51 protein-coding genes and 8 tRNA genes are annotated in these 52,620 nt (G+C 37.1%); 11 read left to right on the forward strand and 48 right to left on the reverse strand.

All coding sequences use genetic code 11. The features are described 5' to 3' along the window. Positions 1 to 136: 136 nt before the first annotated feature. The 20 genes from ACEVFT_RS23390 to acpS form a co-directional block, all read right to left on the reverse strand. Positions 137 to 210, reverse strand: a tRNA-Gly gene (locus tag ACEVFT_RS23390). A gap of 17 nt (positions 211 to 227) precedes the next feature. Beyond that, a tRNA-Arg gene (locus tag ACEVFT_RS23395) sits at positions 228 to 304 on the reverse strand. An 18-nt stretch (positions 305 to 322) separates the two neighbouring features. Next, positions 323 to 408, reverse strand: a tRNA-Leu gene (locus tag ACEVFT_RS23400). A 66-nt stretch (positions 409 to 474) separates the two neighbouring features. After that, positions 475 to 547: transfer RNA gene (locus ACEVFT_RS23405), tRNA-Lys, on the reverse strand. A 15-nt stretch (positions 548 to 562) separates the two neighbouring features. Continuing rightward, positions 563 to 637: transfer RNA gene (locus ACEVFT_RS23410), tRNA-Gln, on the reverse strand. Positions 638 to 642: 5 nt separating this feature from the next. Next, positions 643 to 718 (reverse strand) — tRNA-Asp (locus tag ACEVFT_RS23415). Between the two features lie 31 nt (positions 719 to 749). After that, a tRNA-Glu gene (locus ACEVFT_RS23420) sits at positions 750 to 821 on the reverse strand. 1 nt (position 822) lies between these two features. Beyond that, positions 823 to 899, reverse strand: a tRNA-Asn gene (locus ACEVFT_RS23425). A gap of 91 nt (positions 900 to 990) precedes the next feature. Then, entirely contained in the window at positions 991 to 1,452 is a 462-nt protein-coding gene (locus ACEVFT_RS23430; RefSeq protein WP_205445887.1) for a SprT family protein, read from the reverse strand. Positions 1,453 to 1,519: 67 nt separating this feature from the next. Next, positions 1,520 to 3,691 carry a Tex family protein gene (locus ACEVFT_RS23435; RefSeq protein ID WP_393951488.1) on the reverse strand — a complete coding sequence of 724 codons (2,172 nt, stop codon included), beginning with the start codon at positions 3,689 to 3,691 and terminating at the stop codon, positions 1,520 to 1,522. A 125-nt stretch (positions 3,692 to 3,816) separates the two neighbouring features. Further along, positions 3,817 to 4,602, reverse strand: coding sequence for an RNA polymerase sigma factor SigB (gene sigB / locus ACEVFT_RS23440; protein WP_205445888.1), 786 nt, complete (start codon positions 4,600 to 4,602; stop codon positions 3,817 to 3,819). Next, positions 4,580 to 5,050 carry an anti-sigma B factor RsbW gene (rsbW, locus tag ACEVFT_RS23445; RefSeq protein ID WP_016993413.1) on the reverse strand — a complete coding sequence of 157 codons (471 nt, stop codon included), beginning with the start codon at positions 5,048 to 5,050 and terminating at the stop codon, positions 4,580 to 4,582. The genes sigB and rsbW overlap by 23 nt, the downstream gene beginning before the upstream one ends. Then, positions 5,050 to 5,382 (reverse strand): STAS domain-containing protein, encoded by a 333-nt coding sequence (locus tag ACEVFT_RS23450; RefSeq protein WP_004232057.1) that lies wholly within the window; start codon positions 5,380 to 5,382, stop codon positions 5,050 to 5,052. Before ACEVFT_RS23450 ends, rsbW begins: the two co-directional genes overlap by 1 nt. A gap of 63 nt (positions 5,383 to 5,445) precedes the next feature. Then, entirely contained in the window at positions 5,446 to 6,396 is a 951-nt protein-coding gene (locus ACEVFT_RS23455; protein WP_243456405.1) for a PP2C family protein-serine/threonine phosphatase, read from the reverse strand. A 57-nt stretch (positions 6,397 to 6,453) separates the two neighbouring features. After that, positions 6,454 to 6,855, reverse strand: coding sequence for an anti-sigma regulatory factor (locus ACEVFT_RS23460; protein WP_205445890.1), 402 nt, complete (start codon positions 6,853 to 6,855; stop codon positions 6,454 to 6,456). Between the two features lie 363 nt (positions 6,856 to 7,218). Continuing rightward, positions 7,219 to 7,569 carry a type II toxin-antitoxin system PemK/MazF family toxin gene (locus ACEVFT_RS23465; RefSeq protein WP_004232054.1) on the reverse strand — a complete coding sequence of 117 codons (351 nt, stop codon included), beginning with the start codon at positions 7,567 to 7,569 and terminating at the stop codon, positions 7,219 to 7,221. Between the two features lie 4 nt (positions 7,570 to 7,573). Then, entirely contained in the window at positions 7,574 to 7,861 is a 288-nt protein-coding gene (locus ACEVFT_RS23470) for a hypothetical protein (RefSeq protein WP_175400769.1), read from the reverse strand. Positions 7,862 to 8,138: 277 nt separating this feature from the next. Next, a complete protein-coding gene (gene alr / locus ACEVFT_RS23475) occupies positions 8,139 to 9,260 on the reverse strand; it encodes an alanine racemase (RefSeq protein WP_393951489.1) in 1,122 nt (373 codons plus the stop codon). Between the two features lie 180 nt (positions 9,261 to 9,440). Continuing rightward, positions 9,441 to 10,499 carry a LolA family protein gene (locus ACEVFT_RS23480; RefSeq protein ID WP_205445892.1) on the reverse strand — a complete coding sequence of 353 codons (1,059 nt, stop codon included), beginning with the start codon at positions 10,497 to 10,499 and terminating at the stop codon, positions 9,441 to 9,443. A gap of 124 nt (positions 10,500 to 10,623) precedes the next feature. Continuing rightward, entirely contained in the window at positions 10,624 to 10,977 is a 354-nt protein-coding gene (acpS, locus tag ACEVFT_RS23485; protein WP_205445893.1) for a holo-ACP synthase, read from the reverse strand. Between the two features lie 64 nt (positions 10,978 to 11,041). Between acpS and ACEVFT_RS23490 the strand changes: the two genes are divergently transcribed. Next, a complete protein-coding gene (locus ACEVFT_RS23490; RefSeq protein WP_393951490.1) occupies positions 11,042 to 11,665 on the forward strand; it encodes a rhomboid family intramembrane serine protease in 624 nt (207 codons plus the stop codon). A gap of 60 nt (positions 11,666 to 11,725) precedes the next feature. Here ACEVFT_RS23490 and ACEVFT_RS23495 read toward each other — a convergent pair whose 3' ends face one another. The 8 genes from ACEVFT_RS23495 to ACEVFT_RS23530 all read right to left on the reverse strand — a co-directional run bounded on the left by ACEVFT_RS23495 (position 11,726) and on the right by ACEVFT_RS23530 (position 20,589). Further along, positions 11,726 to 12,301, reverse strand: a complete 576-nt coding sequence (locus ACEVFT_RS23495) for a GNAT family N-acetyltransferase (protein WP_393951491.1) — start codon at positions 12,299 to 12,301, stop codon at positions 11,726 to 11,728. Between the two features lie 108 nt (positions 12,302 to 12,409). After that, positions 12,410 to 13,879, reverse strand: coding sequence for a PH domain-containing protein (locus ACEVFT_RS23500; RefSeq protein WP_393951492.1), 1,470 nt, complete (start codon positions 13,877 to 13,879; stop codon positions 12,410 to 12,412). Then, positions 13,872 to 14,351 carry a PH domain-containing protein gene (locus ACEVFT_RS23505; RefSeq protein WP_342441802.1) on the reverse strand — a complete coding sequence of 160 codons (480 nt, stop codon included), beginning with the start codon at positions 14,349 to 14,351 and terminating at the stop codon, positions 13,872 to 13,874. The genes ACEVFT_RS23500 and ACEVFT_RS23505 overlap by 8 nt, the downstream gene beginning before the upstream one ends. 137 nt (positions 14,352 to 14,488) lie before the next feature. Next, a complete protein-coding gene (gene cshA, locus ACEVFT_RS23510; protein WP_205445897.1) occupies positions 14,489 to 16,012 on the reverse strand; it encodes a degradosome RNA helicase CshA in 1,524 nt (507 codons plus the stop codon). A gap of 351 nt (positions 16,013 to 16,363) precedes the next feature. Further along, the gene (locus tag ACEVFT_RS23515; RefSeq protein WP_342441803.1) at positions 16,364 to 17,056 is read right to left on the reverse strand and encodes an alpha/beta hydrolase; all 693 of its coding nucleotides are present in this window, start codon (positions 17,054 to 17,056) and stop codon (positions 16,364 to 16,366) included. Positions 17,057 to 17,132: 76 nt separating this feature from the next. Then, positions 17,133 to 18,500 carry a UDP-N-acetylmuramoyl-tripeptide--D-alanyl-D-alanine ligase gene (locus ACEVFT_RS23520; protein ID WP_393951493.1) on the reverse strand — a complete coding sequence of 456 codons (1,368 nt, stop codon included), beginning with the start codon at positions 18,498 to 18,500 and terminating at the stop codon, positions 17,133 to 17,135. A gap of 11 nt (positions 18,501 to 18,511) precedes the next feature. Further along, positions 18,512 to 19,591: a D-alanine--D-alanine ligase gene (locus ACEVFT_RS23525; protein ID WP_393951494.1), complete on the reverse strand. Its 1,080-nt coding sequence runs from the start codon at positions 19,589 to 19,591 to the stop codon at positions 18,512 to 18,514. Positions 19,592 to 19,836: 245 nt separating this feature from the next. Next, positions 19,837 to 20,589 (reverse strand): hypothetical protein, encoded by a 753-nt coding sequence (locus tag ACEVFT_RS23530; protein WP_205445901.1) that lies wholly within the window; start codon positions 20,587 to 20,589, stop codon positions 19,837 to 19,839. Between the two features lie 352 nt (positions 20,590 to 20,941). Between ACEVFT_RS23530 and ACEVFT_RS23535 the strand changes: the two genes are divergently transcribed. Further along, positions 20,942 to 22,129, forward strand: a complete 1,188-nt coding sequence (locus tag ACEVFT_RS23535; protein WP_205445902.1) for an FtsW/RodA/SpoVE family cell cycle protein — start codon at positions 20,942 to 20,944, stop codon at positions 22,127 to 22,129. A gap of 57 nt (positions 22,130 to 22,186) precedes the next feature. On the opposite strand, the gene ACEVFT_RS23540 is transcribed toward ACEVFT_RS23535, so the two are convergent. Beyond that, a complete protein-coding gene (locus tag ACEVFT_RS23540; RefSeq protein WP_004232019.1) occupies positions 22,187 to 22,324 on the reverse strand; it encodes an Lmo0850 family protein in 138 nt (45 codons plus the stop codon). A gap of 365 nt (positions 22,325 to 22,689) precedes the next feature. Here ACEVFT_RS23540 and ACEVFT_RS23545 point away from each other — a divergent pair, with 365 nt between their 5' ends. Both ACEVFT_RS23545 and cls read left to right on the forward strand, forming a co-directional pair. Then, positions 22,690 to 23,856, forward strand: a complete 1,167-nt coding sequence (locus ACEVFT_RS23545; protein ID WP_393951495.1) for an MFS transporter — start codon at positions 22,690 to 22,692, stop codon at positions 23,854 to 23,856. A 342-nt stretch (positions 23,857 to 24,198) separates the two neighbouring features. Continuing rightward, positions 24,199 to 25,656: a cardiolipin synthase gene (gene cls, locus ACEVFT_RS23550; protein WP_342534811.1), complete on the forward strand. Its 1,458-nt coding sequence runs from the start codon at positions 24,199 to 24,201 to the stop codon at positions 25,654 to 25,656. A 52-nt stretch (positions 25,657 to 25,708) separates the two neighbouring features. Here the strand turns inward: cls and ACEVFT_RS23555 are convergent, their stop codons facing one another. The 4 genes from ACEVFT_RS23555 to ACEVFT_RS23570 form a co-directional block, all read right to left on the reverse strand. Then, positions 25,709 to 26,488, reverse strand: a complete 780-nt coding sequence (locus ACEVFT_RS23555; protein WP_342441807.1) for a M15 family metallopeptidase — start codon at positions 26,486 to 26,488, stop codon at positions 25,709 to 25,711. A gap of 154 nt (positions 26,489 to 26,642) precedes the next feature. Then, a complete protein-coding gene (locus tag ACEVFT_RS23560) occupies positions 26,643 to 26,891 on the reverse strand; it encodes a hypothetical protein (RefSeq protein ID WP_393951496.1) in 249 nt (82 codons plus the stop codon). A gap of 55 nt (positions 26,892 to 26,946) precedes the next feature. Next, entirely contained in the window at positions 26,947 to 27,708 is a 762-nt protein-coding gene (gene yidC / locus ACEVFT_RS23565; RefSeq protein WP_205445906.1) for a membrane protein insertase YidC, read from the reverse strand. A 177-nt stretch (positions 27,709 to 27,885) separates the two neighbouring features. Next, positions 27,886 to 28,680 (reverse strand): helix-turn-helix transcriptional regulator, encoded by a 795-nt coding sequence (locus ACEVFT_RS23570; RefSeq protein WP_004232009.1) that lies wholly within the window; start codon positions 28,678 to 28,680, stop codon positions 27,886 to 27,888. 505 nt (positions 28,681 to 29,185) lie between these two features. Here ACEVFT_RS23570 and ACEVFT_RS23575 point away from each other — a divergent pair. The 3 genes from ACEVFT_RS23575 to ACEVFT_RS23585 all read left to right on the forward strand — a co-directional run bounded on the left by ACEVFT_RS23575 (position 29,186) and on the right by ACEVFT_RS23585 (position 33,010). After that, positions 29,186 to 29,836, forward strand: coding sequence for a LytTR family DNA-binding domain-containing protein (locus ACEVFT_RS23575; protein ID WP_004232004.1), 651 nt, complete (start codon positions 29,186 to 29,188; stop codon positions 29,834 to 29,836). 353 nt (positions 29,837 to 30,189) lie between these two features. Further along, a complete protein-coding gene (gene scpC / locus ACEVFT_RS23580; protein WP_205445907.1) occupies positions 30,190 to 31,710 on the forward strand; it encodes a succinyl-CoA:acetate CoA-transferase ScpC in 1,521 nt (506 codons plus the stop codon). Between the two features lie 133 nt (positions 31,711 to 31,843). Further along, positions 31,844 to 33,010 (forward strand): MFS transporter, encoded by a 1,167-nt coding sequence (locus tag ACEVFT_RS23585; RefSeq protein ID WP_393951505.1) that lies wholly within the window; start codon positions 31,844 to 31,846, stop codon positions 33,008 to 33,010. 17 nt (positions 33,011 to 33,027) lie between these two features. On the opposite strand, the gene ACEVFT_RS23590 is transcribed toward ACEVFT_RS23585, so the two are convergent. The 9 genes from ACEVFT_RS23590 to ACEVFT_RS23630 all read right to left on the reverse strand — a co-directional run bounded on the left by ACEVFT_RS23590 (position 33,028) and on the right by ACEVFT_RS23630 (position 42,307). Further along, positions 33,028 to 33,336 (reverse strand): hypothetical protein, encoded by a 309-nt coding sequence (locus ACEVFT_RS23590; RefSeq protein WP_205445908.1) that lies wholly within the window; start codon positions 33,334 to 33,336, stop codon positions 33,028 to 33,030. A gap of 498 nt (positions 33,337 to 33,834) precedes the next feature. Then, positions 33,835 to 34,116, reverse strand: coding sequence for a GNAT family N-acetyltransferase (locus ACEVFT_RS23595; protein ID WP_205445909.1), 282 nt, complete (start codon positions 34,114 to 34,116; stop codon positions 33,835 to 33,837). 235 nt (positions 34,117 to 34,351) lie between these two features. After that, positions 34,352 to 35,266: a DUF1002 domain-containing protein gene (locus ACEVFT_RS23600; protein ID WP_393951497.1), complete on the reverse strand. Its 915-nt coding sequence runs from the start codon at positions 35,264 to 35,266 to the stop codon at positions 34,352 to 34,354. Positions 35,267 to 35,422: 156 nt separating this feature from the next. Further along, on the reverse strand, positions 35,423 to 36,280 hold the full coding sequence (locus ACEVFT_RS23605; protein ID WP_205445911.1) for a CvfB family protein: 858 nt from the start codon (positions 36,278 to 36,280) through the stop codon (positions 35,423 to 35,425). A gap of 29 nt (positions 36,281 to 36,309) precedes the next feature. After that, positions 36,310 to 36,729: a transcriptional regulator MntR gene (mntR, locus tag ACEVFT_RS23610; RefSeq protein WP_036119205.1), complete on the reverse strand. Its 420-nt coding sequence runs from the start codon at positions 36,727 to 36,729 to the stop codon at positions 36,310 to 36,312. A 122-nt stretch (positions 36,730 to 36,851) separates the two neighbouring features. Continuing rightward, positions 36,852 to 37,148: a late competence development ComFB family protein gene (locus ACEVFT_RS23615; protein WP_374116337.1), complete on the reverse strand. Its 297-nt coding sequence runs from the start codon at positions 37,146 to 37,148 to the stop codon at positions 36,852 to 36,854. Positions 37,149 to 37,318: 170 nt separating this feature from the next. Next, positions 37,319 to 39,442 carry a heavy metal translocating P-type ATPase gene (locus ACEVFT_RS23620; protein ID WP_205445912.1) on the reverse strand — a complete coding sequence of 708 codons (2,124 nt, stop codon included), beginning with the start codon at positions 39,440 to 39,442 and terminating at the stop codon, positions 37,319 to 37,321. Then, positions 39,423 to 39,794 carry an ArsR/SmtB family transcription factor gene (locus tag ACEVFT_RS23625; protein ID WP_205445913.1) on the reverse strand — a complete coding sequence of 124 codons (372 nt, stop codon included), beginning with the start codon at positions 39,792 to 39,794 and terminating at the stop codon, positions 39,423 to 39,425. The genes ACEVFT_RS23620 and ACEVFT_RS23625 overlap by 20 nt, the downstream gene beginning before the upstream one ends. Before the next feature lie 143 nt (positions 39,795 to 39,937). Next, positions 39,938 to 42,307: a penicillin acylase family protein gene (locus tag ACEVFT_RS23630; protein WP_205445914.1), complete on the reverse strand. Its 2,370-nt coding sequence runs from the start codon at positions 42,305 to 42,307 to the stop codon at positions 39,938 to 39,940. Between the two features lie 274 nt (positions 42,308 to 42,581). Here ACEVFT_RS23630 and ACEVFT_RS23635 point away from each other — a divergent pair, with 274 nt between their 5' ends. Then, positions 42,582 to 43,145 carry a hypothetical protein gene (locus ACEVFT_RS23635; protein WP_393951498.1) on the forward strand — a complete coding sequence of 188 codons (564 nt, stop codon included), beginning with the start codon at positions 42,582 to 42,584 and terminating at the stop codon, positions 43,143 to 43,145. Here the strand turns inward: ACEVFT_RS23635 and ACEVFT_RS23640 are convergent. The 3 genes from ACEVFT_RS23640 to ACEVFT_RS23650 all read right to left on the reverse strand — a co-directional run bounded on the left by ACEVFT_RS23640 (position 43,134) and on the right by ACEVFT_RS23650 (position 45,381). Continuing rightward, positions 43,134 to 43,889 carry an exodeoxyribonuclease III gene (locus ACEVFT_RS23640; protein WP_393951499.1) on the reverse strand — a complete coding sequence of 252 codons (756 nt, stop codon included), beginning with the start codon at positions 43,887 to 43,889 and terminating at the stop codon, positions 43,134 to 43,136. The two genes, ACEVFT_RS23635 and ACEVFT_RS23640, sit on opposite strands and share 12 nt — an antisense overlap. A 52-nt stretch (positions 43,890 to 43,941) precedes the next feature. Next, positions 43,942 to 44,856, reverse strand: coding sequence for a UDP-N-acetylmuramate dehydrogenase (gene murB / locus ACEVFT_RS23645; protein WP_393951500.1), 915 nt, complete (start codon positions 44,854 to 44,856; stop codon positions 43,942 to 43,944). A 219-nt stretch (positions 44,857 to 45,075) separates the two neighbouring features. After that, positions 45,076 to 45,381: a winged helix-turn-helix transcriptional regulator gene (locus ACEVFT_RS23650; protein ID WP_036119224.1), complete on the reverse strand. Its 306-nt coding sequence runs from the start codon at positions 45,379 to 45,381 to the stop codon at positions 45,076 to 45,078. Positions 45,382 to 45,740: 359 nt separating this feature from the next. Here ACEVFT_RS23650 and ACEVFT_RS23655 point away from each other — a divergent pair, with 359 nt between their 5' ends. Then, positions 45,741 to 46,268 carry a YceI family protein gene (locus ACEVFT_RS23655; protein WP_205445918.1) on the forward strand — a complete coding sequence of 176 codons (528 nt, stop codon included), beginning with the start codon at positions 45,741 to 45,743 and terminating at the stop codon, positions 46,266 to 46,268. A gap of 36 nt (positions 46,269 to 46,304) precedes the next feature. Then, a complete protein-coding gene (locus ACEVFT_RS23660; RefSeq protein WP_393951501.1) occupies positions 46,305 to 46,676 on the forward strand; it encodes a DUF2500 domain-containing protein in 372 nt (123 codons plus the stop codon). A 24-nt stretch (positions 46,677 to 46,700) separates the two neighbouring features. On the opposite strand, the gene ACEVFT_RS23665 is transcribed toward ACEVFT_RS23660, so the two are convergent. The 3 genes from ACEVFT_RS23665 to ACEVFT_RS23675 form a co-directional block, all read right to left on the reverse strand. After that, entirely contained in the window at positions 46,701 to 49,061 is a 2,361-nt protein-coding gene (locus ACEVFT_RS23665) for a bifunctional 2',3'-cyclic-nucleotide 2'-phosphodiesterase/3'-nucleotidase (protein WP_393951502.1), read from the reverse strand. Between the two features lie 303 nt (positions 49,062 to 49,364). Then, complete coding sequence (locus tag ACEVFT_RS23670; RefSeq protein WP_393951503.1) at positions 49,365 to 49,991, reverse strand: FMN-dependent NADH-azoreductase; 627 nt, start codon at positions 49,989 to 49,991, stop codon at positions 49,365 to 49,367. Positions 49,992 to 50,173: 182 nt separating this feature from the next. Further along, on the reverse strand, positions 50,174 to 50,881 hold the full coding sequence (locus ACEVFT_RS23675; protein ID WP_342533503.1) for a DsbA family oxidoreductase: 708 nt from the start codon (positions 50,879 to 50,881) through the stop codon (positions 50,174 to 50,176). Positions 50,882 to 51,006: 125 nt separating this feature from the next. Here ACEVFT_RS23675 and ACEVFT_RS23680 point away from each other — a divergent pair, with 125 nt between their 5' ends. Continuing rightward, entirely contained in the window at positions 51,007 to 52,386 is a 1,380-nt protein-coding gene (locus tag ACEVFT_RS23680) for an FAD-dependent oxidoreductase (RefSeq protein WP_393951504.1), read from the forward strand. The last annotated feature ends 234 nt before the right edge of the window (positions 52,387 to 52,620 follow it).

Here is a 52,620-nt window from a genome sequence, read left to right on the forward strand (position 1 = left end):
TTCACTCGCCGAAGCTAGTTACTTAAAACTTTATTGATTACGTTTTGCTTGTTCAGTTTTCAAGGTTCATGCCGTTGTCCGTTCAGACAACTACTTTAGTCTATCATACCAACCAATCGGTTGTCAACACTTTTTTTGGAGCGGGTGATGAGAATCGAACTCACGACATCAGCTTGGAAGGCTGAGGTTTTACCATTAAACTACACCCGCATATATTTTTTTAAAAATGGCGCGCCCGGCAGGAGTCGAACCCACAACCTTCTGATCCGTAGTCAGACGCTCTATCCAATTGAGCTACGGGCGCTTATGAAATTAATTGACTTGGTGCGGCCGAGAGGACTTGAACCTCCACGGGGTTGCCCCCACTAGGCCCTCAACCTAGCGCGTCTGCCGTTCCGCCACGACCGCATTCGATTAGTAACTTTCTCATTATACTATGATAATTCGAAAAGTCAACTCTTTTTCTTAAAGAGATGAGCCATGAAGGACTCGAACCTTCGACCCTCTGATTAAAAGTCAGATGCTCTACCAACTGAGCTAATGGCTCGGATTAAGAAATGAATGGCTGGGGTACTAGGATTCGAACCTAGGCATGACGGAATCAAAATCCGTTGCCTTACCGCTTGGCTATACCCCAATAAGTGGCGGTCCCGACCGGGATCGAACCGGCGATCTCCTGCGTGACAGGCAGGCATGTTAACCGCTACACCACGGGACCAAAATGTTATTTACATTAAATTATGAAAAAATGACCCCTACGGGATTCGAACCCGTGTTACCGCCGTGAAAGGGCGGTGTCTTAACCACTTGACCAAGGGGCCATGGCTCCGAAGGCAGGACTCGAACCTGCGACAACCTGATTAACAGTCAGGTGCTACTACCAACTGAGCTACTTCGGAATAATTTATGTTATGTTGTCGCCGTTATCTTGTCGACTTTTACTATTATAGGGACAACTCAATAAAACGTCAACTATTTTTTAAAGTTTTTTTATTCCACTAATTTTAATTTCCCCAAACACTTACTACAGCAATACTTTTCAACATTCATTTTAATTTTCCGTACATATAATTGGTGGCAATTGACACACGTATATGTATAGCGTCGTCGGTGTTTTTCAACTGTAGTTTTAGGGGATTGTAAAACTGAGCAAAATCGGGGGGCATCTACTTTCCTTAACAATTCTCGAAAATCTTTATCTCGATGCTGATACCCTTTACCTTCAATATGTAGATGATAATGGCATAATTCGTGGAGAACAATACCATGAATCTCTTCCAAACCGTATAATTCATAGGCTTTAGGATTAACCTCAATATTATGAGATTGTAAAAGATATCGTCCTCCTGTTGAGCGTAATCTTGCATTAAAGTAGGCTTGATGCAGAAAAGGTTTCTGAAAGCTTTCCAAAGATAAGCGACGAACAAGCTCTTGTAATTCTAGATTGTCCAAAGTAATCACCTCTAACAACAAGAATACCACACTGCGTAGTATAGACAGTGTGGTAAAAATTTATTACTCAATCTAATGTTTGATTTTTAGGTGGAAGCATCGTTAAAGAGATACGTCCTTTCGTTACATCTATTTGCTCTACCCAGACGGTTACAATATCCCCAAGCGCCACAACTTCTAATGGATGTTTAATACGTTTATTTTGTAGTTTAGAAATATGCACAAGTCCATCTTGCTTCACGCCAATATCAACAAATGCACCGAAATCGACTACATTTCTTACTGTGCCCTGCAATTCCATACCTACTTTTAAATCTTCCATTTTTAATACATCCGTTTTAAGCAATGGTTGTGGGAAAGCATCACGTGGGTCACGACTTGGTTTCATTAAAGTATCCACGATATCTTGAATTGTCACAACTCCTACCCCAAGCACATCACTTAACTTTTGGATATTTAGGGCTGCAATAGCTTCCTCTGCATTCTGAGTCCCTAACTCTTTCTTATCTATCTGTGCCTCTGCTAATATTTGCTCAGCAAGGTTATAGCTCTCAGGATGAATACCTGTAGCATCAAACGAATTTTTTGCTTCAGGGACACGCAAGAAACCAATAGCTTGTTCATACGTTTTAGCACCTAACCTTGGAATCTTCTTTAATTGCACACGCGTAGTAAATTGACCATTTTCCTCTCGCATCTTCACGATATTCTCTGCAACAGTTTTTGATAGACCAGAAACGTATTGTAAGAGTGATGAAGAAGCAGTGTTTACATCAACACCAACTTGGTTAACAGCCGTTTCTACTATAAAAGTTAGCGATTCATTTAACTTTTTTTGAGAAACATCATGCTGATATTGACCTACTCCCACCGCTTTTGGTTCAATTTTCACTAACTCTGATAAAGGATCCTGTAAGCGACGTGCAATGGAGATAGCACTACGTTGCTCAACCTGTAAATCAGGAAATTCTGCACGTGCAATATCAGACGCTGAATAAACAGACGCCCCCGCTTCGTTGACAATCACGTAAGCTGTGTCAGTAGTAAGCTCGTTTAATACATCCGCGATAAATTGTTCTGTTTCACGGGATGCTGTACCATTCCCAATAGCAATTATACTTATTGGATACTTTGCCAAAATTCCTTTCACAGTAGCTTTCGATTTTGCCACATCTGGTTTAGGTGGATGTGGGTAAATAGCTGTAACCTCAAGCATTTTTCCCGTTTCATCTACAACCGCTAGCTTACAACCTGTACGGTAAGCTGGGTCAACCCCCAATACATATTTACCTTTCATAGGTGGCTGTAGTAATAGGTTACGTAAATTTTCAGAGAAAATATGAATAGCCTGTGTCTCCGCTTTTTCTGTAAGCTCGTTTCGTAATTCCCTTTCAATTGAAGGCTGAATCAAACGCTTGTATGAATCCTCGATTGCTAGTTTAACTTCTGCAATAGCAGGGGATGAACCAGTTGCAGGTATCCATTCTTTCCACATAATCATTAATACTCGGTCCACTGGAACATGAATCGACACCTTTAAAATTTCTTCTTTTTCCCCTCGATTTATCGCTAAAATACGATGCGGCACAATGCGACTAACAGGCTCTTCATATTCGTAATACATTTCAAAAACATTTTTTTCATCGATTTCTGTATTTTTCACAGACGTTACAAGGATGCCATCCTTCCATGAATAAGCACGAATTTTTTCACGGATAGAGGCATCGTCAGCAAAACGTTCTGCTAAAATATCTCGAGCTCCCATTAGCGCTTCTTCCGTATTAGCAACCTGTTCATTGTCCACAAAACCAATTGCTAATTGCTCTAATGAATCTTTACTAAATGCTAATAGAAGATCTGCAAGAGGTTCTAATCCTTTCTCTTTTGCAATCGTCGCCTTTGTACGTCGTTTTTGCTTATAAGGTCTATATAAATCCTCAACACGTTGCAAGATTGTTGCAGAAAGAATAGCCTGCTCTAATTCTGGTGTAAGCTTTTCTTGCTCTTGGATTAACCGTATAACTTCTTCTTTTCGTTGTTCAAGTTGCTGTATGTAGTGATAACGATCTTCTACAGCTTTAATTTGTACCTCATCGAGTGATCCTGTAACCTCTTTTCGATAGCGCGCAATAAATGGTACCGTATTTCCCTCTTCTAATAATTTGATAACAGCATCTACTTGCCCTGGTTTGACTGCTACGTCTTTTGCAATGAGCTGTAACATTTGCTTTTGCTCCACATCATCACTACCTTTTTCTTTTCATTTTACCATTACACTTTACTAAAAATGCAAAAAAATAGTCTACTCAGACGAATATGAGTAGACTATGTTCATTCATTTTAAAGGTAAACACCCACGAAAGTTTAGAGCGAAACACTGCCACTTGCTAGAATAGCCTCTTGTAATTTCTTTATTGCTTTCCTTTGTATCCTAGATACATGCATTTGAGAAATCCCTAATCGTTCTCCAGCTTCTTTTTGACTAAGTTGCTCTAGATATGTAAGCTGAATAATTTGTTTTTCCCTCTCATTCAACACGACCAATGCATCTGAAACAATCATTCGTTTATTGGTTATTTCATAGCCATCGTCTTCTCTGCCCAAAATATCGAATAACGTGACTGTACTACCATCTGAGTCTGACTCTATCGAATGGTCCATAGAAAGCGCTTGATAACTACGGCTCATTTCCATAGCTTCTAGTACCTCTTCCTCTGCTACTTCTAATCGTTCAGCAATATCTTTAATGGATGGAGAACGCTGCAATTCAATTGTCAGCGCCTCCACCGTTGATTTAATTCTCGGCCCAAGTTCCTTTATTCGTCTAGGCACATGAACATCCCATGTTTTATCACGTAAAAAACGTTTGATTTCCCCAACAATTGTTGGCACGGCAAATGCTTCAAAACTACGACCAACATTCGGATCAAAACGTCTTATTGCACCTAACAATCCCAGCATCCCTACTTGAACAATATCATCATAATAAGATTTACCATTCGAATATTTACGAGCTATAGATTCAACTAGATATCGATAATGAATCACTAAATTGGTTTGTGCTTCATCATCCTCCGTTGACTGGTACAATTCAATCCACTTTAGTACATCTTCTTTGGATGAAGATTTATGTAGTGATTCTTTCGACATTTTTCTCCACCTGCTCCCTAGTGACATACTTTGTCATGAAGACAGTTACGCCACCATCGTTATTAATCATCACCTCATCCATCAAAGTTTCCATTAAATAAAGTCCCAAACCACCTTCTCTTAGCCCTGCAATACTTTCTTCAGGATGATACGGCCCAATCTTAGACTTAATCTCTTCAAAATTAAAACTATTGCCGTAATCTGCAATCATCATTTCCATTTTATTGTCATACAGCGCACACCCGATGACAATTTCACCTTCTTCTTCGTCTTTATAAGCATGGTGAACAACATTTGTTACAGCCTCACTTGCTGCAATTTTTAAATCTTCAATATCATCATAATTAAAGCCAATCCTACTCGCTAAGCCCGAGACAGTTAATCGAATGACACTGACAAATTGCGGTTTAGCAGGAACTCTAATTTCAATATAGTCAAATTCCTTCATTATCTTAATTCCACCTTTTTATCAGTTTCGATATCCATCAAATCACTAAGACCAGTAATTTCAAATAATCTTTGTAACCTATTCGACAAACCAACAAGCTTTACTTTACCATTTTCACGTAATGCTCTTTTATAGAAGGCGACAAAAATCCCAAGACCTGTACTATCCATGTAATTTACCTTTGATAAATCCAGTTCAATTTCTAATCCTTCTGTAATCTTTACCGCTTCTAATTCCTCTCGTAATCCTGAAGCAGTGAAAGTATCGATTTCACCCTCAACAAAGCCAAATAATTTATGATCAATTTCTTTAAAATGTATCGTTACGTCCATATAGCACACCTCCACCATATTTGTTAGACTATTTTCTCTACCCTGTTCAATTAAAAGTTAAACCTATTTTTTTAAAATAACTACAGTAAAATCATCAGATAGTTTAAAATTTTGCACTCTCTCTATTTCCTTATAAAGAAGCTGGCACAATTGTTGGGCGGTTAAATGTCTATTTTCTTTTATTAAAGTTGTGATTACCTCTCGCGAATTTAAGTCATCCTGCACTCTAAATTCTGTCACACCATCGGTCATCATAATAATTAAATCATTTTCTTCTAAAACAATTTCATGAAAGGTATATTTTGTTTCAGGCAATACACCCAGTAGTAAACCTTTAGCCTCTAAGGTAAAGAATTGATCAGCCTTTGCACTATAATGTAAAGCTGGTTCATGGCCAGCCGAGGCATATGAAAAGATGTTTTGCTCTACATCTAAGCATCCATAAAACATCGAAACAAACATACTGTCATCTACACCTTTTTCTATTACCCTATTGATGACTTCTAAAACATATGAAGGATCTTTATATGCATATACCAATGTTTCCAGTCCATATTTCACCATCGACATACATAGAGCAGCAGGAACTCCTTTTCCGACAACATCAGTCACAGCCACACTTAAATATTCTTCTCCATCATGAAAAAAATGTACATAATCGCCGTTCATTTTTCGAATAGGAACTGAAATCATACCTATATCAATATGTTGCATATCCGGCACATAAGTTTTCAACAAAGTTTTTTGAATGTTTGTCGCTATTTTCATTTCCATCTCATATTCAGCTTGCTTTTGAAGTAAACTTTGATGCTCTCTATGTGCCATCCCATAATGCACCATTACTTCAATCAGAAAATCATAGGCAGGCTGTGATTCATTCATTTGATGAGGGAATATTTGTTCAACAGCATTTTTATGAATGCTAACAACATCCTCAGGAGAGATATTTTTTTGAATTAACTGACGTGTGAAATTTTGAGCGATATATAAATTTCTTTCAGTTTGGTTGACCATGTAATCGGCTAATATTTTTTTATACTGAGCTTCTAATTGTTTCAGTTTCTTCACGTCCTAACGCAACCATTTTTCCGCTCTTATTGTTGTACCCACTCCACTTACAGATTGAATATCTAAACTGTCCATCAATCGTTTAACACCTGGCAAACCAGCCCCTAGCCCCCCAGAGGTGGAATAACCATCCTCCATTACTTTACGAACATCTTTAATACCAGGCCCTTGATCTGTTGCAACAACAACTATTTTCTTTTCGGAATCTGTCTCAATCCTTTCAATTTCAATGACTCCTATACTTGCATATAAATATATATTTCGTGCTAATTCACTAATTGCCGTGGTGATGCGGGCTTGATCAACAGTGCCAAATCCAAGTGCTTTTGCTTCATTGCGCCCCAGTTGTCTAGCTGCAACAATATCCCATTCTGTAATAATTTCAACCGAAGACTTATGTGTCACTGCTGTCCCTCCATTTCCTTTGGAGTTATACTCTTACACTTTTGTTCGACCTGCTTGTCATAATTAAAAATAAATTATTCGCCTCTATTAATGGAATATTCTATGTAAATATTCATATACCTTTTAAGAATTTTTTCAAAAATCTATTTTTAATAAAAATCTTGAGTATATCTTAAAGCTTTTTGTAACTTTTATCAATTAGCCTTGGCATAATTACCTCTGACAGTTCAGCCTTCATTGCGAAAATAATTTATTGCACAAGATATATAGTAAATTCAAATTATGGTAAAGACGTTTCAAGGACATAAGACAAAAAAAGCATCGAGATTATAATATCTCGATGCTTCTATACATATATGTATATCAAAATTTTACCAGACCTAAACTAATCATCAGCGCACCATCAACTTTTTCCATCACAGCATGATCAAGTTGCGTAATACGATCTGTCAATCTTGACTTATCTATTGTCCGCACTTGTTCTAGCAAAATAACCGAATCACGTTCAAAACCATACTTTTCAGCATTGATTTCAACGTGTGTCGGTAGCTTTGCCTTTTGAATCTGTGCAGTGATAGCTGCGATGATGACAGTCGGACTAAATCGATTGCCAATATCATTTTGAATAATCAGCACCGGCCTAGTGCCTCCTTGTTCAGAACCTATTACCGGTGATAAGTCTGCAAAAAAAACGTCACCACGTTTTACATTCAAAGTGTCATCCCCCGCTAACGAGACGCTCCACCATATGTTGTGCTTCATACTCTGCATGCAAGCATTCGCTCGCAATCATTAAATTAATATGAGACATTTCAACATATCCTTTAATCATAGCTTCCCGTATTTGATTTGGTTGCTCCTGCATTAAATTTTTGCGCGCCAAAATACGCACAAAAGATTCACCTTCAATTACTTCCTTTGTTTGTAGAAATAGTCTGTCTTGAACAGCAATTGTAGCTTCTCTTAACTTTTTCTCGTACACAGCAAGCACCTCCAACGGAACCATACACTTTTCATTACTTCCCATTCTATCATTGAAAGATATTGTTGAAAAGACATGAAATGACAATATATCTGACAATTTGAAGTACAAATTGTAAAAATATGTTGGTTGTCGAAGGTATATGCTGAATATTTATTATTGCAATGCGTTTCTAAATATGAGCCTTTACAACGTTTTGGAAAAGAAATAAGTTCTCCAGTGCTAATTTATTTACCAAATTTAACTTGGAACATTGCTCATGACATTACATTGAAATTTGACTAATTCTAATGAAAGACAACTAAAGATATATTCTAGGAACTCTTGTTGTGATAATGCATGGTATTTCATAATTAATTGTTTCGAGCTTTGTTGCCCACTCATTGATGGGAATCCTATTCTTTTCTTGTTGACCAATGAGTGTTACCTTCACACCTATATCATATGCTTTTGGTAGGGCAACCATACATTGGTCCATACAAATTCGTCCAACAATCGGCATTCTTTGTCCATCAATTAAAACCTCTTGTCCACCTAATTTGCGAATTACACCATCCGCATAGCCAATCGGAATCGTTCCTATCCACATATCTGTGGGAGCAACATACGTAGCTCCATAGCCAACTGAATCACCTGATTTTATTTGCTTCACATGAACAAGTTCACTTTCTAGCGAGAACGCTGGTAATAATGGAAAAGGTAAGATGCTTTCCACATATGGAGAAGGTGCTAATCCATACATAGAAATCCCAAATCTAACAGCATCATATTGTAAATGTGGATCTTTTACTAATGAGGCTGCTGTATTGGATGCATGAACAAGTCTCGGCTTATTAGGTATTACGGATAAACATTTCTCAAAAAATTGAACTTGTTGATCAAAATGCATCGTATCCTCTTCATCAGCTGTAGCAAAGTGTGTAAATATTCCATCCAACTCAACATTTTTTGCAGACTGTATTGTTTGGTACAGTTCTAATAATTCTTGCTCTGAGCGAATACCTATTCTACCCATTCCGCTATCTATTTTTATATGAAGTCGTAATGGAAGTACTTCATCCACTAAAAGAGAAGCAGCTTGCTGAATCCAATCACCGGCAAACGCCGTAAGTATAATACGTTGCTGCGCTGCATAAGGAGCAAACGAAACTGGAGATGCACCTAATATTAATATGTCTGGTTCTTCAAAATGTGCTCGAATATGTAATGCTTCATCGGGCGTTGCCACTGCAAGTACTGTGGCACCAGCTTCAAGAGCTGCCCGTGCAACGGCTACATCTCCATGACCATATGCATTTGCTTTTACTACAGCGATAATTTGAACATGAGGTCGTAAAAATTCTTTTAAATTTTTAACATTTTGTTGGATTGCTTGTAAGTCTATTATTGCTTTGGTTGGTCGAAAATACTGCTGTGTCTCCATAAGAATACCCTCTTTATTTTTAATTAAAACATTATGTAGGACATACATGTATGTTTTAGTATGTCGATTTAGCTTGTACACACAAAGTTTTAGCCTTTGCCTGAGCCTATACTTTATAGGTTCATTTATATTATCAATAAGCTACAGCCTCCGTATTCCAGAAAGCTGTAGCCAGAAAAGTTACTTCATACTACTTATCGTCATAGATGTAGCAACTTCAATCATTTCTTCACGCGTTAATTTACTTGAAGCTACAAAGAATTCAACACCATCTTTTTCCCAACTAATTGATGTATCTGTAATAGCACCAATCGTAAAGCCTAAATCAACTGGATCTCCAGGTGACGATACAGGTAACATTGAGTTTTCCTTCATTACTGGTTGCTGCATAACGGTAAATGCCTTTTCACCATCGAATGTTAAGATAACACGTTCCATTCCACTTTCCTGCACAACTTTTTCATTAGCTAATTGTGCCCAATTTACGACAGGATAATGTGTTTGGAATTCTTGATATTCAACTTCTGCACCAACTGCTTCCTTGTCCTCATTTTCTTCTTGCCCCTCTTTGTCAGAAGGTGTAGCTTGTTCACCTTTCGTGTTATCTTTATCAGTGAATTGCTCAACTGCATACTCTTTTGCAGCATGTTGCACACCTAGTTTAATTTTCTTAAATGTGATTTTAATTTGCTCTTCTTTCACATCATTCATAATAACTACTGAGGTTGGCAATAAAGTTTTCTTATCTACTGTTATAACTTGATGTGGCATACTGTTCTTATAGCTATTTCTAGTAGCCGCTTCAAATATATATGCTTTTTCTTCTTCTTTCATGACAAGATTTTTATCTTCTGCTAAATCTTCTGCTAGTGCTCCAATTAAGTAGGCTTGGCTATTTTTCTTTGGCCAATCACTTTGGAATTTATACATTTTGTTTAATGTCGGAGTTACGACAAAAACGCCATCAGCATTACGTACAATCATTTGAGAAACATCTTTCCCACTTTCGACTACTTCTACTCGATAGAAATCAGGTTTTGTGTGCCATACTGTTACATCATAATTTCTTGGTTCCCCACCAGATTTAATTTCCATTGTTGCATTTAATTCATAACCATTCGTCTCTGCCCATTTACCATTCACTTTCTTCAACACTTTTTCCTGTGAGGCTGCACCACATGCCGACAGAAGTAATATCGTACAAAGTAAGACGAGCCATTTAACTATACGGTTGCCCACGCTTTCACCCTTTCTTCTTTCAAATCCACTACGACAATATATGAACCGTATTTGTCAGTTATGTCATTTGAAGAAAGAGCAATATATTTAAATTTACATGCAACCCTTTTAGACAAGTTAAGTATTATTCTAATAAGATTACTTGAGCAGCTGCATAGTGCTTAGAGTGCGTAATACTAACAAATCCATTGACAAGTTCATCCTTAAAATATAAAACAGGATTTCCAGCCTCTCCTCTTAATACTTCCATATCATGCAGCTTACATTGTTCCCCAAGCCCAGTTCCCAGAGCTTTTGAAAATGCTTCTTTAGCAGCAAATCGCCCAGCTAAAAATTCTATTTTACGAGTTTCTGAATAACCGTCAAATATTTTTCTTTCTCTTGCCGTTAAAATGCGGTCTTTAAATTTATCTGTTCGTTTCATAGCCTTTTCAATACGATCCATTTCTACAATATCGAGACCAATTCCCTTAATCATGTGACCTTCTCCTTTACCTATTTCCAACAAGGCATGTATAATAATTGTAAATTGAGGTGGAGCCATGTTTAGTAGAACGGAAAATTTTAACCAATATACAAAGTATTACCCTATTGTTTCAACGTTAATAGCCATAAATCTAATTCTTTATGTATTGTCTCTCATACCCGGCATAGGAACACTCTTGTGGAATTACGGAATTCAAGCAAATTTCCTTGTTCAAAGTGGTGAATGGTGGCGTGTATTTTCTGCCATGTTTTTACATGCAGGTTTTTTGCATATGTTTTTTAATATGTTTTCCTTATATCTCTTTGGACCAGAGTTAGAAAAAATCGCAGGTAAAGCACGCTTTATTACAATTTATTTAGTATCAGGTATTGTAGGCAACATGGCAACCTATATATTCTATGATAGTAGTTATGCGAGTCTTGGTGCAAGTGGGGCTATTTTTGGCATTTTTGGTGCATTTGGGGCATTAGTTTACTATACGCGACGTACAATGCCCATGCTTCGTAAGCTCATTTTACCAATCATCGTCATCAGTGTCATTATGACCTTTCTCCAACCAAATGTGAATGTCTTTGCTCATTTAGGCGGTTTAGTAACCGGATTTATCCTTGGACTTGTCTATTTACATCCAAAAAGAATTTTAAGTTGGCGCAAACAAAAGATGGCTGGTAGACCATAACATTAAAAAGAGGAGCTGCTCACCTATAGAGCAGCTCCTCTTTCCTTACAAGGACCTCCATTATAAAACCACTGTAGCTTCATTTGACATCTTTATTTTTTTCCATTCAGTTGCTGTTAAACCATAAACAACCTGATCTACGTAGTGATCATATAGCCACTCAGCATCCCTTAAACGCCCTTCTTCATGAAAGCCCAATACCTTTGGGATTGTACGACTACGAATATTTCCAACTGCAACACGCACTTCTATACGATTTAACTTTAAATAATGAAAGGCAAAATCAATCAATGCTTTCATGGAATTCGTAACGAGCCCCTTTCCTACAAATTCATTCCCTAGCCAGTAGCCAATACTTGTCCATTTATGTTGCCAGTTGATTTGGTGATAACCAATAACACCCGCAAGCTTTCCATCATAGTAAATCCCTACTTGTATGCCATTGTGATCAGCATATTGTTGCATAGCATTTTTTACGAATTGCTCAGTATCCTTTACTGTTTTGACATCATCTACAAAGGGCAACCATTCACGTAATGTATCCCTCGAACGGTCGGTTAAAGCAAACAACTCATCTACATCACTTAAATCCAGAAGCTTTAAATAAGCGCTTTCATTAATGTCATATTTAAACAATGTCTCCACCCCTTCTGTTCTATTTACTATATTATAAACAGCATTCCTATTTTTTTATAGTTAAAAAAGCTAATCCTTCCATAAAATTGAAAGGATTAGCTTTTTAGTTCATGAATGTTCATACCACGTTAAGATTGTTTCTGCATCTCGTTGCTCTAAACTAGATACACTTCCCGTAGTGCCAGTTGCTCCTGACATGACGGTTGCTTTTATAGACATAACATTCTTTCTTTTTTGAAAGTACGATTGTGTACTTTCAATAGATTGAATGCGTTTTTTCTCCATGATTAATGTAATTCGACTAAAAACTCGATACTGCATGGCTAGTTGCTTCCCATCAATTTGATAGCCTGCAGTTTTATGCTGCCAAATACCAAGCAAAATCGTTAATGGAATTAACAGCAATGACAATAGCCCGTATGGGTAAAAGAAATAACTACATGCACCAATAATCGGAACTAGCCAGATAAAATCAATTCGATAGAAAAATGGTCTTGCCCTTTTTGGTGAGCGAATAAATGTAGGATGCCAATTCATATCTGGGAAAAGCTGTTCTAATGTTTGCATACAATCTGGCTTCTTAATGAGTGGAAATAGCGTAATTTTTTTATCATTTCCATCTTCACCGTTGCCTCCAGCACTTTCCACGACCACTGTAGCAAAGCCTGTTAACTGACGCAATGGATTTTCCACAATACGAATTGCCTGAATTCGATTCAACGGCAAAGTAATACGCTTTTTCTCTAATAGACCCTTTGTGATAATCAGTTTGTCTTCTTCAATGCGGACTGTATAGTCATAATAATTAATGAGTGTGATGATCACCGATACAATCCAAGCCACAATTAAAACCACCATCACCGTTAACGCCACTAAAAATGCTCCGATTTTCACAAAATCAGCTAACTCATGAAATACCGTTTCATAAGGAATAATATCGGAAAATTGTGAAGCAACAGCTACAAGACCTGATAGCACGACACCAATTCCCCCGGATGTTGTTGCCAATACCAGCAAATCACGCATAGACATATGGTAAATCATTGGGGTTGATACGGCTTCCTCTATTACTTGTGCTTGATCTTGTTGTTGAACCGCTTCACTTTTAGCATGACGCATTTCTAATTCAATAACATCTGCCGCTGCTTTGCGAATGGCTGTCAGCTCAACCTCAGGTTTTCCGCCCTTACTACCAGCCGTCTCCACCTGAACTTTCACTAAACCAAAAATACGATGAAAAACACCTTCATTGTAATTTAAACTTTGAATACGTTCAAAAGGGATATAACGTTTCTTTTTAACAAATAATCCATATGTTACACGCAACTCCCCATCTTCAAACCAGTATACAAATGTCCGCCATTTTATGATTCCCCCAATGAGTGCAAGAAGTGCTGCAACTCCCCATACACCGAAAAGTAAAATAGTCTCAAAAAAATGCTCACTACGAAAATTTAAAGAAAAATTAAAGCCGTTACTTATGATAATAATGGCAATTGGTAATATCATACTTTTCAATGCTTTTACACTCGTTATAATTGCAGACACTGGGTGTAAACGATTAATTTCCTTAGACATCATCTTCCGCCACCCTTGCTAAATCAGAGATACGAGCACGCAGTACGTCTGCTTCGTCCATAACAAGTGCAGGAATGGTATGTACAGTTGCTGCTGTTGAAATAGAAATATTACCTAAATCGTATTTTTTTAATATCGGCCCTTGTGTCGTATCAACATGCTGAACACGCACCATTGGTATTAATGTGCGTTTCACTACAAATAGACCATGTTGTACTTCAATTTCATGCTCACGTACCTCATAACGCCATCTTTCCCATCTTATTTTCGGGAATATAAAAATAGACAGTATCGCACTTAGTACTACAACTGCACCAGCTATGAAGTAAATAAATGACGGCCATTCAAAATAATAAGTACCATAGCTTACCAGCCCCGCTACAATTAATAGCACCAAAGTTTGTATAACACCATATAAACGCCACACAGTTAGCCCTTTACGAGAAATTTGATGAATCGGTTGTGCTCTCATTGTCGTTCCCCCTCTTTCTTCATTAGGTGTATACGGATTCATTCACCTTTTTGTTTCAACTATAGCCGAAAAAAAACCTTACAGCCACCATGACTGTAAGGTTTACTATAAAGATTAAGTGTATTTCGGTTGAAAAATTATCCCTCGTTACGTCTTGGAGAGCGAGTACGACCTTGTCCGCCTTCACGACGTCCGCCTTCACGGCGTCCACCTTCGCGACGGCTACTGCTACTGCGACGTTCTCCACTGCGAGCATTGTCACGACGTCCGCCGCCAAAGCTACGGTTACCACGGCCACGATCACCGCCACCACGGTTATTACTAGAACGTTCACGACGCATTGGTAATGGACGTTCTTCTGTGATTGTTACTGGTGTATCGTCTGGCTCTCTCGTTAATGAACGTAGAGCAGCTGCAACAACATCCACTGCATCATGATTCTCTAGTAATTCTGCTGCAAATGTGCGGTAATCACCTAAATTGTTATTAGCAATAAGACCTTCCAGTGTTTCCACAGCTAAACGTTGTTGACCTTCTAATGCTTCATCAGTTGTTGGTGGGCGAAGAGGTGTCATACGTTTTTTCGTAGTTTCTTCTACAATACGTAAGTAACCCATTTCACGTGGTGTTACAAATGTTACGGCAAGACCTGATTTACCTGCACGACCTGTACGTCCAATACGGTGAACATAAGATTCAGGATCTTGAGGAATATCAAAGTTATAAACGTGTGTCACACCAGAAATATCAAGTCCACGAGCGGCTACATCTGTCGCAACAAGGATATCGATTTTATTTTCTTTAAACTGGCGTAATACTGAGATACGCTTCGCTTGGCTTAAATCACCATGAATACCTTCAGCTAAATAGCCACGAATAGATAGGGCCTGTGCAAGCTCATCTACACGACGTTTTGTACGACCAAAAATAATAGCTAGCTCTGGTTGGTGAACATTTAATAAACGAGATAAAACATCGAATTTTTCACGTTCAGCAGACTTAACAAAATATTGATCAATATTATCAACTGTTAATTCTTTTGCTTTAATTTTCACGATTTCTGGATCACGCATAAATGTTTCTGCAATTTTACGGATTGCTGGTGGCATCGTTGCTGAGAACAGTAATGTTTGACGCTCAGAAGGCACGTTTTCTAAGATTGAATTAATATCATCGATAAAGCCCATGTTTAACATTTCATCTGCTTCATCCAATACTAATGTTTGAACATCTTCTAATTTTAACGTACGACGATTAATATGATCAATAATACGACCTGGCGTACCAACAATGATTTGAGGTCTATTTTTCAGTGCACGAATTTGACGGCCGATTTCTTGACCACCGTATACTGATAATAATTTTACGCGTTTGTCATAGCCAATTTTATATAGCTCTTCTGAAACTTGAATCGCTAACTCACGAGTTGGAGCAATGACTAACGCTTGAATATTTGGGTTTTTTGGATCGATTTTTTCGATTAGTGGAATCCCGAAAGCGGCAGTTTTACCAGTACCTGTTTGTGCTTGACCTAATACATCACGGCCTTCAATCGCAAAACGAATAGTACCTTCTTGGATTGGTGTTGCTTCTTCAAATCCCATACGCTTTACTGAGCGTAATGTAGATTCGCTAATATTTAATTCTGAAAAATTTGTCAAACTTCTCAATCTCCTTTTTTCCTTTTAAGTTGACAAATGGTTACATTTTCAGATGAAGTTGTCGGCAAATTCGAGCCTGTGTAGTGGAACGTTTCCGTTACTTAAAAATTTTCTCTACATGATAGTTCATATAGAGCTCTCTTATATGAAAAGGAAAGCCCGGTCTTTACCGAGCGGTTCGATTCTGTCGTAATTATTAACTTTAGAATAAAACCGTTGTGTTCAAAAAAAAGTACTCTTCAACCAAATATGAAGAGTCTTCGCACAAAATGTATCCATTGCTTACACTAGTCTAACATGGCTTTAATTCCTATGCAACGATAACGCATGAGTCGTAATAATCTGACTACTTTATTCGTTCTTCAAAAACATTAAAACCTGTGGAAACCATTCAGAGCAATCTTCCTCAAAACATATATGATGCTTGCCATTATCAGAAAAATACAAAACTTTGTCTTTTGAGGCTAATTCATCAAAAAGAAATTGTGCCGTGTGATAGGGCACTATCCCATCCAACTTACCTTGCACGATGTATACAGGAATTTGAATATGTTGATAATACGGCGCCACCATCCTTACCAGCTTCATAAATTCTACCGTTGATGCAAGAGGCACATTGTTAAACTTATGATGATATCGTAAATAGAGTTCGTTATTAGTCAAATTATGGTGATATGCTTCAGTAGCTAACATTTTGAAATCATTGACTAGCTGCTTAGGGCTCACATACTTTGCAGCAGCACTCAGTAATACAAGTTTTTTTACTTTATAGCGTTTAGCTAAGTATAGTGCTATGATTCCTCCCATTGAAAAACCGACAACGATTACCTCGTCAACTTTTTTTACTAATGATCGGAAGGCTAACTCTGCATCCATTAACCAATGCTTTGCCTTAAAACCACTCATATGCAATTCTTCTCCATGCCCAGACAATGTCGGCTCTGCAATGACCCAATCTGTATGTGCACGCAAGTATGTTGTGAATGGCTCTACCTCATAAGGTCCACCTGAAAAACCGTGAATACATAGTACACCTACTGACAACGTCCTCACCTCATTTAACAAAGATAACTCTACATGAATAAATCGGTGAGCGTATATCCCACCGATTTCATTGATACTATGACGTAAATGCCTTTAAGATCGTCTCTAATTTCATACCACGGGAGCCTTTAAGTAAAACAATAGATGCGTCATTCGCTTGTTTTAGCTTGTCAATAATCGCCGTATAATCATCTTCCGCATACAATAAACGTTCTGCCTCAAAGCGCTCTTTTAATACTTGATAAAGATATGCCATCCGAGGGCCAAATAAGCAGATATAATCGATTTCATGCTCATTTATATATTCTGCTAGCCCTTCGTGGAAACTTTGCTCATTTGGTCCAAGCTCCAGCATGTCTCCTAACACAAGCCATTTTTCAGGACGAATTGTAGAGGAAGCCATAAATTGAATGGCAGCTTTTACCGAGGTTGGTGCTGCATTATAGGCATCGTTGATAAACAATGCACCATTCGTTCCTTGCACTTGTTGCATCCTCATATCTGTTAATACCACATGCTCTAAGGATGTACGAATTTGTTCATTGTTTAAACCTAGCTTATGAGAAATTAACATGGCCACAAGTGTATTTTTCACTTGATGCTTGCCAAGCACTGAAATAAAGAAGTCACCCTCTATCATACCGTGTGTAGTGAAGTGACTACCATCCGCATTAGCGTGAATATTTTCTACGTATAAAAGATTATCTGCCTCTAATCCAAACGGCACTGCCTGTAAGTGCTGTTCCTTTGCCACTAATTCCTGAAGCAGAGGTTCATCGCCATCATAGAATAATAGACCATCTGGTTGCATTCCTTGAATAATTTCAAACTTCGCTTTTGCTATACCTGCACGTGACCCTAAATCCTGCATATGGGCCTCACCAATATTTGTGATAACTGTCATATGAGGACGAGCAAGCTTAGTTAAAAATTCAATTTCACCGAATCCACTCATACCCATCTCAAGGACGGCCACATCCGTATCTTCATCAAGCTGTAAGATTGTAATCGGCAGGCCTAATTGATTATTAAAGTTCCCAATCGTTTTTTGTACCTTAAAGAATGGAGCAAGTGTCCCAGCTAAAATATCCTTTGTTGATGTCTTACCATTTGAACCTGTAATGCCAATAAATTTTGCTTTATGTTCATTACGATAGGCTCTAGCCATTTCTTGCAAAGCTAATTCTGGATCATCCACAAATAATAAAGGGTAACCTTCTGGCGGATTGGGCTCATCTTTTTGCCAAAGAGAAGCACCAGCACCTTTCTCAAATGCTTGAATCACAAACTTGTGCCCATTTGTATGCTCACCACGAAATGGTACAAATAGGTCCCCTTGTTGAATCGTTCTTGTATCAATAGAAATTCCTGACACAACCGTGTCACCAAAAGCCGCCATATCCTCATTTAACCATGCAGCTAATTGTTTTAATGTTTTTTTCACAATAATCCCACTCAGTCTTTTTTATAGTGAAGCTGTTGTTTTTCTTCATAGCGTTCTATTGCTAAGGTAATTAAACGGTCGATCAGCTCAGGATAACTCACATTTGTATGCTGCCATAATAATGGATACATACTTACAGGCGTGAAACCTGGCATTGTGTTCACTTCATTAATGTAAACGTTATTTTCAGCTGTTACAAAAAAGTCCGCACGAACTAAGCCGCTGCCATCTATAGCCTTAAATGCGCGCTTTGCCAGTTCCTTTAAGCTCGCAACAGTTTCTACTGGAAGCTCAGCTGGAATAATAAGTGCTGTAGAGCCGTCCTTATATTTAGAATCATAATCATAAAATTCAGTAACTGGTTTAATTTCACCTGGCACTGAAACTTCAGGGTAGTCATTGCCTAACACTGCTAATTCAACTTCACGAGCGACAATTCCTTGCTCAACAACAATTTTACGGTCATATTGCAAAGCAAATTCAATTGCTTTGACTAATTCCTCACGATCTGTTGCTTTGCTAATCCCAACACTCGATCCTAAGTTTGCAGGCTTCACAAACATTGGCCAACTCAAATTGCTTTCACAACGTTCAATGATTACCTGTTGCTCATTCTTCCACTCACTACGAATAAAATACGTATAGGGCACTTGTGGTAACCCTGCAATTTCAAATAATTGCTTCATTACCACTTTATCCATACCAGCAGAGGATGCTAATACACCATTTCCTACATACGGTAAATTCAGAACCTCAAGTAAACCTTGCACCGTTCCATCCTCGCCATTAGTACCATGTAACAATGGGAAAATGACATCGAACTGTACCTCATTGCCATTGTCATCGATCAAAAAATCAGTAATATTATTTTCTAAAATTGTTGTATTATCACCAAATTGTAATTCTTCTATTGCACTTACAGGTTTTTCTAAACGCTCTCCTCGTCGCCATTCCCCGTCAGATGTAATGAAAATCGGATATACTTCATACTCCTCGAAATTCAAAGCTCCAGTGACTGCACGTGCTGTTGATAATGACACTTCGTGCTCCGCTGACTTTCCGCCGTATAATAAACCGATTCTTTTTTTCATTTTTGTGCCCTCCACATACTTCTTGAGTACTATTAGTTTATCATGAAACGTCTTGACAAATGACATAAAAATCTCACCGTATTTTTGACGGTGAGATTTTGCGTGTACATTTCATCAATTATGCCTTGACATTATTACTTCCTGTCATTGAATTGTACAGACACAATTCAATATGCGTAATATCTACCAACGGCCTATCTTCATTTTAGAGAGGTGAATGCTCTTAGACTGTGCTGCAATGAAGATTAAATAATATATATCAATTCATCGTGCTCCGTTTTTAAAATCGTACTTAAGTCATCCCAAACTTCATCGGGAAAAGAATATTCAGACAAATTACGAACTTCTATTCCATACGCTGCCTTTGGTTTTTCAATCCGATACAAAGATAGTAATGCTCCATCTTTCGCAAAGGATCGGTAAGAACGTAAAAAATCTGGAGATACAGCAGGAATACTCGATTTTACTTTTCGACGCCAAAAACCAGTGCTCCGTTCCTTTTCACGAATTAAACTATTAAATACATTGGCAACCAATAAATCCGAATCACTTAAATGACGAAAATAAACTTTCGTCATTTTCTCTAAATCTGAAGAATAATAGACGAATCTATTTTGTAATTTGTTAAAAAATGCTGACGTAATCGGTTCTTTTTTATGACTTATGTAAAGCAATTCTCCTTGTTCCATCGGTGTTAGATGATCTAGCCTCTTCTCGTCCATAAAATCAATCCAGCATAATTCTTTTGATTCAGCTGATTTTTTCACAAAACGAGGAACATCTTCTTCCAATACATATTCAAATTGTGTATGCATATTAAAAGAACCGTCTTCATAGGAATGTTTTAATAACAGTAAGTGATGCAGTGGTTCAAGTGCAGCCACAAATTGCGAGAATTTTAACCCGCTAAAAATGACAAATTTATCGACATCATTCATATGAACATAAATATGATACATAAAATCATCAGCTGACTTTAATTTTTTAGCCACAACCATCACCCCACTCTTCACTACATTATAAGTCTAAACATGAATTTTTTGAAACATTTTATGTTAATTGTCGTCACTACTATATACGCAGGCATAAAAGTGTTTTTTGCGTTATAATTAGGAATGTTAAACATGCATTTGCATATAAATTTTAGATTACTCAATGAGTTCAAGTATTTGCTTAAAATTCCATTGACAATATTCAAAGCAAATTGCAAGCTTATCAATAGATATGAGCTATTCTTACACCACTGTTGGATGATAATTTGCTTTCTTCTTTGACCAATTATAAACGAAATAGGAAGAATCGCATCACATTTACTCATATTGAGATACTATTTTAATTTAGGTGGCTTTTATGGAAAATAAACGAAATTTCGCAAATCGTTTTGACTGGACCCTTGCTTTTATTCTCTTCACTTTTCTAGTCATTAGTTTGTTAGCTATTGCATCTGCCCAAACATCAGGTCAGTATGGCATTAACTACGTACCAAAGCAAATGCAATGGTATGTGATTGGTGCAGTAATTATTGGTATCGTCATGTTTTTTGAGCCAGATCAATATAAAAAAATGTCATGGTATATGTATGGAGCAGGGATTGCCTTACTGGTACTGCTTATTTTTATGCCTGAAGGAGAAGGTCAAATCGGTGCACCTGTAAATGGTGCTAAAAGCTGGTATCATACGCCGATTGGGAATATTCAGCCTTCTGAGTTTATGAAAACTTTTTACATTTTAGCACTAGCACGATTAATTAGTAAGCACCATGAAGTTTATTCATTAAGGTCTATTAAAACAGACTTTTTGCTACTAGGTAAAATCGCAATCACTTTAATTGTACCTTTGGCTATCATTTTGAAGCAGCCTGACCTAGGTTCAGCTCTTGTATTCTTTGCCATTACTGCTGCTCTTATTATCGTAGCAGGAATTTCTTGGAAAATAATTCTACCGACATTTTTAGGTGGCATGGTAGCAGGTGGCGCACTACTGTGGATGGCACTCTATATGCAAGATTTCCTAGAGAAAACATTTGGTTTTAAGGCGTATCAATTTGCGCGTATTTATTCATGGCTAGATCCCTATTCCTATTCATCTAGTGATGGCTATCACTTAATTACTTCTTTAAATGCGATTGGATCAGGTGAAATTTTTGGTAAGGGTTTCCGAAATCGAGAGGTATATGTAGCTGAGAACCACACCGATTTCATTTTTACCGTAATAGGTGAAGAATGGGGCTTTATTGGCGCTAGTATTGTTATTTGTATTTTCTTCTTATTAATTTATCATCTAACAAAGACAACACTCTTATTGAAAGATCCCTTCTCGACCTATGTTTGTGCTGGGATTATCGCCATGATTACTTTCCACGTTTTCGAAAATATAGGAATGACTATTCAATTATTACCTATCACAGGTATTCCACTTCCGTTCATTAGCTACGGAGGAAGTTCTCTAATGGGAAATGCCTTAGCCATTGGACTGGTCTTTAGTATGCGATTCCATTATCGAACGTATATGTTTACAACACATGATGAAGATGAATAAATATAGAAAAAAGGAAGTCTCTATGTGCGAGACTTCCCTTTTTCTATTGGAAACGAGTTAAGCTTGAACTTGCGGAGTTTGCGTTGGTGGTGTGAGCACTTTTAAAAGTTCTAGTCGAGACTTTGTTACAGTGGCTGTTACACCCAACTTAGATAAATTCGAAACAATCTTTTTCAAATCTACTTCTTTTGTCATACATTCCACCTCAATCTTTCCTCGATTTTATATAACGTTTTATTTACGAAAAAGTTTCATTTTTCTACGCGTATGATGTCTGACAAATTTATCATACCATTTAACTTACCTTTAAAATTTTTCAATTTTGTTACATTGTAAATTTTTCACACCCATCTAACTTTACCACCAAACATATTTAAATTACCCAAAATGGCTACATATTATTCACTGATTAGAACATATGTTTAAAAAATCTTAAAACGCTTTATTTCTTTACTGAATAATTCCTCTTAATCCAAGCTTCTCCTTCCCTATTCTTGTAATCGCAAGAACAAGAAGGTTAGAATATACATATTGAAATATGTATGAAAGCAGGGAACTGTATGAAAAAGGCTATTTTATTATTGATGTCTGTTCAATTCCTCGTTTATCTAGGGTTCGGCATTATTATTCCCGTCTTACCAGAGGTAATTGTGCAGCAAAACTGGAATGATCTCCACGTAGGTGGTTTACTGACCGTATATTCACTTGCAAGTTTTTTCACAGCACCATTTTGGGGTATGCTATCAGATAAGGTAGGGCGTAAACAACTGATCCTAACAGGTCTAGTTGGCTTTAGCCTTAGTTTTGTTATTTTTTCATTATTTATAGATAATCTAGCTATATTGTATGTGTCACGTATAATTGGTGGTTTATTTTCTGGAGCATTATATACTGCAGTAACAGGATTTATTGCTGATATGTCCAGTGAAGAGGATCGCAATAAATATATGGGCTTTATGGGCATGTCCATTGGTCTTGGTTTTATTTTTGGTCCAGCAATCGGTGGGATGTTAGGTCATTATAGCTTGCAATTACCATTTATTGCATCCGCCTCATTAATTGCACTATTATTTATTTATGCGAGTTTCGTCCTAAAAGAACCTGAAAAACGAAAAGATTCAAATAAACGTGCTATCGTGCCAAAAGGTGCTGGAACCATGCTACAATACCGCGTGCGCTATCTATTTATGTTTTCATTTTTAGTAACGTTTATGCTAGCGGGCGTTGAGGCTACATTCCAACTATTTCAAATCGAAAAAATTCACATTACACCATTACAAATTGGTTACTTATTCATGTTTAGTGGCTTTGTTGATGCTGCCATTCAAGGCGGGGTCGTTCGACGCATAAAAAATGGCCGTGAGACGACATGGCTAATCAGTGCACAAATTGTAACTGCTATCGGCATGCTTTTATTCACATTGACAGCTAATCTTTTTATCGCTGGGCTTGCCCTTTGTGTCTTTACAGCAGGTAATGCAATTGCAAGAACATGCGTAGTATCACTCTCCTCTAAAGAATCTGGAGGACAATATGGAACTGCCGCAGGGCTGTCCTATTCAATGGATAACTTAGGACGTATTCTTGGCCCATTATTTTTCACATGGTTATTTACCGTACAAGCAAGTCTCGGTTATTATATTTCGGCAGCGATAGCCCTCCTTTCTATAAGTCTGATTTATATATATAAGGCATCCAGTAAATCATTGCGTCATGAAAATATATAACATGTTGCACTTTATTGCTTTCAGGAGGCATAAGCGAAAATCGGAGAGATGTTACTTTCAACTGCGTTCACAGAAAATAAATTTCCTGTGAACCCTAACTTCCCAATTATCAAACATTTAATATAGGGCCTTATGTGTTGGGGCAATTTTCGTTAGCCGAGAAAAGCTTCTTCTCTGATATTTTATTTCAATGAGAAATTACTAATTAAACCATCGGATTATCTCTGATATGTCTAAGGGATAATCCTTTTCCATGCTATCTAGCCATTTCATATCTTCTTTCCTCATTTGAAGTAGGCTATACTAAGTATGTTGTTAACAATAGTAAAGGCAGGTGTAGGAATGAGCATTTTTACAGATATAGAATATTTAGTTCCTTTAACTTTGTTTTTTAATATTTTATTAGCCTTGACCATCATTTTCTTAGAACGTAAAGATGCTACCTCTACATGGGCATGGATTCTCGTATTATTTTTCCTGCCATTAGCTGGATTTATTTTGTACTTATTACTTGGAAGACAATTACGAAGAAAGCATTTATTCCGTTGGGAAGGACGCAAGGATATTGGGATTGATAATCTCATCAACTATCAGATGGATGCTATTCGTGATGAGACATTTGAGTTTCGCATTGCCAATGCAGAAAATTATCAAGAGATGATTTATATGCACCTCAGAACAAACAATGCGGTTTTAACGCAGGACAACCATCTGGATATTTTTGATGATGGCGCCGATAAGTTTGAACAACTCCTTAAAGACATTGAAGCAGCTAAAGATCATATCCACATTCAGTATTATATTTTCCGACTTGATGACTTAGGTACACGTATCGTCAATGCATTGATAAAAAAAGCAAAGCAAGGCGTTAAGGTACGTCTTCTCTATGATGAAATGGGTTCACGTAATGTAAAAAGGCGCCATTTTAAAGAATTGCTGCATGCTGGTGGTGAAGTAGAAGTTTTCTTCCCATCCATTTTGCCACTTCTTAATCCTCGTTTAAATTTTAGAAATCACCGAAAAATCGTTGTCATTGACGGCCGAATTGGCTATATAGGTGGATTTAACGTCGGTGATGAATATTTAGGATTACAAAAAAAGTTTGGTTATTGGAGAGATACACACTTACGTATTGAAGGTAGTGCTGTACATCCATTACAAACACGCTTTTTACTCGATTGGAACCAAGCTAGTGCTCAACAAAAAATGGGGTACTCCGATCGCTATTTCCCTGCCATTCCGAAGAAGGGTGACGTTGGTTTGCAGATTGTTTCAAGTGGACCAGATTCAGACTGGGAGCAAATAAAGATCGGTTACTTAAAGCTGATTAATATGGCTAAAAAATATATTTATATTCAAACACCTTATTTCATCCCAGATATTAGTTTCTTAGACGCCATTAAAATTGCAACCTTGTCAGGCATTGATGTACGTATTATGATTCCTAACAAGCCTGATCACATGTTTGTTTATTGGGCAACTTATTCTTATGTGGGTCAATTATTACGTGCAGGGGCCAAAGTCTACATTTATGAAAAGGGCTTTATTCATGCGAAAGCTATTATTATTGATGACGAGGCATCCACTGTTGGAACAGCGAATATCGATGTACGAAGTTTCAGTCTAAATTTCGAAGTCAATGCCTTCATATATGATGCCAATATATCGCATCAACTGGCAGAGCTGTTTGAAAAGGATATTTTTGATTGTACGGAATTAACATGGGAAATGTATAAAAACCGTTCAACACTGATTAAATTTAAAGAATCTATTTCCCGTTTATTAACACCCATTTTATAAAAATAAAAAGGAAGAGAGCCTGTTCATAGAAGAACCGCTTCTCTTCCTTTTATTATTTCACGCCTAGATATTCTTCTAACGTAATATTTTTCTTTGTAATGTCTTTTGCAACCTCTTTGCCCACATAACGATAATGCCAAGACTCATACATATAACCTGTTATCTCTTCTTTGTTTTGAGGGAAACGCAAAATAAAACCATACTCTTGTGCATGCGCAAATAGCCATTGCCCTGCTGGGGTTTCGCCAAACTCTTCTGTCAGCCACACGTCTTCTTTTCCACGCTCTCCTATATCAAACGCTAAGCCTGTCTGGTGTTCCGAATAGCCAGGACGAGCACTGTATCGATCTGCTGCCGCCTGCCCATCACGTTTAACATAGTTATCATAAAGTGTTGTTTGATATTCAAAAGAACGGTAACCACTAAATGCAACTAAATCAAATCCTTGCTGCTTGGCAGCCGCTAACATTTGATTTAACGCTTCTCTTGCTTCTGGATTTTCTTCAGGTGCAAAGGTAGAAGGAAGCGGATAAATTTTATTAGCTAGCAGAATACCATTGATATAAGTTGGTTCGGTAGGTAATGTTTGATTTGGAAGATAGCCATTTTCGTCTGGTTGTGGCTCTGGCTTTGCAGGTGTTTCTGTATTGTCTGGTTTCTCTGTTGCTGTAGTATCTTGTTCAGTTGTTTTGTTTGTTTCTGTTGTTTTTGGTTGCTCATCAGCTGCACTATTTGCTTGATTATTCTTATAGTTGTAGACGACAAAAATTGCGACGATTAACGCGATAGATATGAAAGCACCAACGATAAGCGGAAGACGATTGTTTTTCACTATTTATACCCCTTTTAAAATATCAGGTATCTAAAAGGATGATGTTCTTATAGCTTTTCACCTTGAAAATACCTATTTTATTGTATTACTAGTTATACTCTTATTTTAGCACTGTTCACATTTTCAGGTGTAAATTTCCTACCTAAATATTCAATTAATCTGTTAGAACGATGACAAATACGACTATAGACGCAATTGCGAAAAAAATTGCCATATACTGCATCCACTTCGCTTCTTTTACATAGCCTTGCTCTTTAAAGCTTTTCGCTCTAAACCCATTTGATAAGGCAAACATGACCGTCATTGCTAGTACGGCAAAATTAAATTTCCCTAAAATAATAAACACGAGTGCCGCAATACTAAAAATTGCGACAAGAATAGATGATAGCCATTTTCTGTTCATCTTGCTGTCCTCCTAAAAAAATCGAGGCAACAAAGGCGCCTCGACATCGATGAATTTATTTTTTTGCTTTCTCGGGATGTTCCGAATAATATTTACGCCCAATATATGTTTGAATAATCAACAATGCACCACTGACAGACCAATACAAAGGTAGTGCTGCCATAGAAGACATGGAGATAAAGACAATCATAATTGGTGAAATATAAATAAACATTTTCATCTGAGCTTTTTGTTGCTCAGGTACAGTCCATAAAGATACACGAGCCTGGACTAGGTAAACAATCCCTGCCACAATAGTCATTACAATATCAGGTGACCCTAAGCTAAACCATAAAAACTCATGGGATTTCACATCTGCAGAATACAAGATCGAGAAATACAGACCCATAATAATCGGCATTTGAATTAACATCGGTAAACAACCCATATTAAGAGGATTAATACCATGCTTTTGATATAGAGCCATCATTTCTTGTTGATATTGCGTTTGCTCTTCTTTTGTCTTAGCTTCCTTCATTTTTTTCTGAACGGCTTCCATTTCAGGTTTAAAAGCATCCATCTTCGTTTTCATTAATTGCTGCTGACGATAGTTTTTTAACATAATCGGCATTAAGACTAAACGAATTAGAACCGTAATCGCAATGATTGCTAAACCATAGCTTCCTGAAAAGATATCATTCCCGAAAAACTCCAATAAAAATTCCATAGGTTTTACAAAGATACTATAGAAAAAACCTTCTTTGTTTTGCACAGCTTGACAGCCACTAAGAACAAAAACGGCAAGACCAAGCATTGAAAATAGCTTCAAATTTTTCATTTTTCCACCTACTATTATTTATCAACTACTGTGAAGTATACCTTATAGGGTCTCTCTTTATCAAATAGCAAGTGCTACTCATTCCTTAAGCTGTTTCCTCAGATGATTCATCAAAAAAAGATGCGAGCTTTAGCAACGCTAATATGTTCGCACCTTCTCATTCTCTATGCTCAAAATCTAGACATTTTGTAATTCAGTCTCTGCCATTTCAAAACGATAAAATTCATGATGAAGTTCGTCTCTGAAATGTTTTGGCGTAACTCCCGTATATTTTTTGAATATACGAGTAAAATAGCTTTGATTACAAAAATGGAATTGATCTGAGATAGAAGTAATACTTTTGTTTGTATGTCGTAAGTAGTATTGTGATTCTTCTACACGTCTAACATTTAAATACTCAACCAATGTAATACCTACATGTTCTCTAAAAATACGTGATAAGTGACTAGTACTTATATGAAAGTTATTCGCGATACTTTCTACAGTTAAATCATTTTCAAGCTCGTCATTTATATACATTATCACTTTGTTAACAGTTTGATGTCGGAAAGTCGGTTGTTTGCGATCTGCAATAAAGTAAACAAAGAAATCAATTAAATCATCAGCAAATTGTAAAAACTCTGCGTCTTTCATCTGATTTTCTATCATATCGTTACACGCAATATTGAAAGCAAATGCTTTTTTCGAAGGTACTTGATTGTCCAGCAATTTACGAGCAACAATTGATGACAAAACAGAAAAATAACTTCGAACGATTTTAATGACCTGTTTGCCAAAACGAATTGAGAGAATATCAATTAACTCATGCAAAGATTTTTTCGCTTTTGCAGATTCTAAATGGTAAATTTCAAAAATTAATTTCGACTCAATATTAAAAAATTCTTCGACACCGATATATTGATTAATATTATCGATTTCTTGGAAGTATCTTTTGGATATCGTTTCTGACATAGAATGTTGATGTAGTTGCATAATCTTCCCCATCTTTCCTCAGAGTGCATGAATTGCATGACAATATTTGACACCAATCCCGACGAATTAAAAATAAGAAAATAGTATTTACTTATTCAATATAAGAACTGAGTCCTATTTCACAAATTTTATTAACAAATAAATCAAAAATAACCCTACTAAAACACCAGATCTAAAAAAAATAGACTATACAGTGAATTTTACCATATTCTGCGATTTCCTTTCAACCACATTTTACTTGCTACTCTAGTTCTAATTTATCACATATGCATAGTAGAAACCTCGTAAACTTATTCCTAACAATTAAATTTTACCATATACATATCAAAATAAATTAGTCATTTTATAAATTTATTTACAAATTATACAAAACATCTTACATCATTCTAATGGATCATTCGACATTTTTCTATTTTATTCCTAAATCTTCTCTATATAATTTATATGAATATGTAGTAAAATAGATGATAATACTATTTTTAAAAGTTTAGACGAGGTGTTTAAAGTGGATCCAAAACAAATAGAAGAGATTATGGAGATTATTAAGGAGTTCTTCCCTGAGAATACGTCCATTGCTATCTCTGATACAAATGAATATTTGTATTACCAGCCAAGCAAGAAAGTTGATTTAAAAATTAAACCTGGTGACCCTATTAAAGAAGGCTCAGCCGCACACAAAGCATTAAGCTATGGTCAAAAAATCAGCTCTTACATTGAACCCGATGTCTTCGGTGTCGCTTATTATGGCATGAGTATTCCTTTAATGGAGGAAGGCGAAACAAAAGGAGCTATTACTGCTATCTTCCCGCAAAAACCATCAGCATTCTTAACAAACTACATTACAATCAAAATTGATGATTGCTGGTACCCAATCAAACATGATCAAGTTATTTATTTAGAAACTCAACTCCGTAAAACATTTGTTAAAACAATGACTCGTGAAGGTTATCACCGTTTAAACCTAAGTGATTTAGAGCTATTTTTAGCACCTGACTCATTTATTCGTTGTCACCGCTCTTATATCGTTAACATTGACTACATCGATGAAATTCAACCAGATTCACACTCAACGTTTTTATTAATTATGAAAGATGGTACGCGCATCCCTGTTAGCCAACGCTATGCAAGCTATTTCCGTCGTTCTTTAGGTTTCTAAGTTGTAAAGAACAGCGAACAATTTGATCAATTGTTCGCTGTTCTTTTTTGTACACAAATTAGCCACATTTGGCCCCTCGTTTAACTATTTTTACACTATTTTTAATGTAGAAAACATCTAAATTTATACAGTTCTACAATAAAACGTTTTCTCTGTCGAAAAAACATGCTAATGCTCGATTTTCCTTTTTTTACTCAATTTAATGCTAATTCTAAAGTTTTTGTGACAATTTGGTGATAGTATTATTCAAATGGTTGGAGTCATACTACAACTGAATAAACAGAAAATTCTTAAATGTTTTTTCTAGTTTTGTAATCGGTTTCCATCAAAATTATTTAGGGGAGGATTTTTTTATGGATGCAAATGTTCAAAAACGCCTAGGTTTAAAAGAACTTGAGAGTAAAATTGTAACTGCTGAAGCTGCAGCAGCACTTATTTCTAATGGTGATGTAGTTGGGATGAGTGGTTTTACTCGTGCTGGGGATGCAAAAGTTGTTCCAATGGCATTAGTTGAGCGCGCTAAAAATGAAGAATTCAAAATTGATGTATATACAGGTGCATCATTAGGACCAGAAGTAGATAAGTACTTAGCAGAAGCTGGTGCAATTCGTAAACGTGGACCATTCCAAGGAGACGCGGGTATCCGTAATTTAATTAATTCTGGGGATATCTTATATGTAGATGCTCATCTTTCTCATAATGCTGAGCTAGTACGCCAAGGAATCATCGGACCAATTAACTATTTAATTCTTGAAGCTGTTGCAATTACTGAAGATGGATTAATCATTCCAACAAACTCTGTAGGTAACTCACCAATTTTTGCAGAATATGCAGAGAACATTATTATCGAGTTAAATATTTCACATCCTGAAGCTTTAATCGGTATCCACGATATCTATGTACCAGGTGAGCAAGGTAACCGTGAAGCAATCCCAATGACGAATGCTATGCAACGCATTGGTGATATCGGTATCAAAGTTGATCCAGCTAAAATTAAAGCAATTGTTATTTCTGAAGAGCCAGATGCTCCTTCATTAATCGTACCACCTGATGAAGAAACACAAACAATGGCTAACATTTTATTAGACTTCTTCAGTGATGAAATTAAAGCAGGTCGTTTAACAAAACAATTAATGCCATTACAATCTGGTGTAGGTTCTGTAGCAAACGCTGTACTTGATGGCTTTGCAGATTCAGAATTTGAAGATTTAATTGTTGCATCTGAAGTACTTCAAGATGCTGTATTTAACTTAATCGACGCAGGTAAAGTTAAATTCGCCGCTGCAACTTCAATCACACTTACTGAAGAATTACAGAAAAAAGTATACGGCAATTTAGAGAAATATGCTGATAAAATTTGCTTACGTTCACAAGAAATTTCTAACCATCCTGAGCTTATCCGTCGTTTGGGACTAATCTCAATCAACACTGCTCTAGAATTAGATATCTATGGTAACGTAAACTCTACACATGTATCTGGAACACGCATGATGAACGGTATCGGTGGTTCAGGTGACTTTGCACGTAATGCACGTCTTGGTATTTTTGTTACAAAATCATATGCAAAAGGTGGAGCAATTTCATCGATCGTGCCAATGGTTTCTCATGTTGACCATACTGAGCATGATGTTGATGTAATCGTAACAGAGCAAGGTATTGCTGACTTACGTGGTCTTGCACCAAAAGAACGTGTACCTTTAATTATTGAAAACTGTGCACACCCAGATTACAAAGAGCAATTATGGGATTACTACAACCGTGCAGTGGAAGCAACTGGCAACCACCAAACTCCTCATCTTTTAGAGGAAGCACTTTCTTGGCATGTAAATCTTGCTAAAAACAAAACAATGAAAAAAGAAGTTGCAAAAGCTTAATTACAGAATTCTCGTGCGTCTAATAAGTTAATACTTATTAGACGTTTTTTTCTGCGTAAAAGCAAAACATCAGTGATAAGTATAATCAATTAGAAAATGCTATAATAAGACTATATCAATCTTATTGACTATAATGTTCTATTTCATCGGAGGAGCTATGAAGAAATTTATCTATGCTATCATTTTCTTTTCGTTTTTTGACCTTTTTACCCAGCTTCCTGTTATGAGTACTTATGCTGAGTCTTTAGGTGCATCGGCATTTCTAACTGGTCTTGCAGTGGGCATGTATTCGCTTTCCAATACGTTCGGTAATATCATTTCTGGCTTTTTAACGGATCGTAAAGGACCTTTTATCATATTAATAGTAGGTCTTCTAACAACAGGTTTAGCGTTAACATTTTATAATTTAGTAGAAGAGCCAATTGCTCTATTAATTGTACGTTTTATCCATGGTCTTGTTGCAGGCTTCATTGTTCCTGCTGCCTTTACATTTCTGGCAAATGCTACCGATCAGGAAAAAAGAGGAAAGGGCAGTGCTATTTCAGGCGCTTTTGTTGGTATAGCAGCCATTATAGGCCCTGCATTTAGTGGTATTTTAGCTAGCCGAACAAGTGTCCCATTTGTTTTCAATATCACAGCAAGCTTTATGCTTCTGTTAGGAATACTTGCGTTCTTTATATTGAAAGCAAATCAAGTAAAAAAAGAGAAGGCTGAACCGAGTAACTACATTCCGATTAGTGTCTTTTTTAATAACAAAGGAACATTAAAGGCATTTTCAGGAGCCTTTTTCTTAATGTTTTCTCAAGGTGTCATTGCCTATCTACTTCCGCTGAAAGTACACTCCTTAGGCTTTGATTCTCGTTTAAGCGGCACTTTAATGAGTACATTTGGTATTATTGCTGTCCTTGTTTTCCTATTACCTACTAATCGTATTTTTGATAAGGTCAATCCACTCAAAACATTGTCTTTTGGGATAGGTTTAATGGGAATAAGTCAATTATTAATTAGCCAAGCAGATTCTAGCTCTTTACTTTATATAGCGATGGCTTGCTATGGAATAGGATTTGGTTTCCTTTTCCCTTCAGTCAATTCGCTGCTAATTGACTCTACAACTGCTGAAGTACGAGGAAAAGCATACGGTTATTTCTATGCATTTTTCTCTCTTGGTGTAGTTTTAGGCTCTTCTTTACTGGGTTGGCTATCACTTGGTACTGTCAGTGGCTTTGTATTTACTGGCATCGTATTATTGCTCTTTGCAGGCTTTATTCTTATCCCACACAAAAGACCTTCTCATGCTTAGATGAGAAGGTTTTGTAATTATTTTTCCTTATCTTGAATTTCTTCATTATAGAAATGGACACCAGTATGTCCTCCACCTTCAGCTACCATTTCATTCGAGGCAATTTTAGTTGGTGAAGTACCAGCCTCTGTTGCTACCTCTGTTGCTACACGTTCAGCAATATTGTCGTGCATATCAGGACCTGTTGTAAGATACGACTCAAATTTTGTTTTCATACTATTAAACATCGTTAGTGCTTTATCACGATTCTCTTTTTTACTGAAATAAGATGCTGCTAATCCTGCTAATCCTGCAACGACAACACCTGTTCCTTTTCGTTTTGCCATAGTTTATTACCTCCTAAAAATATAGAAACTAGCTCTGTAGTATAGTTTTTCCCTATTCTTAAAAGAATAAACATTATTTTTTTATACCTTCTAGCATATATATCAATGTAAGGCTAATACTTGCTCTTTTATCTAGTAATCATTCTACCAATTCAATGCAGTTCGTCTCATTTTAATGCAGACAATCTCACTCAACCTCCTATTAAAATCCAGCTTCCACACCTTCAATTTTTGCATTCATCAAAATTTTGTAACTATTTATGATTATAAAAGGCAAGTAAAGGGAATTAATGAATTAATACTAAAAATAGGAGAGTGGTTAGGATGAAAGATTTCGATTTAGCATATGATTGGGTAGATATGGCTTCATTAATTGGCGGGGCTGGCTTCTTAACAGTACTAATTTATAGCGTCATTCTACTATAAGGAGCTGCTTAAATGATTTGCTCTAGTAATTAAAAGGCAATCCGCTTAATTAAAAGCAGATTGCCTTATTTTTTATTGTTTTACATCATTATATGCATCTGATTTTTCAAATGCTGCTACGACATAGGAACAAACGGCCTCCATCTTATAGCCATTTTCACGTGCATACGATGCTGCTTGATCGAGTAATTGTTTGGCCACACCTTGACCACGGAGCTTATCTGATACATATGTGTGATCCATTACCATTACTGAGCCATTTTGCTGCCAAGTAATTTCTGCTAGTTTTTCCCCTTCTTGCTCATTCAAAAATGCAAACTTATTTTCCGCTAGTTGTTGTAATTGGAATTCCATTTCTCACCACTCCTTTTATTCATAGTACCATAGCTTTTTATATTTTCACAAAATTTGTGTACCCTTCTTTTATTCAATCAATGAAGCTATATCCAGACTAGAAAATCGATTAACTTCCTGTGTCGAGAACATCTCACTTCAAAATCTATCACTAGCTGAATCAAAAAAAGAATCTGTACACCTACTCTAGCAAAGTGAGAAGGCATGACAGATTCTTTTCTATCAACTATAAATTTTAGTTAAACCATGAAGAAATAGTATCTTTTAAATTAACAAAGAAACCTTTCACACTTTCCCAGAAACCTTTATCTTCCATAAGTGAGCCAAATTTTTCTTGGATCGTGTTACTGATATCATTTAATTGATCAGACCATTTACTAAAATCAATGTCCAACTTACTTATTTTATCCATTAAATCTACTAGCAATTGACGGTCCTTTTCACTTAAATTAATTTCAAGCTTACTTAATTGCTCTTGTACAATTTTTTCAACATCTTCACGTGTTGCTGGCTTTAATTCTGCAATTTGTTTTTTAATTTCTGTCAGTAATTCCGCTACTTTTGCATCGTCTACTCCTGCAGATTCTGCAATGGATGTTGCTACTGATAATTCTTCGTTTGCTACATCTGTACGATCAATATCCAGTGTTTCACCTGTAGTGACCTCATATGCCTTGTAAATACCTACTAACGCTGAATGCCCTGTAACGGCTTTCGGGGCAGCTACCTGTACGGATGCATCCTGAATTCCTGCTGTTAACATCGCATTGGCGTACATCTCTGAAGTTACCTGCGTAATATTAGATGGTGTGACAATTTGTATTACTAGGCCTTCTCCTGCATCTCTGCGTGTAATTTTTGCAGAAGAGTACATACGGGAGCTTGAATTACTATCTTTAATGTATTTTACTAGATCCTCACCAGACACAGTAATTTCTTCGATTTCAGGTTCTTCACTTACTTTTAATGATTTTTTGACAGATTCTTTTTCAGCCTCAGATAAATTTGCGCCATACACGACGATCGGTACGCCTAATTTTTCATCAATTGCTTTCGGAGGCGTATTATCAGATGCAAATCCTGTTGCTGGTGCCATCACTCCAAATACCAACATTGTAGCAGTTAGTATTTTAATCCATGTTTTTTTCAAATCGTGAGACCCCTTTCGCTAAAACTTCATAATTAGCAAGTATAATTTATGCCACTATACAATTATTAGTACGAAAAAAAGACGAGAAGGTTTCAAGGATGTCTCTCGTCATTTTCCTGTTGAAATGTTAATCTAGCAAGTCAAACTAATCATCCACTAAACTTCTTCAGTCCAACCATCCTGTTGTTTCACTTTACCAGCTTTCATTAATGTTCCTAAGGCACGTTTAAATGCCCCTTTACTCATATTAAACATTTCTTGAACCTCTTCAGGAGATGATTTATCACCAAATGGCATTTTACCACCCACATCCTGTATATAATTCAATATTTGTTGCGCATCATTTGAAAGACGCTCATGTTTTCTTGGTAAAAGAGAGCCATTCATCGAACCATCGTCTTTTACATCGATAATACGAACAACTACATCTTGTCCTAATCGAGGCTCTACACTTCGCTCAGATTCATGCACGAAAATACGGTAAGGAACTTCTACACCTAGTAAAAATGTGCCAATCGGTAACAAACGATATGGACGTGCTTGGATGTTTTTATTGTGCATATCTTCAAATGCACCTTCATATAGCTCCGAAATTTTTTCCTCTGTTGCTAAGCGACCAAATAAATCACCGTTACGATCTGTGCGTAATGTCATAAATAAATGATCGCCTGGTTCTGGCCACACCTCTTTTAATGCAGGTAAATCCTCTGCCTTTACTAATACTTCACGAGATGTACCAATATCCACAAAGGCACCTTCACGTTCCACTACTTTCAAGACGCGTGCCCAGCCGTATTCACCTTGTGTAAAAGCTGGAATAGCTGTTGTTGCAGCTAAATCACCACGACGGTCTGCAAATAAAAATACTTCAAGGCGGTCACCTACTGTTAGTGGCTCTGTTACCTCTGAAGCATTTAAAGGTAGTTCTTCAACTCCATTTGTTAAAATCCATTTCGATGCTTGTTGCTCTAATACCGTTAATGTAACGACTTCACCTGATTTTAATGCGTTCATATTGTCTCCCTTTCCTTCACACCATCATTTTAAAGATTGTGCTGTGTCTTAGATGCCTCTAATTTTTTCACGATGTCTGGATTTTCTTCCATTACTTGCACAAGATCTGCAATACGATCGATTGAATTCCAACTTAAATGATGTTCAATTCCCTCCACATCATCATAAATACGTTCTTCATCCACACCAATCATTCGTAAAAACTGCTCGAGCAATTCATGACGCTGCACAAGACGCTTTCCGAGCTTCTCGCCCTTAGGCGTCAATGTCAGTCCACGGTATTTTTCATAAACTAAATAACCATCTTTATCTAATTTTTGAACCATTTTTGTAACAGAAGAAGGAAGAACAGATAATGCTTCAGCAATGTCAGACACTCGCGCATATCCTTTGTTGGCAATTAATAAATATATCTGTTCGATATGGTCCTCCATACTAGGTGTTGGCATATCCTTTTCCCTCTCTTTCCTTTTCTTACTCTCTAGTTTACTACAAGCTTGGCTTAAAAGTTAACTGAAAATACATAGCCTAGAAAAACACTTCCTTTACAACTTAAATAGAGCCTCTTCTATTAAGAAGTAGGCTCTACTTTGTGTCGAGGATACTTATTTACCACATGTAACGCATGAATAATCTCTTTGTTAATGCGCTCAATGTTTCCAGGAGTATTCATTTCTTTAAATGCCTCATCTCTAGCTTCCATAGATGTAACATACTTACTTGGCAATGCATTTAGTGTAAGTGCCACCGTGTCGAATTCACAGATTTCGCATTTACAAAATGTTTGATATTCTGGTCCTCGTAGTAAAAAGCTTACTAAACCACGCACAATTTCTTCTGTAACATTTACTAAAATAGGATCTGACATATTCAAACTTTCGCCTCATTTATATTTAATTGTTACATTACTCCTGAAACTATAATAGCCTTAAAAAAAGTCTTTTTCAAGAATCACAAGTAGCATCTATTCGCATAAAATCCATCATGGCAAAGCAAGATTAATTTCCTACCTTTTCAGATCGTTCTACACCTTACTTACTACTTTTTTGCTCTAATTAGTCTTAATGAATTAAACACAACTAATAGTGTTGCACCCATATCCGCAAAAATTGCTATCCATAATGTTAACCATCCTGGTATGACAAGCAGCAATGCAATTAACTTTAAGACTAGGGCAAATATAATATTCTCTTTAATGATACGTAATGTTTTTCTGCTCAAGCCAATAGTGTAAGGAAGCTTTGTTAAATCATCACCCATTAAGGCAATATCTGCCGTCTCAAGAGCTGCATCTGTTCCTGCTCCACCCATGGCAATTCCTACGTTAGCAGTGGCTAATGCTGGTGCATCGTTTACACCATCTCCAACCATCGCTACAGCACCAAATTGTGCACGTAAATCCTTAATCGCCATTAATTTTTCTTCTGGTAATAAACCAGCGCGCACATCTGTCATCTTTAATGAAGTAGCAATAGCTTGCGCAGTAGGCTCTGCATCCCCTGTTAACATCACCATATGTTTTACTTTTAAGGCATGTAATTTTTTCAATACGTCCTTGCTTTCATGACGTAATTGATCAGCAATTGCAATCAGTCCAATAAGTTGATTATTCGAAACAGCTGCTACTACTGTTTTACCCTGTTCTTGTAGATTCTTAACCTGACTTTCTATATTTTTATCTACAGAAGTTAATGTAGTAGCCCATTTCATGCTACCTACATTAATAATCTGATTATCAACGGTAGCATAGGCACCTTTGCCTGTTACTGACTGGAAATCTGTTGGCAATAACTCAGGTAAGTTTTTATCGTGCAGTCTATTTAAAATAGCTTTGGCTAAAGGGTGCTGTGACTGTTTTTCTACCGCTGACACTAGTTGCAACACATAGTCTTCTGACCAATTCTCAGCTGTTACGATATCTGTTACTGCAGGCTGCCCTTTCGTTAATGTACCTGTTTTATCAAAGGCAACAGCTTCAATGTGTCCTAACTGCTCTAAATGTACACCACCTTTAATCAGTACACCCTGCCTTGCCGCATTACCAATGGCTGTAACAATGGCAACTGGTGTAGAGACAACAAGCGCACAAGGACATCCTACCACTAAAACAGCTAGACCTTGGTAAATCCAATGCTGCCAATCGCCTACTAGTAAAGGTGGAATAACAGCTACTAAAAAAGCAATAATCATAATGGCTGGTGTGTAATATTTTGCAAAGCGATCTACAAATTGCTGAGAAGGTGCTTTTTCTGCTTGTGCCTCTTCCACTAGATGAATTATTTTAGCAATGGTAGTATCTTCTACTCGCTTTGTCACACGTACCTCAAGAGCACCCTCTTCGTTTAACGTCCCAGCAAATACTTCATCATTTACAGTTTTATTAACGGGAATCGACTCACCTGTAATAGCTGCCTGATTAACCGCAGACAATCCACTAATGACTATGCCATCCATCGCAATCTTTTGCCCAGGCTTTACAATCAAAATATCACCTATTTCAATGTCTTCAGTAGGTAGCTCAAGCTCATGGAAGTGTTCACCGTGGGCTCTTTTGATAAGCGCTGTTGGCGGTGCTATATCCATTAATTGACGAATAGATTGACGTGCTTTATCCATTGAATACGCTTCAAGTGCCTCACTTACAGCAAATAAAAATACGACCACTGCCGCTTCTTCCCATTCACCGATAATAGCAGCTCCTATAATGGCGATTGTCATAAGCGTCTTCATATCAAATTCAAAACGAGCCAGGTTTCGGAAGCCGATTTTAAAAATACCTACTCCACCCACAAGGATAGCTATAATGAACATGGCAATCGGTAGCGGGTTCGATTCCCCACGCATACCAGCAAATAGATAGCCTAGAATGACAAAAAGCAATGATATTCCTGCTAGAACATTTTCCTTTTTACGGTAAAAGGGTGTAGTATTTTCAAGTGCTTTTGCTGCTGATTTCGTAACCTTAATGCCATCAAAGGCACCTGCTTCTTCAATTTGGTCTACACTAATAGCACCGATTACTGTAATTTTAGAAGCACCAAAATTGACTTGTGCATCCTGTACTTCTGGGATAGACTTCACATTTTTCTCAAACTTTGCAGCACAACTAGCACAGGATAAATTTTGTAGTCTGTATTCTTGTTTAATTGGCGTCGCTGCCATTCGCAATCCCCTCTTTCGCATGTTCGTAGGCAATTGTTACAATTTGATATACATGCTCATCCGCTAAAGAGTAATACATTTGCTTACCTTTACGGTGTGATATCGCTAAATTATTATCTTTTAAATATCGTAAATGATGTGATGCTGTAGCAACTGAAGAACCAATAATAGTCGCAACATCACAAACACATAGTTCATCTTCCACCGTTAAAGCATAGGCAATTTTAAGTCTAGTTTCATCGGATAACGCCTTTAAAAATTTGGCTACACCTGATAAATCGGGCATTTGTTGTTGCACCTTTGTGACCGCTTCTTCATGTACATGCGTCACCTCACATATTTCTTTTGGCATTTTCTCACCTCATTCAAATATTCGTTTGATTGTATTCAATGTAACATATTATTCCATCATATTCAAACGAATATTTGAATGTTAGGATGTATATCCTTAAATAAAAAAAGTTAGCGTACTGAATTATGTACGCCAACCTTTTATTACTTCGCTTTTAATTGTAATGTTTTTCCTTTTATCTCTTCCTGTTTGATAAATGTTTGATGGTAATCACCATTTGCCCAATCCAGTACCTGATCTTGATACCAATCAGACTTTACGTGCCCACTTTGACCAGGACCAACAATATGATAGGCTGAGCTTAAATCACCTACATCCACCACAAAACGCCAAGATGCACCGTGATCTACATTACCAGCTAAATCATTATCTGCTGCTTGTACGGTAACTTTCGATCCACCAATTGGAACCTTTTTAGCGTTAAAATAGGCTGCAAGAATAGGTGATGCACTTCCTAATGTATGATCAAAAGTAAGCTGATGGTAATCACCCCATTGCCATTTTGAGGCATTTTTACCGAATTGATCTTCTAATTGTGCAATTGTTAGTTCAAATGCCTTGTATACTGTTTCATCAATGCCACCCTGCTCCTCAATCCAAATACTTTTCTCTCCAGCATATGCCGTACGTAAGAGCTGGTCTGTAATATTAAACTTCCCATACATAATGCCATACATATCTTCAGGCATTTGATCTTTAAACAAAACCTCCTGTAACTTAATCATTAATGTATGGAACACAAGTGGTGCACCTGATTCCTTTGCGTCCACCATATCCCAATTCTCTAGCATGGCAATAATCTCGGCGTACTTCCCATCCTGATCTTTCTCTTTTATCGACGTTAATAAATCAGACAGAAATTCTCTTGCATAAAGATTGTGCTGATCCATTTGCAAAGCCATCATATCTTCTACTGTAATCGCATCATTTGCCTCTAGCACTTCTTTAATTCTCTCGAAACGATAAGGTTGTGCCCAGAAATCGGTTATGTGATAAGGATAGTCCTCTCCTATTACTTGGTTATTCGCCGTGGCAATAAAACCTTCTTTTGGATTTACTAGAGTCGGTAATTCATCCCATGGGATAAAGCCCTCCCAGCCATAGTCACTCGAATCGCCTGGAACTGGTAATTGACCTTCACCTTGCTTACGAATTGGTATTTGACCATTGGCTTTATAGGCAATCGTACCGTCCTTTGATGCAAAAACAAAATTTTGTGCTGGTGCCTTAAAGTCTTCTAATGCTTTTTCAAAGTCATCCCAAGTTTTTGCCTTATTAAAACCAAGCACTGCTCTCAGTTCAGCTGTAGGTTGTAGTGCTGTCCATTGCATCGAAAATTGTGCTGTTGGCTCCGTATCTTTGAAAGCCAAATCTGTCATTATAGGGCCATGACGTGTAACAACGACTTCAAAATCTACTGTTTCCCCATCTTTCACTTTAATCGACTCATCCCGCACCTCTGCTTGCTCCCACTGACCATCGTATCGGAATTGTGTTGGATTATCCGGATTGGGTATTTCAATATATAAATCCTGTACATCCGGACCCACATTTGTTACACCCCAAGCAATTTCATCATTATGGCCTAAAATAATACCTGGAATCCCTGCAAAGATAACACCACTAACGTTTTGTTGTGGTGATTGCAGATGCATTTGATACCAAATAGAAGGGGTACTTAACCCTAAATGTGGATCATCTGCCAAAATAGGCATTCCTGATTTCGTTTTATCACCAGAAACAACCCAGTTATTACTCCCGTTAAATTCGTTTGGTAGCATTTCCGCACTGAATTGCCCAGCCACAGCAACAGGATTTTGGATATTGGCCTCGATTATCGACGAAGCGTTTTCTGGATATTTAATAAATAATTCTTTTGCCTTTTCTTCATTAAAGTTTTGTAATGCCCAATGACGAAAAGCTAATGTATTCCAATTTCCACCCAAATCATAGGCCATATATTTACCAATTGTTAAGGAATCAACAACTGTCCACTCCTCTGGCTCATAGCCTAACAAAGCGAATTCGTAACTTAGTGTATTGTTTTCCTTTGCCTGTGCAATAAAAGCATTTACCCCTTCAGCATACCATTCAAGTACTTGCTTACTTTCTTCATCATAGGCAGCTAATGATTTCTCCGCCGCATCTCGTAAGCTAAATGTACGGAAGTGTTTGTCTGTATTAATGGTTGCTTCTCCAATAATTTCAGATAATCGACCACTTGCCTGTCTTCGCGCCAAGTCCATTTGAAAAAGTCTATCCTGCGCTTGGACATAACCTTGCGCACGATACAAATCGGCATCTGTCTTGGCCAAAATATGCGGAACCCCTTTTTCATCTCTCGTCACTGTCACATCCTGATCCAGAATCGTAACAGCCAACTCACCATCAATCACTGGCTTGGATTTATTCATAAACCATGTAAACCCAATAAAAGCCACGATAGCCAAAGCAGCTATTACACCAGCAATGACAATGAGCCACTTTTTCCATTTAAACTTTCTCATTCCCATTTACCCCCTCTTTGCACTATATTCCCGTACTACCTTCCCAAACCCGTTTCGTCACGCAAATTTTTAGCGAAATTTCTTATTTTATGTATATAAAATTGTCTTTAAATACAAAATTTTATATTTATTCGCTATTAGAATAGTATAAACAATAGGAATTATGAAGGCTACTGAGTAATGTTAAAAATTCGTATGTTCATAGAGATATTACGATTCTATAAGGGCGGATTTTCTTGCAATCTAATTAATTTTGTCCCTTTTTGGAGCAGGAACTTGCTTGGTTGGAGCACTTCTTCCTCATTTTGGAGCGGGGGCTCGCTTGATTGGAGCGCTTCTCCCTCTCTTTGGAGCAGGGGCTCGCTTGATTGGAGCGCTTCTTCCTCTCTTTGGAGCGGATTCTCTCTTGATTGGAGCGCTCCTTCCTTTCTTTGGAGCGAATTCTCTCGTGGTTGGAGCGCTTCTTCCTTTCTTTGGAGCGAATTCTCACTTAGTTGGAGCGCTTCTTCCTCTCTTTGGAGCGGATTCTCTCTTGATTGGAGCACTTCTTCCTCTCTTTGGAGCGGATTCTCTCTTGATTGGAGCGCTTCTTCCTCTCTTTGGAGCGGATTCTCTCGTGGTTGGAGCGCTTCTTCCTCACTTTAGAGCGGGGGCTCGCTTAGTTGGAGCACTTCTTCCTCTCTTTGGAGCGGATTCTCTCGTGGTTGGAGCGCTTCTTCCTCTCTTTAGAGCGGCCTCTTCGTTTTTCAAAAAACCCCAATTTCAAAAGTCACCCTTATTAATTTTCAAAAACAAAAAATCGTATTTTCATTTAGAAAATACGATTTCAGTACTAGCCTTGTAATTGCAATTCAATCGGACAATGATCACTGCCCATGATGTGTGGGTGAATTGTTGCGCTTTCAATTTGATCCTTCAATTGATTTGATACAACAAAGTAATCAATACGCCACCCGATATTGCGTTCACGCACTTTATTCATATAGGACCACCATGTGTAGTGGTCCGTTTCCTCGGGATGCTTGTATCTAAAAGAATCTACAAAACCGCTTTCCAATAACGCCGAGAATTTCGCACGCTCTTCGTATGTAAAGCCTGAATTTCCAATATTCGATTTTGCATTTTTTAAATCAATTTCCATGTGAGCAACATTTAGATCACCACAATAAACCACAGGCTTCTGGCTATTTAGCTCTTGTAGATAGCTAGCTAAACGATCCTCCCACTGTAAACGTAGTGGTAATCTCGCTAAATCACGCTGTGCATTTGGTGTATAAACATTCACTAAATAGAAATTCTTATATTCGAGTGTTATGATTCTGCCTTCATCCTGAGAATCTTCATCGCCCACTCCATACTTAACAGACAACGGTGTGTGCTTAGTGAAGATGGCCGTTCCTGAATACCCCTTTTTCTGGGCATAGTTCCAATACTGCTCATAACCTTCGAGGGACAGCTCTACTTGTCCAGCTTGACATTTTGTTTCTTGGATACAAAAGAAATCAGCATCTATTTGATGAAAGAATTCTAAAAAACCTTTACCCAGACATGCTCGTATTCCATTGACATTCCATGATATAAATTTCATTTTATCCACACTCCTAAAAAAACGCCCCTCGGCTTATGCGAAGGGCATCCTATTATAGATCGTCACCAACAATTTTGACTTCCGTCTCTAATTCAATGCCAAATTTTTCTTTCACTACACGTTGAACCATTTGGATTGTCTCAATATAGTCTGAAGCTGTAGCATTTCCTTTGTTGACAATAAACCCTGCATGCTTGGTAGAGACTTCTGCATCACCAACACCTTTGCCTTGTAAACCACTATCTTGAATAAGTTTTCCAGCAAAATGACCTGGTGGGCGTTTAAAAACACTTCCAGCAGACGGATATTCTAAAGGCTGTTTCGATTCGCGTTGGAAGGTTAAATCAGCAATCTTCGCATCAATTTCCTCCTGCACGCCTACTGCTAATTGAAAATCAGAGGACAACACATAATAACCTTTTTTGGCAATAATGCTTTGACGGTATCCAAGCTCAAGCTCTTCTTTACCTAATGTTAAAATGTCTCCTTCTCTTGTTAACACCTTTGATGAAACAATAATATCTTTAATCTCGCCGCCATAAGCACCTGCGTTCATAGCCATTGCGCCACCAATTGACCCTGGAATACCACATGCAAATTCAAAACCGGTTAAAGAAGCTTGCGCTGATAGTTTTGATGCATCTTTGATCAGTGCACCACTTTGTGCATAAACATGCTCACCATTAATCCGAATCTCATTTAAGCGTGAAAATGTTACAACGATTCCTCTATGACCGCCATCTCGAACAACCATATTAGAGCCGTTACCTAACATTAATAAAGGAATATTATTTATATATGCATAGCGAATAACGGATGCTGCCTCTTCTTCTGTTTCAGGAAGAACAAAAACATCTGCTTTGCCACCTAATTTTGTCATTGTGTATTGCTGTAATGATTCATCTAACTTAATATTGGCAGGATTAATACTTTTTGCTAAATCCGTCGCCCATTGTTCTTTTGTCATGAGAGCTAATTCCTTTCTAACGTCCTTCTTACTCTACACCAGTATGGATTTAGAACCCCAATTTGACAAGTGAAATGAAGGGTATTTTTATCTCATATTATAAGACAGGTAAGACCTGTGCAGAGATGATGAATATTATAAAGAAAATTGACAGTCATTCCAAGTGTCGTTTTTAGCACACTATTTAGTTGAATTACCTAGTAAAATAATCCATTCACCTTAGAGCCAGCTACTTGCCCATGTTTCAATATTACGGATAGCACCTTCAAGTGCTCGACCTTTATCTGTTAATGAATACTCAACACGCACTGGCACTTCAGAATATACTTTACGTTCAACAAGCCCCTCTTTTTCAAGCTCCTTTAAACGTTCTGATAATAAACGTCCACTGACAGGTAATGCAGATTCGATTTCATTAAAGCGCTGTGGTCCATCTAGTAATTGATATAATATTAACCCCGTCCATCGTTTTCCGATTAAATCCATTGCTTTAGCTAAACGAGGACACAAAGTTGTCTCATTCATAATTTTTCACCTCTATGTAACTATTGTAACGATTATTGCAGTAAATGTAAATTTGAAGTAACTTATTTACGTAAAATAATCTATTAACTTTTATATATTTAATTACAAAAAGTAACTTTAAATTTCAATTATGGACCTAACTATCAAAGAAACAAAAAAATGTCTTAGCTTAAACGACATCATAATAAAATGCACATATTTCCAATAATATGCCTATTTCATTTTAAATATGTTTTGTTTCATGTTCACAGATTACACTTTTATAGAGGGAAATACTTCCACAATTATGAAAAACTCATTGAATATGCAATTTGTTTACTTTATCATTCGTTGTAGAATGCTGTTTAGGGGGTTTTCAAATGAAAAAATATACTATTGATTTCAGTCATTCAACGATCGGCTTTTCTGTACGACATATGATGATTTCTCGTATTCACGGTACATTTGAATCGTACAGCGGTGAAATAGTTGCAGCCAATATCGAACAAATGCAGGATGCAAACATTTCGATTACCATTATAGTGGCTAGTGTCTCCACCAAGAATCATGATCGTGATGTCCACCTTGTGTCTCCTGACTTTTTTGATGCAGACGTCTATCCAAAAATAGTATTTACCTCTACATATATTGATAAACTAGATGATAAAAATTTTGCGATTCATGGTGATTTAACCATCAAAAACATAACAAGGCCTATCGTATTTACAACAGTATATACAGGAAAAGGTGTGAATCCATGGGCACAAGAAGTTTTTGGCTTCCAAGCCAAAGCACAAATTAATCGCCGTGATTTTAATTTAGTCTATAATACGATTTTAGAATCAGGTGGTGTATTAATTAGCGACGAAATAGACGTACTAGTAGATCTTGAATTAAATCCTCTTTAAGTGTAGTTTCTATCTCAAAGGAAAGGGGGAATTTATTTGTTTTGGTTTGATAATCAATTTTTATTTGGTTCCGCTTTTATTACCATCATCTTCTTTATTGTTTTTGGCAGCATAGCCTTTATAATTGTGAACGGCATTATCACATGGTCTAAAAATAACCGTTCCCCAATTTTAACTGTACCCACTAAGGTTGTGACTAAGCGTACGAATATACGTGGGGGATCTAATAATTCTGGGGCATCTACGTCCTATTATGTTACGTTTGAAGAACTAAACGGAGAGCGGCATGAACTAAAGATGAATGGCTACGATTATGGTCAGCTTGTAGAAGGTGATTTTGGCATTTTAACCTATCAAGGTACACGGTATCATTCATTCAACAGACATAAAAAGGAGAGTATCGATTGAATCGTACTCTCCTTTCATATACCTTTATTTAATTAAATATTTAGCAAATCCAGCTTCTGTATCTTCTAAATATTCAATGCCACTACCTGCTGGAATGAACTTTTGCGCATCTTTCGCAGATAAGTAAATAACCTTTGTATTGGCTGGGAACGGTACAAATGACCAGTTATTATCCGCAGCAGGGTTAATTGTTTTATTCGTCATAATATAATCAACAACAGCTTGACGATTTTCATAAGCATAGTTAGTTATATTTGAGCCATCTGCATTTTTAAATGTCGCACCATATGATCCACCAACTCGGTAATTGTTTGTGATGATGATGAATTCTTGTTTTAAATCGATCGGTTTACCATTATACTGTACATTCTTAATACGATTTGCCTTTTCATCAGTAAGATTACCACGTCGGTCATATTTTGCTGGCGATGTGACATCAATTTGATATGTTAAGCCATCTAACACATCAAAATTATAAGAACGCGCTTCTGCATCAATAATATTTTGTTCTTCTGTTTTAGTCGGATCAATCGTTGCAAAAATACCTGCAGCCATCTCTAGCCATTCAATCGCTTGAGCACCTGTTACTTTAATTGTTGCAACAGTATTGTCGTAATGATAAATGTCCGCCATATTTTTGATGGCAAGTGGTCCCACAGGAATATTTGTATAATCTAATGGATTATTACGAGAGCCTGCTTTGAAAGGTGCGCCAGCTGAAAGAATTGGTGTCTTTTCATCAGCAGTGCCCTTTAACTCTTGTTCGATAAACCATTTTTGAGCTTGTGTTACGATTTGAATAGATGGATCATCTTGCACCATTGAAAAATAACTGTGGATTGGAGCAGTTGTTTCTCCAACAGGCTGACGGATATACGTTAATGTGCCATCATGTGCCTCTTTAATAGCCTCTAAAACTGTTGTGGATGGTTGTAAACCTTCTTGCTTGATGGATTGCAATGAACCTTTACCATCTACCACTACCCACTCTAATCCTTGCTGTTCCAGTTTTAAATCAATTACACCAAGATGACTACCATAGCTACCTGCCATAACAGTAGGCACACCATGAATTGTACCCTTTTCTTGATCGACATCTTTCAAATCCTTATAATCACCAGGGAATGTTAAATGAGAGTGCCCTGTAATTAAAGCATCAATGCCTTCGATTTCTGCTAGTTGGTAACCAACATTTTCAGCACCCTTCACATAAGTATCTTCACCGATACCTGAATGTGACAGAACGACAATCACGTCTGCTCCAGCCTTCTGCATTTCTGGTACTACCTCTTTCACTGCTTCGACTGGCTCTTGCATTTCAACTTTACCTGCTAAATGAATGGCATCCCATTCAACAATTTTCGTTGGTACAATCCCTGTTACCCCAACTTTAAGTGTATGCTTTTTACCAGTGCTATCGACCACTTCTTTATCAAGAATGACATAAGGTGTAAACATACGTTCTTTTGTTTTTGCATCATAAGTATTAGCATTTACGACAGGATATTTTGCATCATTTAATACTTCATCTAAAAAGTCTAGACCATAGTTAAATTCATGGTTTCCTAAAGTTCCACCATCATATTTCAATGCGTTAAGTGCTGCAATAGCTGGATGAACTTCACCAGGCTTCAATACACTTTCTAATGCTTTATAAGAGCCAAGTGGTGTACCCTGAATTAAATCTCCATTATCGAATAGTAATGTGTTTGGATTTTTAGCGCGTGCTTGCTCAATTAATGTCGCTGTATTAGCCAAACCAACCTCAGATGATGGAGCATCTAAATAGTAATTGTAATTAGCTAAATTGGTATGAATATCTGTTGTTCCTAAAATTTGAAGATCTACTGATACACCAGTTGAAGGTGCTTTGTATTCTGCTACAAAGCGTTCCACAATACTCTTCATTTGTTCCTGTGTCACATAGTCACGAGGGCGAATAGTATTATCCTCAAATGCTTGCAAAATATTTGCTGCAACAGCATTCGCTAAATCTTGTTTATATGCCTCTGCAATTTGATCTGCATCCTTAAATTGCTCTAAAACAGTTAGGGAAGCGTTTTCACTAACTAGTCCACGAGCAGAGATTACAAATGCTTGTTGACGTGTTAATTTATCAGCTGGACCAAATGTAGTTGCTGTTTTACCTTTAATAAGTTTTAATTGAACAGCTTTTTCTACATAAGGTGCTAAATCCTTAGAGACATCGGTAAAAGCAAGAGAAGAGCCGTCACCTATCTCTACATCTAAGCTTTCTACTAATTCTTTTACATAGTCTGCGCGTGTTACATCATTAGAAGCAGCCTCAGCAGAAACTCCAAATGGTATAAACGCGAAAAGGACTAGTAACACCGCCAAGAAATTAGTTATTAATTTCTTATTCATACAACAACCTCCTTAATAATCTAGTATTTTCCTACAAATCCTATTATATTAAAACCATTCTAATTTTTACTGAATAAATAGTCCTAATTATATGTATTTTTAAAAGAATGGATAATCACTTTCCCTCTAAATCATAAATTGTTATCATTTTTTAATTCTCTATCAAATAGGATGTTAGTAAATGTAAATTCTAAATAATTAGTTAATGTCAATATGTCCGACCTCCATACCACACCATACATCTGTTGACAAAATAAAAAAAGTCCTCCCAAAATTGAGAGGACTTTTATTAAAAAATATTTTTTATGCATTCACAGTTTGAAGTGATTGAGCTACTTTTTTCACTTCTTCTAGGCCATTTGCAATAATTTCTTGTGCTTTATCTGGTGAAGCATTGTGACCTTCAATAATCACTTCTTCGATAATTTCCATACCGAATACGCCACCTACTACGTTTTTAATATAGTTTACTGACATTTCCATTGGTTGAGCTTCTGGTGATGAATAGTAGCCACCACGAGCATTTAAAATAATCGCTTTTTTGTCAGTCATTAAGCTAATTAATTGACCATTTTCACCATATTTGAATGTGAATCCTGCTTGGTATACGTAGTCAATAAATGTTTGTAGAGGGGCTGGAATTGTTAAGTTCCATAGTGGGAATGCAAATACAACTAAATCAGCTGCAGTTAATGCATCCATTGTTTTTTGTTTTGCAGCTAATAGACGTGATTCGATGTCTGTTAACTCTCCACCATTTTGTACTTTACCAAATGCATTGAAAAGGTCTTGTCCAAAATAAGGCATATCTTCTGCGAATACGTCAAAAGTTGTCACGTTAGCACCTTGTACATTTTCCATGAAAGTATCATACATTTTTGTTGAAATACCGTCTGGACGGTTGTTCGCTTTTACTACTAAAACGTTCATTATATAAAATCTCCCTTAAATTTCAGAATCTAATATCTCGAATTCAAGATATGTGTTTATCTTAAAAAATTTCATCTAAAATGTCAATGTTACTTACCTCAGACTTTTGACTGAAATATTATGTTAAAATCCTTTCGTCTACCAAACAAGAGGAGTTTAAAGCTTTACTCCTCTCTAGTAAACTAAAATTTACAGTTATCGTCTGTGCAAATACCCGCATCACCTGAACCAGCCATCTTTAGCGTTGGTTGTAGGCCCTCTTCCTCAGCAACTTTACGCAGTGTATCTTCAAATACCTCCTGTGGTTGCGCACCTGAAATACCATACTTACGGTTTAAGACAAAGAACGGTACTCCTCGAACACCAAGCTGTAGACCTTCTTGAATATCCGATTCTACTTCGTTTTTATAAACATCCTCTGCAAGAACCTTTGCAACCTCATCACGCTGTAGCCCTACTTGTTCAGCTATCTCTAATAAAACATCGTCTTGGCCGATACGCTTTCCTTCAATAAAATGACTGTGTAAAAGTGACTCTACAAGTGCTGTAACATCTCCCTGTTGTTCAGCCCATTTTACAAGACGGTGTGCTTTTAACGTATTCTCTTCCATCAAATTGCTAAAGTCGTAGTTTAAGCCTACTTCTTTTGCACGTTCTGTTACACCCATTGTCATTTCCTTTGCCTTCTCTAATGACATTCCGTATTTCTTTGCCAATGATTCATAGACAGTACTATGCGAATCTACTGGAGTCGTTGGATCTAGTTGGTAGCTTTTATAGACAAGCTCTACCTGCCCCGCATAGCCAGTATCCTCAATCGCTTTCTCTAATTGTTTTTTTCCAATATAACAAAATGGGCATACATAGTCAGACCAAATTTCAATTTTCATTACCTGCTCACTCCTTTTGCTACATTGTAGCGATAGTTGAAATCACAAGGCAATTTTAATGCCTCACTGCATAATTTTTCAAGTTCTTCTACATACTGAACATAAAAACTATGTGAGGTTTCTATATGACACAATCTCTTTGGCTTGCTACAACTGAGTCAGTTTCGTTATCTTCCCTTACTTCCTCAACAACATGCGATGTATGTATAATCGGTGGTGGCTTAACTGGTTTATATACCGCCTATACTTTAGCAAAAGCAGGTGTGGATGTAGTTCTGCTTGAAGCAAATACCCATTTTGGTCATGGTACGACAGGGCATTCAACAGGAAAATTAACAGCCCAGCATAGCATTGTCTATGCAAATCTTTTAGAAAAACTATCTGTAGAAGAGGCACAGCTTTATTATCAACTCAATCAACAAGCCATTGATAAAGCTAGACAATTACTTCCACCAGACAGCGTTCGATCGGTGGATTCACTATTATACTGTCAAACAAAAGAAGGCTATGCACAATTATTAAAAGAATGGAATGCCTATAAGGTTTTAAATATTAAGTCTAACCTTACCTCTGACACGGAGCTACCATTCCCTATTACAAAAGCATTATGTATGTCACAACAAGCTCAAATAAATCCTGTTGAGGTAAGTAATTTCCTCGCTAAAGAGGCACAGAAGATGGGAGCAAAACTTTATACAAATACGCGTGTTCAGCAATTAAACATACCACAAAATAACTTACATACCGAAAAAAATATGTCGGTTCAATATAATAAGCTTATTTTGTGTTCACATTATCCCATTGAAGCATTTAAAGGACTCAAACTTTTTAAATTATCCAATAGTCGCTCCTATATGGTTGCCAGTAAAACCTCTGAGACCATGCAAGGTCAATATCTATCAGTTGATTTTCCTTCTCGTTCGATACGGACTGCTACGATTAATCAGGAAAATTATTTAGTATTGGGAGGGGCAAATCACATCGCTGGGAAAACCGTTCATACCGAGCCTTATTATGAGGCCATTTCCAATGAAATGAAGGAGCATTTTGAACAACAGCCACTTTATCGCTGGTCAGCCCAGGATATAGAAACACCGGATATTGTCCCTTATGTTGGAAGGATTACAAACTCCTTACCTAACGTACTCATTGCCACTGGCTACCGTAAATGGGGAATCTCCAATTCCTTTGTCGCTGGTGATATCTTATCCTCTCTTTTAACTGGCGCAAAGATTGAGGATGGTGCCCTAGCTCTCTATTCACCATCCCGTACAAAATTCGGTGCCCAATTCATGCAAATGCTAAAAGTAGGAGGCTTTGTGGCAAAGGAATATATAGCGGGTTATATGAAGAATGCCTCAGCTCCAACCTGTACTCATTTAGGCTGTAAAACGAAATGGAATGAAGCTGATGAAACATGGGATTGTCCTTGTCATGGTTCCCGCTTTAATGCTAAAGGTGAAGTGCTTGAAGGCCCTGCCGTACAACCATTAAAACTCGATTAAAAAAGAGGCTGGGACAGAACTCGATTATATTGAAAAACAATAAAAATTGATAATAGCTTTTTCACTTTAAGAAGTTAAATATGCCTTCCTAAATCAAAAAAATGTTAGACCAATTATATCTTGGTCTAACATTTTTTCTTTTTGTCCCAGCCTCTTTCTTACGATTAGTCAACTTTATTTAATGAATAATTTATTTTTTTATGAGTGTGAAGTGGTGAGGGATATCCCTCATCA

Source organism: Lysinibacillus sp. PWR01, assembly GCF_043359455.1.
GTDB lineage: Bacteria > Bacillota > Bacilli > Bacillales_A > Planococcaceae > Lysinibacillus > Lysinibacillus fusiformis_F.

Coding starts and splice junctions, on each gene's coding strand:
- ACEVFT_RS23560 (WP_393951496.1), bottom strand. CDS start 26,891: ATGAACAGAAAATGGCTATCATCTATTCTTGTCGCAATTTTTAGTATT.
- ACEVFT_RS23450 (WP_004232057.1), bottom strand. CDS start 5,382: ATGGACGTAACGATACATTTTAAAGAAATTGATCATAAATTATTTGGC.
- ACEVFT_RS23540 (WP_004232019.1), bottom strand. CDS start 22,324: ATGACAAAAGAAGTAGATTTGAAAAAGATTGTTTCGAATTTATCTAAG.
- ACEVFT_RS23615 (WP_374116337.1), bottom strand. CDS start 37,148: ATGTCAGATCCTATTTTAGTAAATGTTACAGAAGAAATTGTGCGTGGT.
- mntR (WP_036119205.1), bottom strand. CDS start 36,729: ATGCCAACACCTAGTATGGAGGACCATATCGAACAGATATATTTATTA.
- ACEVFT_RS23655 (WP_205445918.1), top strand. CDS start 45,741: ATGAAAAAATATACTATTGATTTCAGTCATTCAACGATCGGCTTTTCT.
- ACEVFT_RS23625 (WP_205445913.1), bottom strand. CDS start 39,794: ATGCCAAAAGAAATATGTGAGGTGACGCATGTACATGAAGAAGCGGTC.
- ACEVFT_RS23640 (WP_393951499.1), bottom strand. CDS start 43,889: ATGAAATTTATATCATGGAATGTCAATGGAATACGAGCATGTCTGGGT.
- ACEVFT_RS23605 (WP_205445911.1), bottom strand. CDS start 36,280: ATGAACGCATTAAAATCAGGTGAAGTCGTTACATTAACGGTATTAGAG.
- acpS (WP_205445893.1), bottom strand. CDS start 10,977: ATGATTAAGGGAATTGGTCTCGATATTGTAGAAATGGATCGTATTGAA.
- ACEVFT_RS23630 (WP_205445914.1), bottom strand. CDS start 42,307: ATGGGAATGAGAAAGTTTAAATGGAAAAAGTGGCTCATTGTCATTGCT.
- ACEVFT_RS23525 (WP_393951494.1), bottom strand. CDS start 19,591: ATGAAAAAAAGAATCGGTTTATTATACGGCGGAAAGTCAGCGGAGCAC.
- murB (WP_393951500.1), bottom strand. CDS start 44,856: ATGACAAAAGAACAATGGGCGACGGATTTAGCAAAAAGTATTAATCCT.
- ACEVFT_RS23680 (WP_393951504.1), top strand. CDS start 51,007: ATGACACAATCTCTTTGGCTTGCTACAACTGAGTCAGTTTCGTTATCT.
- cls (WP_342534811.1), top strand. CDS start 24,199: ATGAGCATTTTTACAGATATAGAATATTTAGTTCCTTTAACTTTGTTT.
- sigB (WP_205445888.1), bottom strand. CDS start 4,602: ATGTCGAAAGAATCACTACATAAATCTTCATCCAAAGAAGATGTACTA.
- ACEVFT_RS23675 (WP_342533503.1), bottom strand. CDS start 50,881: ATGAAAATTGAAATTTGGTCTGACTATGTATGCCCATTTTGTTATATT.
- ACEVFT_RS23500 (WP_393951492.1), bottom strand. CDS start 13,879: ATGTCTAAGGAAATTAATCGTTTACACCCAGTGTCTGCAATTATAACG.
- ACEVFT_RS23470 (WP_175400769.1), bottom strand. CDS start 7,861: ATGGTTCCGTTGGAGGTGCTTGCTGTGTACGAGAAAAAGTTAAGAGAA.
- ACEVFT_RS23530 (WP_205445901.1), bottom strand. CDS start 20,589: ATGGTTGTGGCTAAAAAATTAAAGTCAGCTGATGATTTTATGTATCAT.
- ACEVFT_RS23665 (WP_393951502.1), bottom strand. CDS start 49,061: ATGAATAAGAAATTAATAACTAATTTCTTGGCGGTGTTACTAGTCCTT.
- ACEVFT_RS23620 (WP_205445912.1), bottom strand. CDS start 39,442: ATGGCAGCGACGCCAATTAAACAAGAATACAGACTACAAAATTTATCC.
- yidC (WP_205445906.1), bottom strand. CDS start 27,708: ATGAAAAATTTGAAGCTATTTTCAATGCTTGGTCTTGCCGTTTTTGTT.
- ACEVFT_RS23590 (WP_205445908.1), bottom strand. CDS start 33,336: ATGGCAAAACGAAAAGGAACAGGTGTTGTCGTTGCAGGATTAGCAGGA.
- ACEVFT_RS23650 (WP_036119224.1), bottom strand. CDS start 45,381: ATGAATGAGACAACTTTGTGTCCTCGTTTAGCTAAAGCAATGGATTTA.
- ACEVFT_RS23585 (WP_393951505.1), top strand. CDS start 31,844: ATGTTCTATTTCATCGGAGGAGCTATGAAGAAATTTATCTATGCTATC.
- rsbW (WP_016993413.1), bottom strand. CDS start 5,050: ATGAAGGAATTTGACTATATTGAAATTAGAGTTCCTGCTAAACCGCAA.
- ACEVFT_RS23455 (WP_243456405.1), bottom strand. CDS start 6,396: ATGGTCAACCAAACTGAAAGAAATTTATATATCGCTCAAAATTTCACA.
- ACEVFT_RS23670 (WP_393951503.1), bottom strand. CDS start 49,991: ATGAACGTTTTAGTAGTAAAAGCGAACAACCGTCCAGACGGTATTTCA.
- ACEVFT_RS23545 (WP_393951495.1), top strand. CDS start 22,690: ATGAAAAAGGCTATTTTATTATTGATGTCTGTTCAATTCCTCGTTTAT.
- ACEVFT_RS23535 (WP_205445902.1), top strand. CDS start 20,942: ATGGAAAATAAACGAAATTTCGCAAATCGTTTTGACTGGACCCTTGCT.
- ACEVFT_RS23570 (WP_004232009.1), bottom strand. CDS start 28,680: ATGCAACTACATCAACATTCTATGTCAGAAACGATATCCAAAAGATAC.
- ACEVFT_RS23505 (WP_342441802.1), bottom strand. CDS start 14,351: ATGAGAGCACAACCGATTCATCAAATTTCTCGTAAAGGGCTAACTGTG.
- scpC (WP_205445907.1), top strand. CDS start 30,190: ATGGATGCAAATGTTCAAAAACGCCTAGGTTTAAAAGAACTTGAGAGT.
- ACEVFT_RS23595 (WP_205445909.1), bottom strand. CDS start 34,116: ATGGAATTCCAATTACAACAACTAGCGGAAAATAAGTTTGCATTTTTG.
- ACEVFT_RS23490 (WP_393951490.1), top strand. CDS start 11,042: ATGTTTAGTAGAACGGAAAATTTTAACCAATATACAAAGTATTACCCT.
- alr (WP_393951489.1), bottom strand. CDS start 9,260: ATGGAGACACAGCAGTATTTTCGACCAACCAAAGCAATAATAGACTTA.